Origin of the sequence: Delftia sp. HK171, assembly GCF_001886655.1 — a bacterium.
Classification (GTDB): Bacteria; Pseudomonadota; Gammaproteobacteria; order Burkholderiales; family Burkholderiaceae_C; genus Comamonas; species Comamonas acidovorans.
This window is the reverse complement of sequence record NZ_CP018101.1, coordinates 2,622,501-2,680,171: the sequence shown is the minus strand read 5'-3', so window position 1 is coordinate 2,680,171 and position 57,671 is coordinate 2,622,501. Positions and strand designations below refer to the sequence as shown.

The 57,671-nt window shown below is 62.6% G+C and carries 46 protein-coding genes, 2 rRNA genes and 6 pseudogenes (2 of these 54 cut by a window edge); 18 read left to right on the top strand and 36 right to left on the bottom strand.

From position 1 onward, the window contains the following. Positions 1–748 carry the 5' portion of a hypothetical protein gene (locus BO996_RS12090; RefSeq protein WP_071954853.1) on the bottom strand. The gene continues 143 nt to the left of window position 1, outside the view, so 748 of the gene's 891 nt are visible here — the first part of the coding sequence; it begins with the start codon at positions 746–748; the stop codon falls past the left edge of the window. A gap of 422 nt (positions 749–1,170) precedes the next feature. Next, the gene (locus BO996_RS12085; protein ID WP_063326697.1) at positions 1,171–2,073 is read right to left on the bottom strand and encodes a LysR family transcriptional regulator; all 903 of its coding nucleotides are present in this window, start codon (positions 2,071–2,073) and stop codon (positions 1,171–1,173) included. A gap of 110 nt (positions 2,074–2,183) precedes the next feature. Between BO996_RS12085 and BO996_RS12080 the strand changes: the two are divergent. The 3 genes and pseudogenes from BO996_RS12080 (at position 2,184) to BO996_RS12070 (ending at position 5,301) form a co-directional block, all read left to right on the top strand. Continuing rightward, positions 2,184–3,157: pseudogene (locus BO996_RS12080) on the top strand (Bug family tripartite tricarboxylate transporter substrate binding protein). Positions 3,158–3,211: 54 nt separating this feature from the next. Then, positions 3,212–4,069 (top strand): substrate-binding domain-containing protein, encoded by an 858-nt coding sequence (locus tag BO996_RS12075; protein WP_071954852.1) that lies wholly within the window; start codon positions 3,212–3,214, stop codon positions 4,067–4,069. Between the two features lie 128 nt (positions 4,070–4,197). Next, a complete protein-coding gene (locus BO996_RS12070; RefSeq protein WP_071954851.1) occupies positions 4,198–5,301 on the top strand; it encodes a porin in 1,104 nt (367 codons plus the stop codon). A 179-nt stretch (positions 5,302–5,480) separates the two neighbouring features. On the opposite strand, the gene BO996_RS29025 is transcribed toward BO996_RS12070, so the two are convergent. Next, on the bottom strand, positions 5,481–5,654 hold the full coding sequence (locus tag BO996_RS29025) for a hypothetical protein (RefSeq protein ID WP_156897944.1): 174 nt from the start codon (positions 5,652–5,654) through the stop codon (positions 5,481–5,483). 87 nt (positions 5,655–5,741) lie between these two features. On the opposite strand from BO996_RS29025, the gene BO996_RS29020 reads away from it, so the two are divergent. Together BO996_RS29020 and BO996_RS12060 are read left to right on the top strand one after the other, a co-directional pair. Further along, entirely contained in the window at positions 5,742–5,999 is a 258-nt protein-coding gene (locus BO996_RS29020) for a hypothetical protein (RefSeq protein ID WP_155294193.1), read from the top strand. A gap of 446 nt (positions 6,000–6,445) precedes the next feature. Further along, on the top strand, positions 6,446–6,769 hold the full coding sequence (locus BO996_RS12060; RefSeq protein ID WP_034391624.1) for a hypothetical protein: 324 nt from the start codon (positions 6,446–6,448) through the stop codon (positions 6,767–6,769). Between the two features lie 99 nt (positions 6,770–6,868). On the opposite strand, the gene BO996_RS12055 is transcribed toward BO996_RS12060, so the two are convergent. Continuing rightward, complete coding sequence (locus BO996_RS12055; RefSeq protein ID WP_034391622.1) at positions 6,869–7,222, bottom strand: hypothetical protein; 354 nt, start codon at positions 7,220–7,222, stop codon at positions 6,869–6,871. A gap of 22 nt (positions 7,223–7,244) precedes the next feature. Further along, a pseudogene (locus BO996_RS12050) lies at positions 7,245–7,406 on the bottom strand (transposase domain-containing protein); the annotation flags it as partial. Between BO996_RS12050 and BO996_RS29670 the strand changes: the two are divergent. Beyond that, a pseudogene (locus BO996_RS29670) lies at positions 7,392–7,544 on the top strand (porin); the annotation flags it as partial. The pseudogenes BO996_RS12050 and BO996_RS29670 sit on opposite strands and share 15 nt — an antisense overlap. Positions 7,545–7,576: 32 nt before the next feature. Here BO996_RS29670 and BO996_RS12045 read toward each other — a convergent pair. Then, positions 7,577–7,855, bottom strand: a complete 279-nt coding sequence (locus tag BO996_RS12045) for a hypothetical protein (RefSeq protein ID WP_156897943.1) — start codon at positions 7,853–7,855, stop codon at positions 7,577–7,579. A gap of 58 nt (positions 7,856–7,913) precedes the next feature. Continuing rightward, positions 7,914–8,576: a hypothetical protein gene (locus BO996_RS29010; RefSeq protein ID WP_156897942.1), complete on the bottom strand. Its 663-nt coding sequence runs from the start codon at positions 8,574–8,576 to the stop codon at positions 7,914–7,916. A gap of 464 nt (positions 8,577–9,040) precedes the next feature. Between BO996_RS29010 and BO996_RS29005 the strand changes: the two genes are divergently transcribed. From BO996_RS29005 to BO996_RS12035, 3 genes are all read left to right on the top strand, one after another. Further along, positions 9,041–9,388 (top strand): hypothetical protein, encoded by a 348-nt coding sequence (locus BO996_RS29005; RefSeq protein WP_156897941.1) that lies wholly within the window; start codon positions 9,041–9,043, stop codon positions 9,386–9,388. A 548-nt stretch (positions 9,389–9,936) separates the two neighbouring features. Further along, positions 9,937–10,764 carry a hypothetical protein gene (locus tag BO996_RS29000; RefSeq protein ID WP_071954848.1) on the top strand — a complete coding sequence of 276 codons (828 nt, stop codon included), beginning with the start codon at positions 9,937–9,939 and terminating at the stop codon, positions 10,762–10,764. After that, positions 10,757–13,975: a DEAD/DEAH box helicase gene (locus BO996_RS12035; RefSeq protein WP_071954847.1), complete on the top strand. Its 3,219-nt coding sequence runs from the start codon at positions 10,757–10,759 to the stop codon at positions 13,973–13,975. Before BO996_RS29000 ends, BO996_RS12035 begins: the two co-directional genes overlap by 8 nt. 337 nt (positions 13,976–14,312) lie before the next feature. Here BO996_RS12035 and BO996_RS12030 read toward each other — a convergent pair. Then, positions 14,313–14,591 (bottom strand): annotated as a pseudogene (locus BO996_RS12030) (integrase core domain-containing protein); the annotation flags it as partial. 359 nt (positions 14,592–14,950) lie between these two features. Here BO996_RS12030 and BO996_RS12025 point away from each other — a divergent pair. Both BO996_RS12025 and BO996_RS12020 read left to right on the top strand, forming a co-directional pair. Next, entirely contained in the window at positions 14,951–15,187 is a 237-nt protein-coding gene (locus tag BO996_RS12025) for a hypothetical protein (RefSeq protein WP_071954845.1), read from the top strand. A 312-nt stretch (positions 15,188–15,499) separates the two neighbouring features. Next, positions 15,500–15,988: a toll/interleukin-1 receptor domain-containing protein gene (locus BO996_RS12020; RefSeq protein WP_232240520.1), complete on the top strand. Its 489-nt coding sequence runs from the start codon at positions 15,500–15,502 to the stop codon at positions 15,986–15,988. Between the two features lie 397 nt (positions 15,989–16,385). Here BO996_RS12020 and BO996_RS29665 read toward each other — a convergent pair whose 3' ends face one another. Continuing rightward, positions 16,386–17,045, bottom strand: coding sequence for a S24 family peptidase (locus BO996_RS29665; RefSeq protein WP_083571142.1), 660 nt, complete (start codon positions 17,043–17,045; stop codon positions 16,386–16,388). A gap of 107 nt (positions 17,046–17,152) precedes the next feature. Between BO996_RS29665 and BO996_RS12010 the strand changes: the two genes are divergently transcribed. Genes BO996_RS12010 through BO996_RS11995 form a run of 4 tightly spaced genes read left to right on the top strand, consistent with a single transcriptional unit; the run spans position 17,153 to position 20,054 of the window. Then, positions 17,153–17,857, top strand: a complete 705-nt coding sequence (locus tag BO996_RS12010; protein WP_071954843.1) for a hypothetical protein — start codon at positions 17,153–17,155, stop codon at positions 17,855–17,857. 23 nt (positions 17,858–17,880) lie between these two features. Next, positions 17,881–18,579, top strand: coding sequence for a hypothetical protein (locus BO996_RS12005; RefSeq protein WP_071954842.1), 699 nt, complete (start codon positions 17,881–17,883; stop codon positions 18,577–18,579). Between the two features lie 22 nt (positions 18,580–18,601). After that, on the top strand, positions 18,602–19,345 hold the full coding sequence (locus tag BO996_RS12000; RefSeq protein ID WP_071954841.1) for a hypothetical protein: 744 nt from the start codon (positions 18,602–18,604) through the stop codon (positions 19,343–19,345). Positions 19,346–19,373: 28 nt separating this feature from the next. Next, a complete protein-coding gene (locus BO996_RS11995) occupies positions 19,374–20,054 on the top strand; it encodes a hypothetical protein (protein WP_232240519.1) in 681 nt (226 codons plus the stop codon). A 36-nt stretch (positions 20,055–20,090) separates the two neighbouring features. On the opposite strand, the gene BO996_RS11990 is transcribed toward BO996_RS11995, so the two are convergent. From BO996_RS11990 to BO996_RS11905, 22 genes and pseudogenes are all read right to left on the bottom strand, one after another. Continuing rightward, the gene (locus BO996_RS11990) at positions 20,091–21,269 is read right to left on the bottom strand and encodes a DUF4272 domain-containing protein (RefSeq protein ID WP_071954839.1); all 1,179 of its coding nucleotides are present in this window, start codon (positions 21,267–21,269) and stop codon (positions 20,091–20,093) included. A gap of 108 nt (positions 21,270–21,377) precedes the next feature. Next, on the bottom strand, positions 21,378–22,910 hold the full coding sequence (locus BO996_RS11985) for a sigma-54 interaction domain-containing protein (RefSeq protein WP_071954838.1): 1,533 nt from the start codon (positions 22,908–22,910) through the stop codon (positions 21,378–21,380). Positions 22,911–22,981: 71 nt separating this feature from the next. Then, on the bottom strand, positions 22,982–23,302 hold the full coding sequence (locus tag BO996_RS11980; RefSeq protein WP_013803351.1) for an ArsR/SmtB family transcription factor: 321 nt from the start codon (positions 23,300–23,302) through the stop codon (positions 22,982–22,984). Between the two features lie 152 nt (positions 23,303–23,454). Beyond that, complete coding sequence (locus BO996_RS11975) at positions 23,455–25,977, bottom strand: TonB-dependent receptor (protein ID WP_071954837.1); 2,523 nt, start codon at positions 25,975–25,977, stop codon at positions 23,455–23,457. An 86-nt stretch (positions 25,978–26,063) separates the two neighbouring features. Next, complete coding sequence (locus BO996_RS11970) at positions 26,064–27,068, bottom strand: siderophore ABC transporter substrate-binding protein (protein ID WP_198041298.1); 1,005 nt, start codon at positions 27,066–27,068, stop codon at positions 26,064–26,066. Between the two features lie 100 nt (positions 27,069–27,168). Then, positions 27,169–28,140, bottom strand: coding sequence for an iron chelate uptake ABC transporter family permease subunit (locus tag BO996_RS11965; RefSeq protein ID WP_071954836.1), 972 nt, complete (start codon positions 28,138–28,140; stop codon positions 27,169–27,171). Continuing rightward, positions 28,140–29,144 (bottom strand): ABC transporter permease, encoded by a 1,005-nt coding sequence (locus BO996_RS11960; protein WP_071954835.1) that lies wholly within the window; start codon positions 29,142–29,144, stop codon positions 28,140–28,142. Before BO996_RS11960 ends, BO996_RS11965 begins: the two co-directional genes overlap by 1 nt. Beyond that, positions 29,141–30,946, bottom strand: a complete 1,806-nt coding sequence (locus BO996_RS11955) for an ABC transporter ATP-binding protein (protein ID WP_071954834.1) — start codon at positions 30,944–30,946, stop codon at positions 29,141–29,143. Before BO996_RS11955 ends, BO996_RS11960 begins: the two co-directional genes overlap by 4 nt. Next, positions 30,940–32,754 carry an ABC transporter ATP-binding protein gene (locus BO996_RS11950; protein ID WP_071954833.1) on the bottom strand — a complete coding sequence of 605 codons (1,815 nt, stop codon included), beginning with the start codon at positions 32,752–32,754 and terminating at the stop codon, positions 30,940–30,942. The genes BO996_RS11955 and BO996_RS11950 overlap by 7 nt, the downstream gene beginning before the upstream one ends. A 153-nt stretch (positions 32,755–32,907) precedes the next feature. Beyond that, positions 32,908–33,915 carry a FecR domain-containing protein gene (locus tag BO996_RS11945; protein ID WP_071954832.1) on the bottom strand — a complete coding sequence of 336 codons (1,008 nt, stop codon included), beginning with the start codon at positions 33,913–33,915 and terminating at the stop codon, positions 32,908–32,910. 13 nt (positions 33,916–33,928) lie between these two features. Beyond that, positions 33,929–34,447, bottom strand: coding sequence for a sigma-70 family RNA polymerase sigma factor (locus BO996_RS11940; protein WP_013803359.1), 519 nt, complete (start codon positions 34,445–34,447; stop codon positions 33,929–33,931). 137 nt (positions 34,448–34,584) lie between these two features. Beyond that, on the bottom strand, positions 34,585–35,898 hold the full coding sequence (locus BO996_RS11935; RefSeq protein WP_071954831.1) for an SGNH/GDSL hydrolase family protein: 1,314 nt from the start codon (positions 35,896–35,898) through the stop codon (positions 34,585–34,587). 227 nt (positions 35,899–36,125) lie between these two features. Beyond that, entirely contained in the window at positions 36,126–36,680 is a 555-nt protein-coding gene (locus BO996_RS28990; RefSeq protein WP_156897940.1) for a hypothetical protein, read from the bottom strand. A 425-nt stretch (positions 36,681–37,105) separates the two neighbouring features. Next, complete coding sequence (locus BO996_RS28985; protein WP_156897939.1) at positions 37,106–37,354, bottom strand: hypothetical protein; 249 nt, start codon at positions 37,352–37,354, stop codon at positions 37,106–37,108. Positions 37,355–37,999: 645 nt separating this feature from the next. Continuing rightward, positions 38,000–38,047: a hypothetical protein gene (locus BO996_RS30045; protein ID WP_082848273.1), complete on the bottom strand. Its 48-nt coding sequence runs from the start codon at positions 38,045–38,047 to the stop codon at positions 38,000–38,002. 207 nt (positions 38,048–38,254) lie between these two features. Beyond that, on the bottom strand, positions 38,255–38,716 hold the full coding sequence (locus BO996_RS28975; protein ID WP_156897938.1) for a hypothetical protein: 462 nt from the start codon (positions 38,714–38,716) through the stop codon (positions 38,255–38,257). Between the two features lie 435 nt (positions 38,717–39,151). Continuing rightward, a pseudogene (locus BO996_RS11925) lies at positions 39,152–39,486 on the bottom strand (RHS repeat-associated core domain-containing protein); the annotation flags it as partial. 304 nt (positions 39,487–39,790) lie between these two features. Continuing rightward, the gene (locus BO996_RS28970; protein ID WP_198041281.1) at positions 39,791–40,117 is read right to left on the bottom strand and encodes an Imm58 family immunity protein; all 327 of its coding nucleotides are present in this window, start codon (positions 40,115–40,117) and stop codon (positions 39,791–39,793) included. Positions 40,118–40,121: 4 nt separating this feature from the next. Beyond that, positions 40,122–44,689 (bottom strand): annotated as a pseudogene (locus tag BO996_RS11920) (RHS repeat-associated core domain-containing protein). A gap of 517 nt (positions 44,690–45,206) precedes the next feature. Continuing rightward, the gene (locus BO996_RS11915; RefSeq protein WP_012204439.1) at positions 45,207–46,721 is read right to left on the bottom strand and encodes a tripartite tricarboxylate transporter permease; all 1,515 of its coding nucleotides are present in this window, start codon (positions 46,719–46,721) and stop codon (positions 45,207–45,209) included. Further along, positions 46,721–47,290, bottom strand: coding sequence for a tripartite tricarboxylate transporter TctB family protein (locus BO996_RS11910; protein ID WP_043819577.1), 570 nt, complete (start codon positions 47,288–47,290; stop codon positions 46,721–46,723). The genes BO996_RS11915 and BO996_RS11910 overlap by 1 nt, the downstream gene beginning before the upstream one ends. Positions 47,291–47,506: 216 nt before the next feature. Next, the gene (locus BO996_RS11905; RefSeq protein WP_013803365.1) at positions 47,507–48,466 is read right to left on the bottom strand and encodes a Bug family tripartite tricarboxylate transporter substrate binding protein; all 960 of its coding nucleotides are present in this window, start codon (positions 48,464–48,466) and stop codon (positions 47,507–47,509) included. A 100-nt stretch (positions 48,467–48,566) separates the two neighbouring features. Here BO996_RS11905 and BO996_RS11900 point away from each other — a divergent pair, with 100 nt between their 5' ends. From BO996_RS11900 to BO996_RS11890, 3 genes are read left to right on the top strand one after another with little or no spacing between them, the layout of a single operon-like run. Then, positions 48,567–49,289: a response regulator transcription factor gene (locus BO996_RS11900; RefSeq protein ID WP_012204436.1), complete on the top strand. Its 723-nt coding sequence runs from the start codon at positions 48,567–48,569 to the stop codon at positions 49,287–49,289. A gap of 30 nt (positions 49,290–49,319) precedes the next feature. Next, positions 49,320–50,819 (top strand): sensor histidine kinase, encoded by a 1,500-nt coding sequence (locus BO996_RS11895; protein WP_071957082.1) that lies wholly within the window; start codon positions 49,320–49,322, stop codon positions 50,817–50,819. A gap of 4 nt (positions 50,820–50,823) precedes the next feature. Beyond that, complete coding sequence (locus tag BO996_RS11890) at positions 50,824–51,273, top strand: RNA-binding S4 domain-containing protein (RefSeq protein ID WP_013803367.1); 450 nt, start codon at positions 50,824–50,826, stop codon at positions 51,271–51,273. A 106-nt stretch (positions 51,274–51,379) separates the two neighbouring features. Here BO996_RS11890 and BO996_RS11885 read toward each other — a convergent pair whose 3' ends face one another. From BO996_RS11885 to BO996_RS11865, 5 genes are all read right to left on the bottom strand, one after another. Then, positions 51,380–52,753: a uracil-xanthine permease family protein gene (locus tag BO996_RS11885; protein ID WP_063326716.1), complete on the bottom strand. Its 1,374-nt coding sequence runs from the start codon at positions 52,751–52,753 to the stop codon at positions 51,380–51,382. 47 nt (positions 52,754–52,800) lie between these two features. Then, positions 52,801–54,219 (bottom strand): guanine deaminase, encoded by a 1,419-nt coding sequence (guaD, locus tag BO996_RS11880; RefSeq protein ID WP_071954830.1) that lies wholly within the window; start codon positions 54,217–54,219, stop codon positions 52,801–52,803. Between the two features lie 19 nt (positions 54,220–54,238). Beyond that, positions 54,239–54,982 (bottom strand): 16S rRNA pseudouridine(516) synthase, encoded by a 744-nt coding sequence (locus tag BO996_RS11875; RefSeq protein ID WP_013803370.1) that lies wholly within the window; start codon positions 54,980–54,982, stop codon positions 54,239–54,241. A gap of 129 nt (positions 54,983–55,111) precedes the next feature. Next, positions 55,112–55,224: ribosomal RNA gene (rrf, locus tag BO996_RS11870) — 5S ribosomal RNA — on the bottom strand. Between the two features lie 124 nt (positions 55,225–55,348). After that, positions 55,349–57,671: ribosomal RNA gene (locus tag BO996_RS11865) — 23S ribosomal RNA — on the bottom strand; it runs 553 nt beyond the window's last position.

The following is a 57,671-nucleotide window of genomic DNA, read 5'->3' as shown; positions in this document are numbered from 1 at the left end:
TGAATTTCCTGTCCATCATATTCAAGGCAATTCCAGAAACAAACACAACCACAGCCATGGTAAACAAAGGAGCAACTGCGACAGCCGTTACTATCGGCACCATGAATCCAGCTATAAGTCCTATCGAGGTCGCCAGCCCTGCCTTCACCACTTCCACCCCAATCCCGCCCACCAGATCATGCATGGTCTTCTCGTCATTGAAGATGAAGTCCAGCGTCTCGACGGCAGTGGAAACAACGATGCTCAGGATGAAGCCGCCCTTGGCCACGTTCTGCAGGCCACGCATTCCCAGGCCCATCTGGATCATGCGTGGGTGCGTGGCCAAAAAGCGTGTGCCCTGCAGCAACTGATGCCGAAAGCCTGCTCGACCTTTGATGATGATGTAGGAGCCCTTGGCCGTTGTCTTGATGTAGGTACCTGCCCCGGCAATACCCAGTGCGATCAGTGTCTTGGCGATCAGATAGCTGTCGGTTGCAGCCAATGCCGCAGGAAGGGTTACGGGCTTTTCGGCACCGGGGCTGACTGTCTGGCGCCAGTACCGCCCCAGTGCACTCTGGGCCAGGATGCCATGCAACCGCTCGGCCAGCCGCGGGTCGCGGCGGGCCTTGTCCTGCAGGATGCCTACGTACTCCTGGGGCGTGAGCACCAGTACATCTGCCTGTCGGCTGTTCATGGCATTGGCCATTTGCCGGTTGAAGGCCTTGGTGTAGTCGATATAGGGACGGGAGCTGTCTGTGAATTCGCTCATGGCAGTGTTGTCATTGGTGCAATCTCGAAAAAAAGCGCTGCCTGGCTTGCCTTCGGTGGCTATTTCCAATGACGGGCTATTGCTGAAAAGAAGGTCCCTGGCCTGCGTGCGAAAACGCGGCGCACCGGGCTTGCGCAATTGCCATGGGAGTGGCAACTGTGCGCGGTAGACCGGCGTACGCCTCGCCTGTGGATTTTTCAGGTTATGTGGGCGTTTGCAGGGGCCGTACGCGATGCCGTTGCGCCCACAGTCAAATCTCATGCGCCAAAGTGCAAAAAATTGCCACGGCCAGCACCATAGGCGCAGCAAATCCCGGCATACAGGCGCTTGCCGCCCTTGATTCAGCCAAATGAAGCCAGGAACGAGCCGGCATTGCAGGCCCGATATGCCGCATATGCCGCATATGCAAAGCGTGCTGCAGCTCAGCCTTGAAGGATGTGTGCCTGCACCAGACACTCCCGCAACGCCTGCGCCACAGGCCCCAGCACCCGGTCACGCCTTTGCAGCAGGCCCAGCGTGCGCCACACATCGGGCGCGGTCAGGGGTACGCCGCAGACCTGGGCGTGGTCCTGGCGCAGGGCCAGCTGGGGCACGGCGGCCAGGCCCAGGCCGGCTTCCACCAGGGCCAGGGCGCCTGTGACGTGGTTGCACTCGTGCCAGGCCACGGGCTGCTCGGGCAGGCCGGCCATCACCTGGTCCAGCAGCAGGCGGTTGCCGCTCTTGTGGGAGACGGAGACCAGGCGCTTGCCCGCCAGCTCGGCCCATTCCACCTGGCTGCGCCCGGCCCAGGCGTGGCTGCGCGGCATGGCCAGCACATAGCGCTCACGCGTGAGCGCCTCAAAGCGCAGCGACGGCTCCTGGCTGCCCGTGAAGCTCAGGCCGAAATCCGCATCCCCGCGCAGCACGGCCTCCACCACCTGCTGCGCGCTTTCGTCGATGACGTGCACCTGCACATCGGGCTGCTCCACGGCAAAGGTCTTCAGCACGGGCGGCAGCAGATTGGTGGCCACCGAAGGCACACAGGCAACCGTCACCCGGCCACGGCGCAGCTTCAGCTGGTCATCCACGCGCTGCACGGCCTCGTCCAGGCCGGCCAGGGCCCTGCGCGCCTCCTGCAGGAATTCATGGCCCACCTCGGTCAGTTCCACCCGCCGCGTGGTGCGCTCCAGCAGCCGCGCGCCCAGCACGGACTCCAGCCGCTCCACCCGCCGGCTCAAGGCAGGCGGCGACAGGAAAAGCGCTTCTGCGGCCAGGCGAAAGCTGGCTTTCTCGGCCGTGGTCACGAAGGCGATCAGTTCCCCCATGTCGAATTTGATGCGCTGCACGCAACAGTCCTTCCAAAAGTTGCAATTCACAGAATAACACCCGCTGCATAGGATGGCGCCCTTGATAACGCTGCCCCCTGCGGGCAGGCAAGACCAACAACGGAGACGACATGCACCAACGCAGACTGATCGCAGGCGGAGCCCTGGCCGCTATTCTTTCCCTGGCCGTGGGCACCGCCCAGGCCCAGGACTTCCCCCCAAGAAACCCGTGGTCATGGTGGTCGGCTTCGCCGCAGGCGGCTCGGCCGACATTGCCGCGCGCATCATCGCCAAGAAGCTGGGCGAGAACATCGGCCAGAGCGTGGTCGTGGAAAACAAGCCCGGCGCGGGCGGCAACCTGGCCCACACGCAGGTGGCCAATGGCCCGTCCGACGGCTCGGTGCTGCTCTTCGGCTCCATCGGCCCGCTGGCCATTGCGCCGCACTTCATGAAGATCGGCTACGACCCGCTCAAGGACCTGGCCCCCATCACCATGGGCGTGAACTTTCCCAACGTGCTCGTCGTGCCTGCCGCCACGGGCATCAAGACCCTGGGCGAATACGTGGCCAAGGCCAGGCGCGAACCCGGCAAGCTGGACTTCGCCTCCACCGGCCCCGGCTCCGCATCGCACCTGGCCGGTGAACTGCTCAACGATGTCGCCAAGATCGACACCCTGCACGTGCCCTACAAGGGCGGCGCGCCCGCCCTGCAGGACGTGCTGGGCAACCGCGTGACCTCCTTCTACGCAGCCCCGCCCACGGCCCTGCCCCACATCGAATCCGGCAAGCTGATCCCGCTGGCCACCACGGGCCTCACGCGCCCGGCCTACCTGCCCAACGTACCCACCGTGGCCGAGAGCTTCCCCGGCTTCAACGCCACCAACTGGTATGCCTTCGTGGCATCCGCCAAGACGCCCAAGCCCTTGCTGGACCGCTGGAACACCGAGCTGGTCAAGGTGCTGAACACCCCCGAAGTGCGCGACAACCTGCTCAAGCACGGCCAGACCGCCGCCCCGGGCACCCGCGAGGAACTGGGCCAGTTCATCGCCGCCGAGCACGCCAAGTGGGGCCGCATCATCCGCGAGCGAAAAATCACCGCCGATTGATTCCCTCGGCAGCCGTTAGCCATCCCCCAACCATAAAAAACCAGGAGACAAACCATGACCGCCATCCATTCCACCCCCCTGCCGCCCTCTGTGCAGTCCTCCGTGCCATCCACCCTGCGCCGCCGCACCCTGGGCGCGCTGCTGGGCGGCGCACTCAGCCTGGGCCTGGCCCTGGGCGCTGCCACGCCTTCCACCGCCGCCGCAGATGAAATCCGCGTGGTCACCTCGGGCGGCTTCTCTGCCGCCTATGACCAGTTGATTCCCCTGTACGAGCAGGCCACGGGCCACAAGGTCGTCACCTCGCGCGGCGCCTCCATGGGCAATGCGCAGGACTCCATTCCCAGCCGCCTGGCGCGGGGCGAGCAGTTCGATATCGTCATCCTTGCGGATGGAGCCTTGGACAATCTGGCCGCCCAAGGCAAGGTGGAAGCGGGCAGCCGCGTGGACCTGGCGCGCTCCATGATCGGCATGAGCGTGCGCAAGGGCACGCCCAAGCCCGACATCAGCACCGTGGACGCGCTCAAGCAGACCCTGCTGGATGCCAAGACCATTGCCTACTCGGCCAGCGCCAGCGGCACCTATCTGGCCAACGAACTGTTCCCCCGCCTGGGCGTGGCCGAGCAGATGAAGGGCAAGGCCACCCGCATCCTCAGCGAGCGCGTGGGCGCCGTGGTGCTGCGTGGCGATGCGGACATCGGCTTCCAGCAGGTCAGCGAACTGCTGCCGTTCAAGGAGCTGGAATTCGTCGGCCCCCTGCCCGATGAAGTGCAGCAGCGCGTCTTCTTCTCCGCAGGCGTGGCTACCGGCGCCAAGAGCCCTGAGACGGCGCGCCACCTGATCCGCTTCCTGGCAGCCCCCGCCGCCGCGCCCATCGTGCGCAGCACCGGCATGGAGCCGGCGGCCAAGCCCTGACGGCAGGCCCCCGAGCCCTCAAGGCTCTCTAGGCCCTTAGGGCCCTCAGGGCCCTCGACACACAGGGGGCCTTCACCCCTCCCCGGTTCGACCTCCATTCAGCGGCGCTGCAACGGCAGTGCTGCGGCATGCCGCTGCCCAGCCCTATCACCTTCGCCACACCCATGAACACCAAAACCCTGGTGCTGATCACCCTTGCCGCCGCACCGCTGTCGGCCCTTGCGCAATCCAGCATCACGCTCTACGGCATTGCCGATACCGGCGTGCGCTACACCAGCGGCCTTACCGCCGCCAACGCGGCCAGCAACACCTCGGGCGCCGCGCTGTCCAGCGGCGTCAACACCACCAGCCGCTTCGGCTTTCGCGGGCGCGAAGACCTGGGCGGCGGCATGTACGCCCTGTTCAACCTGGAAACCGGCCTGAACCTGGACACCGGCACCACCGCCAACTCCAGCAAATTCTTCGACCGCGCAGCCATCGTGGGCCTGGGCGGCAGCTGGGGCCAGGTCACGGCCGGGCGCCAGACCAACCTGCTGGCAGATGCCATCAGCCCCGTGGACCCCGTGGGCATGCGCTTCGCCGCCTTCAACCCCAACATCGCCACAGCGGCCCTGAGCAGCCACGGCCTGGGCGTGGAATACGGCAGCGCGGGCGCCACCACGGGCTCGTACCGGCTGGACAACTCGGTCAAGTACACGGGCCGCTTCGGCGGCCTCACCGCCCGTGCCATGTACAGCTTTGGCGAGACGGCGCAAGGCGGCTCCGCCCGCTCATCGGCCGGCGCGGGCCTGGCCTATGGCACGCAGACATGGACGGTCTCCGGCGCCTACCAGCGCTTCAAGACCGCAGACCAATGGGAGCTGAAAGCCGCCACCCTGGGCGCCTCCTACAAATGGGACAACCTGCGCCTTGCGCTGAACACCGCGCGCAGCGACGGCCAGACCAACGCCACCACCAGCCGCACCGTGCAGCGCGTGCACTCGCTGGGCGCCACCTGGTCCGCCCGCAGCACGCTCGACCTGACCGCTGCCCTGTACCGCGTGGAACGCGAACGCAGCGGCCGCGCCGCAGACGGCTACACCCGCGCCCTGCTGTTTGCGGAATACAAGCTCTCGCGCCGCAGCAAGCTGTATGCGGAACTGGACCGCACGCATTGGAGCGGAGGGTTTCAGGGCGGGCAGAACAAGGATGTGGCTACGGGGGTGACTGCGGGGTTGATGCATAGCTTCTGAGGGGCGCTGCAGCGACCCGCAGCACCGGCTTTTGAGGTGCTTGTGGAGGGTTGCTGCAGGCCGACCCAATCCCCCTCAGGCGCAGGCACCAAGTAGTGCCTGCCTCTTGTCCACCAGCATTGATTACAAGCTACTCTGGCCTGGCCAAGCGCGGGACGGACAGCGAATGGGCTGGCCGCTCAGCCCTCGGCGATCTCCAGGCAGACTTCTACGGCAAAGACTTCGAGCGTGAAGGATTTGAGGTTCGCGTGCTTGCTGGCCAAAAGACCAAAGGCAGTGAACAGGTGCGCCGGCGCGCCCACGTGCTTGATGGCTTCCGCCTTGACGGTGACTTCTACAGAGCCGCGCTTCAAACTGCTTCATTGACCGGTTGACTACACCGCCAAAAGAGATAGGTTGGCGCTGAGGCAGAATTAACCTATTTCCTGGCTGAGTGCGCAATGGATCAAGACATCTGCTTTTTCTATTCTCAAGACCGCCAACGTCGCATCGCGCTTTTTCGTCGAGAGGTGGGAAGTTTTGGATTTGTCGAACAGTATTACTTCGACAACGAAGCCGCCGGCATCGAGGGGTGGGCCTCCTGCCCGTCAGAGTCATCCTTCTACGCTGACTTGGAGACTGCCAAGAAGGAAGCGGTACAAGGAATCCGATGGGCTGCGAGCGAAGATGGATTTGTCGCTGCCGGAAATGAGGTTTAGTCGCTGGGGGCGGACGATCCGCCTCGTTGCTCGACCTGCAGCTTGCGACCCGAAACGGAAGTAGCGACCGCAGCAAAGCGGAAATTCAAGCGCAACAATTGCTACGTGTCTCAGGCTTACGTGGAGTTGGACTTTGGAAACTGCCTGGCATATGCCGCCACATGAGCCGGAAACAGCTCTTCGTAGATGGGATACGCAATTCCCAATACGCTTAGCTCCAAGCCTTCTGGCCCGAGCTCAAACGAATGGTCTTCGAGATGAATGGTGCCGCCGCCGGGCAGAGGCGAGCCGTTCGTTAGCCTTACTGAGAGGAAGAGGTGGTCCTGGCTCCCTCCAGCAGATTCGACGACTGCCTTCTGAACGTTGACGTATGCTGGGAGGGGAACGAAGCGCCCGAAGGCGACGTTCACCCCATACCCGACCTTCCACCGCCCGATAATTGACGCATGAACCCCTGGAAGCATGTCATCGCGAAGTTGTCCGACACTGGACCTCTTTTGGCTCACTGGCATCTTTACTCGGGCGTAGCGTTCTACATGTACGTGCCGAGGAAGTCAGACATCGGCTCGGAGACTATCAAGCCCGACTCCGAAGTGCGCTTTGAGGAAATAGCGCGGCTGGACATCATGCGCTCCCTGCGCCTTGGAGGCTTGGAGGCAACAAACGACCTCGACGTATGTCAACGTGCTGTTGCTTCAATTCCGGAAATAGCCTTGCAGGAAATCGAAGGCGGCATTCAGCTGAGTCTGCGCGGCACCGAAGTCCGCTAGTGGCCGAAGCCGGGCCTAGCTACTTGTGAGCGCAGCACCGCAAGGCTGACTGTAAGCGTCCGGTAAAGGCATCCGGCTGACGCCAGTCCCGCTCAAGCGTCAGAGTCGCTCCACCTCTTCGGCGCCCAGCTTGAACCGCTGGCCCGTGGATTCGGTGCCATGCACCTCGAATTCCGTTGCAGCGTCTCTGAGCGAGCTGCGGATGCTGCGAAGCAGCTCAACGGGCATGCCGCGATCCGGATCACTGGTATATCGGCACACCGACGTCTGCGTCTCGCTTGCTGGCACGAGATGGGTTCGAGCAATGTCGATGTCGTTGAAGTCCCCTAATGTGCCCAGTGCCCACTCGTATTCGTTCTCAGCGTCGAACTCGACGGGGGCCAGCCCGATTCGTTCGGCAAGCTCCTCGAGCGAGAGCCCGGTTCTGAAGCTGATCGACAGGTATGTCTTCATCGAGTAAGTTGTGTTGTTGACTTCACTCTTGACATTCTCCTCGCCAGCAATGGGGCAGGAGCTCATTGATGCGGCTGGCCGGCTGCGTCGGCAGCAGTTCCAGCACGTCGCGCAAGTAGGCGTAGGGTTCAAGCTCGTTGAGCTTGGCCGAGTGAATGAGGCTCATCACGGCCGCGCCCTGCTGTTTGCGGAATACAAGCTCTCGCGCCGCAGCAAGCTGTATGCGGAACTGGACCGTACGCATTGGAGTGGAGGGTTTCAGGGCGGGCAGAACAAGGATGTGGCTACGGGGGTGACTGCGGGGTTGATGCATAGCTTCTGAGGGGCGCTGCGAGCACTCGCCCCATTGCCAGCTCAGCCGCTCAGCTTTTTGAACGGCGTGTCGGAAGTGATCCAGCCCTTGCCTTGGGGGCAGATCACTTCCTTGTAACGCAGCTCCTTTTCAAAGCTCCACTGCTGGCCGAGTGCGCAAACGTCCCCTGCGTTGAGGACAAATGCCACCGTCTGTGGATCGCCTTTTTTCAGCAGAACATCGACGCTTTGCGTCGCTTCCCACCGCCCACTCGGTGACTGGCTGCATCCCAAAGTTGCCAGCAACGCCATGATCGCGCCCCTTCGCAGTACGTTTTTCATCAACGGCCCTTCTTGTAGTTGTCGCGCTTCAGAACTCTGTCGGATCGAGAGATGGCGATCAGAAGCTCTTTGGGAGAGACCATACGCGATGAAGACGGAACCATCTGGAACCGTGGGTCATGGGCAAGAATCCCAGCGATCTCAAGCGCTTCAGCCACATTGGTAGAGCAGCTGTTGTCTGTAAGACTGTATGGCTTCTGGGCGGCGACACGGCTGTCAAGTTCAGACTTGATTTTTGCCTTTCCGCCAATGAAACTCGCAAAGTCAGCCCCACAACATCCCGGTACTCCAAGTTGGAACTCAAATAGCCAGATCTTTCAAGAACGGCGTAGCGGCTGTGCGACTGGCTATAGACCTTGCCATCCAAATCAATCGCGGCGTGCCCCCACTGCGATCCTGTGCTGATCAAACGTCCATCAAAGATCAGCACCTCAATCGTTGATGCTTGCTGTACAGGCTCTACGCGCATGCGTTGCGCCATTCTTCTCTCGTAGCCAAAAATCGCAGGCGGCTGCTTCAGGAGCTCGAACATACGCGTCGCTGGTGCTATACGCCCCTTGATCATCACCTGATCACCGGTCAATAGCTGAAACGCCTCGATAGCACGCTCCAGTTCCTGGGACCATCTTCCATCTACCCGCAACTGTCTGCGGCAAGGATCACGTTCAAAGTGCCCATTGAGCAATTTCTGAACAACCACCACGTCCTTGGGATGGTTCATTGCCGAACGGCCCACTGGGCCCGAAATTTTCTCAGTCTGTGACACTCCCGCTCCCTCCGTAGCTATGCATCATGAAAACGATAGTTATAAGCTATCAACGAAGAATGCATAGCTTTATCTGATAGAGGTACACAGGTTTCACGCATGCTCAGGTCACGAGAGCCCCTGCAAACTGCTCTTGCTTACCCTCGAGAGGGCCGAAAACTCCGTTTCCAACGACACTGGACCACCGCAGGAAGGAAGCCGCTGTGGTCATACGCTGACGGGCTACACGAAACGTGCTGTCTGCCCACTTTGCGACGGGGTCACGTCTTTAACGTGAGGCGCACTTCGGCCAGCACCGGACTTTCGATGCCAACACCCATCTTTGCTCAGGAGACCCTGTGAATCACGTAATCGAGGACTGAACGGCAAAGCCGCCACTGCTGGAAGACCCGACATATCCAGGGCGCACCGGCGGGTACGTGGCGCGCATCACCGGGAAGCTTTTGCAGGAAGCGGCGATTGCTGGGCATCGTCAATTGTTTTTGCCCTCGCCGACTTCGGCGACGAGCTCGTGCGTGTATTTGGGCCCGGACGCCAGAGGAACGCCATTGTTCGAGGTGCCTGGCGAGTTTTACGCCGCCGTCTTTTCGCGAATCAAGACTCTGTTCGATCCTGATGCGGTAGACGACGCAGGGGTGCGCATCGTAGCGTACGGCGGTTGTTCATTTGCAATCTCCATCACCGCTCCCTTAGCGGAGCATTGCGGTGCATCGCTCAGCATCCGTCTAGCAGGAGTGGACGAGGTAGACGCCAAGGATGGGGGATAGTGGGCATGGCCTGCAAGAATCGGCCATGAACAGTCAGCCACAGCAGACTTCCGAGCGGCGGCTTAAGGCTGATTGCGGTAGGTGGCAGAAACCGCCTAGAACGACGGCAAACAATACAAACAGACGCTCAAGGCCGCCGGGCACTCATGCTTCCGACCGCAGCAGACTTATACCCCCTTGTTACCCGTGGATAGCTTCAGACCAGTCAAGAGCAAAAGTACCCTGGACATCAGCAAAACTGCGCACGCTTTCTTTGCAAAGTGGCTCTTGTGCCTCACGCTCAATGTGACCAACTCCTCGGTAACCTCGTCGGGCCGAATAGCCTTGCACCGCCGATTGCGCAGTCCGCGCGCTGTCTCTCCAGGGATGGGGCAGTCAATGCAGCCGGGGTAGAATTTTGCTGACCGGTGCTTGCGGTCGTCGTAAACGTGCCAACTCGTAATGCATTCACCCAAACTAAGACTTGACTTGAAGCTGCGCTAGAATTTCCAATATACCTTAGTCAGTGATCCGGTCGAGAATTAATTATTAATCTAACGGAGGATAAATTGATAAAATCAAAGGCCGTCAAAGTCGACCAGAATGTCTCCGGATTTACCTGGGAGGTCACCGATTTTAAGGAGTTGGCCAAACTGATTGCCATAGTAGCGGTCGGCCAAGCTGCGCATGCAGCACGCATATTGGAAAAACTGGAGCCTAATCAACCAGCGTTCTCTGATGGCCTCATGAACGCAGACGCATGTGAGCAGCTGACTATTCAGGCCGGGCTGAAACCTAAAAGCGAAATGGCGGCGCGGGCACATCGTGACGGTTTCTTGTTCGAGTGCATTTCCTGGGTCATTACCCGTCAAGGTGCTAATGAACGGACGTTTCACAAGGATCCCCATACAAGTCCAACCTCGCAGGGTCTCGATGGCTTGATCGTCGAACTGGACGCCAAGATCTCAACAATAAAAGCCGTGACGATCTGCGAGGACAAATGCACGATCAATCCAAGCAATTTATTCAAGTCCCAGGTTATGAAGACCTTCAAGCAACACCATGGTAGGAAAAAGCGCAGCCGTGAACTACTGACGACAGCGGTAGACCTCATCAAGACCGGATTTCCGGATCAGACAGCGGCCACACGGGCCGCCGCGAAGGTTTCAGATCTTGGTTGCCGCATCTACCGGGCTGCACTCACAGTTGATTCCAGCACGTCCACAGCGGAGAAGAGGGCGAAGCTCTTCGAGGGCTACAGTAGCCTTGCAGGTATAACGAAGGCTCAACGCGTTGGCGCGACGTTTGTGGTGAACGGCGATCTTAGAAATTGGTTTCAGCAGCTCGCAGATGCGGTGATTACGGAAATCAAGAGCGGTAAGGTCAAAAATGTTTGATTCTGAAACTGCAGGTCTGCTGGAGTCTGCGCCTGGGGTTCCTGGACTTAATCCTCAAGCCTTGCCGCAGTTGTTGACGCGGCATTATGCGGAGCTCGTCGCCAGGCGACTGCGCGGAGGTCACCCAGGCGAAGATGATCAAGATGGCTTGGAATGGTCTTTAGAGCGCATTGCCGATACCTACGAGATCATTGCGTCAGTCAGCGATGATCAGACCAACAGGCGTCCAGCAGCCTTTGTCGCCGGCACCGCCCAGCAAATCTTGGCGCGTGAGAATGAGGTTACGCAAGGAGATGGGCCGGTGGTGCCTATTGACCGTGACCAGCTCAGTGCATCGATGGCTGCGGCACTTTTGTTTTTCATTGCCGAGCAATATGCCGACGCGTATGAGGCTGGTGGCGCGATAGACACGCGTGGAGAAGATGTCGAAACGAAGCGTTTGGCTGCGCATGTACGAGACCTAGTACGGGGCAGGGTCGCCGCGATCGTACAACGCGCGAGCCAAGGGGCTGCGGTGGCTGATCAGGATCTACCTTTGCAGGCACGTGCTTTTCGGCGGCTCGTCAGCACTCTCGCCGACGGCATCGAATACTTGGCGCGCTACGTGCTGTCTGAGCCGGACCGCGATGGCAAGAGCAACAGGAGGCGTGCCAGAGAACTGTTCCAACAGGTACTCGAGCTATCTGGTCATTCCGGTAAATGGGGAGGGTTGGAAGGGGCCCTGCGTACGTCCTACCCTGGTCCTGCCCATCTGGCGTCGCTCCTGCTTGCCGCAAGTCACGGAATCGGCGCTGCTTGCTTGACCCGGCTTCCTGCGCCGAAAGGGTCAGACACAACCTTCTGGAGCGCGTGGCTGCGGTTCAGAGCGCAGGACAACCCCTACATCTGGCCCAATCACAGGGAGGCAATCAAGGAAGACTTTCACCGAATAGGCAGCAATGCTGTGTTGGTGCTTCCTACAGGAGCGGGCAAGACGACGGTATCGACCCTGAAGATTGCAGCCACCCTGGCCAGCGGCAAGAAAGTCGTTTTTCTCGCACCGACCCATGCCCTTGCCGAGCAGGTCACCGATGACCTGCAGGAGCTATTTCCCACTGATCAGTTCGATTTGAAGGTGTCGGCTGAATTCGATTCGCTTCTGGTCGGGGACAGTACCTTGCAGAATATTGAGGTCATGACGCCCGAAGGCTGCTTGGCCATGTTGTCGTATTCCTCGGAGTCATTCGCCGATGTCGGTCTCTTGGTCTTTGACGAATGTCATCTGCTGAGTCCGGAAAGCAAAAGAATCGGACGAGCCCTGGACGGGATGCTCTGCCTCTTGGCCTTTTGTCAGGCTGCGCCTGATGCCGACCTGCTGTTCTTGTCCGCAATGCTCCGAAACGGAGCCGCTTTTGGCGAGTGGATCAAGTATTTGACGGGTCGAGACTGTGCCGTCGTCGAACTGCTGTGGAAGCCCAGTCGACAAGCCCGAGGGGTAGTGGTCTATCGACGTAGCGATATCTCCGCGGCTGAGGAGAGGGCCCATGCCATCCAAAGCCACCTGGACTTACAAAAAGGTAAGGCCAAGTCGCTCCGTAAGCCCGCAGAAGCGGCACTTACAGCAAGGCCTTACGCCCTCTGGGGCCTGCGCCATAACTGGGCCGATGTGCCGGATTCTCAAGCCCTGACCACAATCTCGGAGGACGAATTCCAACTGAGCGGCCGAAATGGTCGTGGTCGGGTGACAGCGTTGCCTAATGCCAACGAAACGGCCGCCCAGATTGCCATCGCCGCGGCCCAAACTGGTACCAAGTCTATCGTTTTCGTAAACGCAAAAAACGTGTCGGTGAGCACGGCAGAGAAGATTTCCAAGGCACTCAAGCAGGAGATCAGACTTTCGAATGCAGAAAAGGCTTTGTGGTTGAGCATTACTGCGGAGCTAGGCGACTCGAAGCATTCCGTTTTTGGTGCTGGCAACTTTAAGGCAGTTCCGCACAACGCCGCCATGCTGCGCATCGAGCGCAAGCTGTCCGAGCATTTGTACAAGCGGCCTGACGGCGCTATGGCAATCATCGCCACGCCGACATTGGCACAAGGCTTGAATCTACCCGCTCAGCTTGCGCTGCTCGCTGGGGACAAGCGCACTGTCGAGGAAGGAGAAGGACGGGAAGACTTAGAAGCGCATGAGGTGCTGAATGCCGCTGCGCGTGCTGGGCGTGCCGGTCATTTGGCCAACGGCGTCGTGCTGCTGGTGCCGGAGCCGGTGGTGTGCTTTGCCAAGCAGAAAGGGGAAAAAGCGGCGCTTGCAAAACTCAGGGCGGTGCTGCCTGAAGACGACCGCTGCGTGGACATCACCGATCCGCTGGAAAAGATACTGGATCGCATTGCTGATGGAGAATTCCTCGACAAGGAGGTTCGCTATACCGTCAATCGCCTCGCAACGATCGCGGCATCCGATGGGGATACGTCGCAGATGGACCGAATCATGGGCCGCTCGCTTGGTGCGTTCATGGCTCGTCAGCAGGCTCGAGAGGATGAATACACCGCCAAGATCTTAGGGCTCTGGACTGAGGTCCAAGAGGCAGTGGAAGATGAGCCCAAGGAGGTTGTGCTGCGGTTGGCCTCGAAGACGGGGCTGCCGTTGGATCTCCTGGAGCGTCTTCGTCAGAGGCTTAGCAAGACATCGGATGATTTGCCCTTATCGGTTGTTCAGTGGGTTACTTTCATTTTTGATTGGCTCAAGGCCGATACCCAGTCTCGTGACCATCTGCTTGCCGGTGTGAAGGACGCTGCACTCAAGGCTGCTGGCGAGCCGACAAAAGGTGAACTGAAGAGGGGTACGCTTGTCGCCATCGAACCAGGTGTCATTGCCTGGTTAGAGGGTCGGCCGTTCAATGATATCGAAAGGATTCTGAAAGGCGATCCAGATGCCACTGCGCCTACAAAGGCCATGTGTCCTCGGGCGCGTGCGCTAACCTCCACTTTCATCGCTCGTGGTCTGTCGTTTGTCGCGGGTGTGGTCTCCAGGATGGTCATTGAGATGGAAATCGGCTTGGACGATGCGGGCGAAGCGTCTGATGTTATCCGTGCCTTGTCTGTCGCAGTTCGACGCGGATTCGATAGCTCTGCGAAGCTGACGTTTGCCAATCGCCATCCACAGATATTGAGCCGAGTCGAACTCCATCAGGCATATGCTGATGCACCCCTCGATGAAGATTCAGAATTCGACTAAAACTAGGACCTGTAACGTTGGCACCATAAATTAGAAATATCCTAGATAGGCTGTCGCGATCCGGTGCATGCCATTCAAACAGCCGCCGCTTTTGGTCCAACCAATAACTGATGAAAGTGCTGCCAAAAAATCCTCGGCGAAGTAAAAACCTACTGTGTTTTATGACCAGTATACTTATGGCCTCCAACGAGATGAAATTGCTGGAAGCGCTGCTTCTGGTCAATACGCGAGGGATGAGGTCGGTATGTTCCAGTGTCCAGTGACAGCGAAGTTGAGGTTCCATCGTGCGAACCTCAGAAGGCAGTTTGCCGCAAAGTGGGTGTCTTTCGCCCCTCCATCAGAACGACAGCAAACGCTGCGCTGATGCTGCCCCCGTATTCTCGACCCCACCTTCGCAATAAAGCACCTGATCAGCCCCTGCCGCCTGTTGCCGCCTGAACTCCCGAGGCGAACGCATTTTCAACGAAGAATGCGGATGCACCTCGTTGAAGTGCTCGAAGGCCGCTGGCAGTTGCGCCAGTACCGTCTGCGCATCACGCAAGTCCACGCGCGCCACATAGTCGTGCTTGAAGATGTTGACGAAGCTCTCGGCCATGCCGTTGCTCTGCGGGCTGCAGGGTATAGTGTTGTAACGAAATCGCTCACGGATGTGATCTAGTAACCGTGTGGCATATTACATAGGAGGAGTCACGGGTTTCATTGTTGAATTTAGCACTGTATTTATGCTCAGCATATAGACCACAAAGCCGGGCTACAAGCCCATTTTTGTGCCAATTTAGACCGCAAGCACCAGATGTGGCCTGCAGGTTGGCACTGTCTAAACTACGCGGGAATCCATGACCAACTCTCACATCGCATTGGACCACGTCGGGTCGGCCAGCCGCCCCTCGCAGTTCAGCTTAAAAGTTAGACTAAAGTAACAATGCTCTTTTGAGCTGAGGCAGATTTTCATTCAAAAACCGACGGAGAGACCATATGGCTCATGAAGTTACGCTCGATATTGCTACCAAGTTCGTTCTACACAAGGACGTCAAGATTGAAGTGAAAACCGACGAAGGAAAACTTGGTACTTTGCTCGTTAGCAAGGGGAACATCGAATGGCTCCCTAAGGGCAACTATGTGAACAAGAAGCGCCTTACTTGGACAAAGTTTGCCGAGCTCATGCAGGCTGAAGGCAAGGCCGTCAAGGTCAAAAAGAAGGCTGCTGCCTAACCTCGCATTCCAGCGGACCACCTTTGGAGCCCGCGAATACTAGCGTTAGGCATCCAAACATCGCAGAACGGTTCTACAAAGGAGAACTTCATGGCTCAATGCACAGCCCCAGTAAATGGTCACCGCACTTCAAGCGCCGCAGCCAACTGCCCTGCATGCGGCAGTCGCTATGGTGGCTATCGGAGCAGCTACGGCTACGGTAGTGGATACGGATCGTCCAACTCGTCAGGCGGCGGAACCAGCTACGGCGGCGGTAGCAGGTCCAGCGGAGGCGGCTCTAGGCCGCGCTGGTCGCGGACCGGCTCCTCCGTCTTGTACACGCCAGCCCAGGTGGCATCGCTTACTCCAGTTCGCGAGGCGGTTGAGGCCCAAGCGGCGGCAAGGCCAGATCTGCGTGATTGCTTCCTCTGTCATGCGTGGGATGATCGCCGAGGGGCCGCCAAACAACTGCACGACCTCCTTGAGGCGGCTGGCGTAAAAGTGTGGTTTAGCGAGAAGGACTTGGGTCTTGGCGTTCCGATGATGCGCGCGATTGACAAGGGCTTGGCCGCCTCAAAGATTGGGCTTGTTCTTGTGACCCCCGCACTGCTAAAGGGACTGCCGAAAGAGGGCGTCGCGGACAAGGAACTGTCAACGCTTCTGGCGGGTAACCGGCTCGTGCCGATCGTCCACGATACAACATACGCGGAACTCCGCGAGGTCAGTCCAATGCTTGCTTCGCGAAGCGGTCTAGACACTTCGGAAGATTCGATGGCCGTAGTCGCGACCAAAATCGCCGAGCTCGTTGCAATCTGGAGTTGAGCGAATTGAATAAAAATCGGACGGCTGATGCCTAACCATTCCATTGAGGGGAGGCCCATGAGACTACGCCGGTCGGCCCCCCCTCATGTCAGACGTTGAATGTCTGCTGCTTGATCCCACCACGGACGAACGAACGTCTCTTCCTGGGCTCCACAGCGGCCTGTAGGCAGCATCGGACCAAAGTCAGCAATCGCTGCAAAGCCGCCACCCCCCCACAGATCAGCATCACCAAATGGGTCGATATCAGATCAGAAGCTAGACGATCGGCCAAGCCAGCGGCTCAGTTCCGAGGGAGAGCCCAATTGCTTGGCTCTGCGACTGCCTCATCCCAAGCGTATGCACAAGCATTCAAGTTTCCACGACGGATGAAAGAGTCAGCCACCGAGCAACGCCAGACTCAGAGCTTGGCCCCGACCCATATGGCTCGCCCTTGCACCAGACCCTCTGCCTTTCCGGCAATGACGATATCCGGGTGCTCGCTTTTATCGGCGTTGTCAGCCACGGCATACCAAACATCGCCTAGCCGCTGAAAGCGCCGCACAAGCATCTGCCCTCCCCACACGAATGCATAGACGCTGCCACGGCGCGGCGTTTGATCCGCACGATTCAGCAGGAGCACCGCACCGTCCCGGATCGTGGGCTCCATGCTGGTTCCTGCCACATGGACGAGGGCCGCGTTCACCGCACTGACACCAACTGAGCGCAAAAAGTCGCGCCGGAACTGCAATGCGCCAAGCTCCGCCACAAGAGCGTTGCCAACATCCGAGTCTTCGGCCACGCCGACGCTGAGTTGCGAGACCTGAACGAAGTCGCTGTGTTCTTCATCCCCGTCAAGGGAGTATTTCGGCAGATTCAGCGCCTCTTCTATCTCGCGCGCCAGCTTCGCGCCTATGGGCTTTCTCCCTCTCAAGCGATCAGACCAATAACTCGATGTCCGGCCAAGTCGATTGATCAACTCCGAAGGGGAGCCCGAGTTGTCGCCCTTCCGACTGGTCCAGCCCAAGCGCAGGCAAAGGGCATTCAAGTTCGCACAACGGATATTTGACGTGTCGCTCATGGGTGTACTTGAGCCCACGAATTACACCAAAGGGTGTTGACAAGAAGTGATTCCAACGATGCAATGGCGATTGATCGTTTCTATGAATGCACGCTTTCCCTTATTCCATGCGCATCACCCACCACTTCACCCCCGGCCTGCGCTTCGCTGCGCGCTGGAAGTACGCCGCCCGCGCGCCATCGGGGCGGGCCTGTTGGTCGCGGCTGCCGCTGGGGCAGCCGGATGCGGGCAGAGCCGATCCGCATGGCGCCTGGTGGTGTGTGCGGCGCTGCGCTGCCGTGCTGCGGCGTGAGATGTGGCAGTCGGTGAATCTGCCGCCAGGCATGCCCTTGCGGCCGGGGCCGGAAGATGTGGTGCTGGCCCTGCACGCGCTGATGCCGCGTTGGCAGGTGCAGCTCAGCGCCGGGGCCGGGGCCGGGCACAGTCCGCTGCAGTCCTGCACCCGGGCGCTGCTGGCGGGCGGCGGGGCCGTGCTGCAACTGCAGTCAGAGGCGCTGAACCGGTGCCCGCAGAGCACGTTCTGGGCCTGGGTGATTGGTGTGGAGATGCATCAGAGAATGCTGCCCGCGCCGGTGAAGCCATGGCCGTCATGCCGTGCGCCCCGCCCCGTCGCGCTACTCGCCATTCCCTTTGGCTGGAGCATGCCCTGGGCCTGTGGCTATGCGGCGCGGGTGCAGGTGAACCGCGACGGGCATTGCGATGTGGATGGCATTGACGGGCAGTGGCGCGAGTGCCGCTGTCTGGCTGCAATCACGTTGTCGCCCGCGCAACGCGGCAATGCAGGGCCATTGACGGGGCACGCACCGTGTTGAAGTCCACCAAGACAAGGTCCCACATGGATGAGACCACGCACCTCACCCACCGTTTCACCCGAGGGCTTCGCTTTGACGGACTGTGGACCTACTCGGCGCTCACGCCTTCAGGCCGAGCCTATTGGGCACGGCTGCCGGCAACCCGGGCCGGCGGCATGGCTGCAGCAGATCCACAGCGGGCCTGGTGGTGCGTGCGCCAGTGCGTTGCAGTGCTCAATCGCAGGCCCTGGCGTTCCGCGCATCTGCCCTCTGGCCTGCCTGCGCAGCCGGAATGTGGCGATGTGGCGCTGGCCCTGGGCGCAATGCTTGCGGGCTGGAACGTGAAGGTGCTGGATGACCCCTCGACACAGGCGCCGCTGCTGCGCAGCACCGATGCGCTGCTTGCCGGTGGCTGCTCTTTGCTGCAACTGCAGACCGAGGATTCGAGCGATGGCGTGCAAGCCGTTTTCTGGGCCTGGGTGATCGGCGTGGAAATGCACGAGAGGTTCCAGCGTGCCAAGCGCATTTCAGCCTTTGACATGCCCGGGCGCCCTGGCGCGCTGCTGATCTGGCCCTTCGGCTCGCCCCTGGCATGGAATCACGCCTTGAGGGTGACGGTGGATGGCGAGGGGCTGTGTGATGTGGATGGCCTGGATGCGCGCGCAAGCCGGTACCGCTGCACGGCGGCCATCACGCTGGAGCCACTGAGCAACGACATTGCCATCAACGGCGGCTTCTCCTGACCGGCTTTCCTGACCCGAAGAAATGCAGAACTCCAATCTCACGCCAGAGCAGTACGAGCGGGAAATTCCGCTGGAGCCAAGCAGTCCCGGTCAACGCCTCATCAGCGGCCTGCTCTTTGATGGTCACTGGCAATACAGAAGGCGTGCGGAAGCCGGCAAGACCAGCTGGACACAGCTGCCGATGGCCTCCGACCTTGCTGGCCCGGCCGACCCTTATGGCACCTGGTGGTGCGTTCGCCGGTGCGCCGTGGTTCTGGAGCAGCACCACTGGTTGTTCCTGCGGCTGCCCGTTCACCTGCCCCCGCTTCCCGGCGTGGAGGAACTGGCGCAGATCCTTGATGTGCTGCTGCCCGACTGGGACGTGCAGGCACCTGCGGAATGCGCCCGGACGCCCTTGCTGTGCGCCCAGGCGGTCGAGCAGGGAGGCAGTGCCTTGCTGATGCTGGAGTCACGGGAATGCGAAGGGCCCAAGCCGGGCATTTTCTGGGCCTGGGTGGTGGGGTACGAGCCGGAGCTGCCGTTGTCGTGCACCGACGATTGCGTTGCGTCCGACACATTGCCGTCACCGGGTACGCAGGCCATGGCGCCTCCCAAGGCTTTGCTTGCCCTGCCCTTTGGCTCGACCCTGCCCTGGTCCAGCGGGTACGCCACCCGGATCCAGGTGCAAGCCGACGGGACCTGCCTCCTGCATGATGCGGGCGGCCCGTGGCACCCATGCCAGTGGCTTGGCACGGTCACGCTTGCAGCCAGGCCCGCACCGGCCTGACGGTGGTGGATCTGCAGCCGCAATGCACATGCCCAGGTCTCCCATTCGTACCTTCATGCCCGGCCTGCGCTTCGATACGCAATGGCGCTACGAGGTGGGTACACAGACGCGCAAGACGCGCTGGGCCACACTGCCCACGGTTCCCGATGCCCAGTGCCTGCCCGATCCGCTGGGCGCCTGGTGGTGTGCACGGCGATGCGCTGCCGTGCTGCGGCAACGGGCATGGCTGCAGGTGCAATTGCCGCTGCAGTTGACGCCACAGCCCGGCCCGCAAGAGCTGGCGCAGGTTCTGGCTTTGCTGCTGCCCGGCTGGAAAGCGCAGCTTGAGAATTTCCCCGCCCTCGCTCCGCTGCGTTGTGCCCAAGCCATGCAGCGGGGCGGCAGCGCCATGCTGCTGCTGGAAATGCCAGGTCACAGGTTTCGCTACCCGGCGCTCTTCTGGACCTGGGTGATCGGCATGGAGCGATCACCGCTGCGCCTGCGCTCTGCAAACAATCTCACGCGCCTCGAACCCTATCCACCAGCGCAGCCGCTGCCCGAAGCCTTGCTGGCCATGCCCGCCCGCCGCTCAAGGCCCGGCGCCAACCGCCACGTCACCCGCATCCAGATGGACGCCACCGGGCGCTGCATCTCGGATGACGCCGCCTGGCCATCGGATGGATGCAGGTGGCTGGCCTGCATCACGCTGGAGCAGTTGGGCGCGGGTTGAGCTGTGGCCGCGGCCAGGTGCCCTGCGCAGCACGCCTCAGGTCGGCGTATCCACGTCATCCCAGTCATTGCCCTCGAAGCGCACCAGCCAGTTCAGCGCATGGTGGCGCTCCATGAGCACGTCGGCGTTCAGCCCGGCTGGCGCGGACTGCTGTTGCACCTGGGCCTGGCGCACGATCCAGTGCAGGCGGTAGTGCTGGTCCAGGGCGTCGAGGATTTCGCTGTCGGGCCGCATGTGTGCGGCATGCAGGGCGCCTTGCAGGTCGCCCGCCTGCAGCAGGGTGCGCGAGGTGAGCGGCACGTCGCAGATGGCGTCAGGGAAAGGCAGCGCATCGACCAGGCCCAGCGCCCATTCCAGCAAGTACGCGGCTTCGTAGCGCCAACCGAACTTGGCGATGGCCTCTTCGGAGGGCTGGGCAGTGGCCATGAATTCGCGCTCGTTGGGGGTGAGCGCAGCCTGGGCGGCCGGCAGGCGCTGGAACAGCTGTTCGGGGGTGAGCGGTTCGCCACTGTTCAGTGCTTCGTTCAGTGCGTCGTTCAGTGATTCGGCGCGCACGGCGACGGCTAGCAGGGCGAAGGCGCGGGCGGCGATCTCGTCGGGTGCGCGCATGCGCAGTTCGGGCTCGGAGATCAGCGGCGGCAGGCTGGCCGCTGGCGTGAAGCCGCGCTGCGCCAGCAGCTGTTCGCTACGCTGCTTGCGATGCCAGGCCTGCTGCGGATAGGGCAGCGCAGCCTGGTCATCAGGCTCGGCGCCGCTGGCATCCAGCAGGATGCGGCCCTGCGGATCGCGGATGCTGCCGTCCGTCAGAAAGGCGATGGCGTTGGCGCGCTCCGCCCAGCCGGCAAAGGCATCGAGCTGGGCCGGCGCAATGCCCAGGCTCAGGTGCTGCTGCACGCGCTGGATGTGGCGCATGGCGTGGTAGCGGTTGCGCGTCATCTGCCCATCGCCGCGCCCCAGCACATAGCCGACAAAGCCGGAAAGATGGGGCGCCAGCTCAGGGTCCGCAAGATCGCGGCGCCCGGCCAACGTGTGCGGAAAGTCAAGCGCGGGAAGGTCCCAGACGGTGCAGTAGGCGTTGATGAGTACCTCATCTTCTGCGGCATCCGACTGGGGTTCGTGCGGCTGGTGCTGGGTATGCTGGTGTTCCTCTTGGCGAGCGGGCTCGGGGGCGGGCTTGCTGAATGCGGTCTTGAGGCGGGTGAGGAGATTTTTCATGTTCACGGGATTGGTTCCGGACTTGGTTCCGGGGTTGGTTCCGGGATTGGGAGCGGCAGAAAGCGCCCTGCCTCTTGGCGACGGTACGGCCTGCAGGCGGCGGGTGACTCAGCCCTGCAGCTCCAGCACCGCCATCCGGTCATACAGCGTGGCCCGCGAGATGCCCAGCTGGCGCGCCGTGGCCAGCTTGTTGCCGCTGTTGGCGGCCAGGGTGGCGGTGATGGCCTTGCGCTCCAGCTCGGCCACCTGCTGGGCCAGGGGGCGAAGCAGGTCGGTGTCGGCGGGGCTGTTGTGGGCAGGGGACGGGGCGGGTGCAGTCTCGGGGCCGGGCGCGGGGGCGGCGGGTTCCACGCCGGATGAGCGCAGCACTTCGCGCAGTTGCTCTGCGTTGATGGCGGTGTCTTCGCTGCGCATGGCGGCCTGCTCCAGCACGTTGCGCAGCTCACGGATGTTGCCGCGCCAGGTCTGGCCGGCCAGCAGGGCCAGGGCGTCGGGCAGCAGTTCTGGCGGGGGCATGTCGTTGCGCAGGGCCAGTTCTTCGGAGAGGACTTCGACCAAGGCCGGGATGTCGCGCCTGCGTTCGCGCAGCGGCGGCACGCGGATGGGCAGCACGTGCAGGCGGTAGAAGAGGTCTTCCCTGAAGCGGCCATCGCGCACCATCTGCGGCAGGTCGCGCGAGGTGGCGGCCACCACGCGCACGTCAAAGCGCACGAGCTGGTTGGAGCCCAGCGGTTCGATCTCGCCCTCCTGCAGCGCGCGCAGCAGCTTGGCCTGCAGGTTCAGGGGCATGTCGCCGATTTCGTCGAGGAACAGCGTGCCGCCGTCGGCCAGCCTGAACTTGCCGTCGCGCGGCTTGCGGTCTGCGCCGGTGTAGGCGCCGGGGGCAACGCCGAAGAATTCGGCCTCCAGCAAGGCGTCCGGCACGGCGGCGATGTTGACGGTGACGAAGGGGCCGCCGGTGCGGGCCGATGCCGCGTGGATGGCATGGGCCAGCAGTTCCTTGCCGGTGCCGGTTTCGCCCAGCAGCAGCACGGGGCTGAGCGACTGGGCCGCGCGGCGCGCCTGGCGCTTGACCTCCACGGCCGCCGGGCTGCTGCCGACAAAGCTGGCAAAGCTGTACTTGGCGCGGCGCTCGCCCTGCACGGCCACGCGCAGGCTGCGGTTGCGCTGGGCGGCCAGCTCGCGCCGGGCCTCGTCCAGGTCGCGCTGCAGAACGGCGAATTTGCTGATGAGGGGCTGCAGCGTGGTCTCCGGCTGGTCGAAGAGCACGATGCCGATGGCACCGATGACCGCGCCCGCATCGTCCTTGAGCGGGATGCGGCTGACCACGAAGGTGCCGGCGCGGTTGGTGAGCAGGTCGATGAGTACGGGCTCGCCGGTTTCCAGCACCCGGCGCATGCGGGTGTTGGGGATGACGTCCTCGACCATGTGGCCCAGGAAGTCGTCCACCGAGGCCACGCCCAGGTCGGGCAGGAAGCGCTGGTACCCCTCGTTGACCCAGACGATGCGCCCTGCCCTGTCGGCCAGGAACATGCCCTGGCTCATGGTGGAGAACAGCTGGAACATGGAGCGCGCTGCCAGCGCGAGGATGCCGTCGGCATCGAGCGGCAGGGGCTGGACCAGGGTGGGTGTGGGCGGCATGGATGGCATCCTAGCCGAGTCGCCTTGGGTCCCCTTGAGATCCCTTTTTGCAGCCTGCGGGTCTGCCGCGCTCAGCCCTGCGCGATGGCGACCTGGGCGCAGATGGCGCGGCACATCTGCGCCGCCTGCGCGTTGGCGATGAAGTAGTAGATGCTGACGCCTTCGCGACGCCGGCCCAGCACGCCGGCCTGGTACAGCGTGTTCAGGTGCTGGGACATGTTGGGCTGCGTGGTGGTGATGTCGGCGAGCAGTTCGGTCACGTTCTTCTCGCCATGGCACAACACGCTGATGATCTTCAGGCGCACGGGCGCCGCCATGGCACGGAACAGCTCCGCAGCGCTCTCGAACACGCTGTCGTCGCTCAGGTCCATGCTGTCATTGCGGCTGTCCATAGGCGTCTGTCATCCTGGTAATGGAGGGTGGGCGGTTGGCGGGCCGGCATGCTCGCCGCCCCATCGGGCTAGTTTATAGCCCGCAGAGCGGCAGCGCAGGCTCGGCCCGGCTCGGGTTCGGCTTGATCTACGGCAAGGCGCCGTGTCATGGCTCAGAAATCAACCGTGGCCGACAGCATGAAAGTGCGCGGCGCGCCCAGACCCAGGCTGGTCCACAGCGGCGTGGCCCAGTAGGCCTTGTTGGCCACGTTGGTGATGCTGCCGCGCAGCGTGAGCGGGTGGCCGGCCGCCGTGGTCACATAGCGCGCGCCAACGTCGAACACGGTGCGGCCCGGCACGGACAGCGAGTTGTCGGCATTGATGTACTGCCTGGATGCCGTGGTGGCATTGGCCGTCAGCGTCAGGCCCTGCAGGGCAGGCACGTCCCACTCCACGCCCAGCTTGCCCTGCAGCCTGGGCACGCCCGCCGCCAGCTTGCCCTGGTTCACGCCGCCTGCCGTGCGGGTGAGCTTGGGCTGTACGTAGGCAATGCCGCCCATCAGGCGCACGCCCGTGGCCACGTTGCCGAAGAAGCCCCATTCCACGCCCCGGTTGCGTTGCTCGCCGCCAAAGGAGAAGACGTTGGAGACAGGATCGGTGTAGCCGTTGGGGCGCTGGATCTCGTAGAGGCTGAAGGTGTGGGCGAAGTCGCCCAGGTCCAGTTTCAGGCCCAGCTCCTTTTGCCTGGATTTGTAGGGAGCGAACACTTCGCCCGCGTTGGCCGCCGTCATGGGTGCGGTGGCGCCCTGGCTCAGGCCTTCGATGTAGTTGGCGTACACCGAGACACGCTCGCTGGCCTTCACCAGCAGCGCGGCGGCGGGCGTGGTGGCGCCTTCGTCATAGCGCGAGGTGCGCGCGCCCGTGGCCACGTTGAAGGTGTCGCTGAGCACCTGCTGGCGGCGCAGGCCCAGGGTGAGCTGCACGCGGTCCTGCGCAAAAGACAGGGTGTCGGCCACGCCGATGCTGGTCAGCCGCAGTTCGGTGCGCGAGATCGGTGGCGCATTGAAGCTGGTGGCCGGGCCCCAGATGGGGTTGTAGATGTTGGTGATCCAGTCCTGGGCCAGCACGTTGCGGCGGCCGAACTGCTTGTCGGTATGCGTGTAGTAGGTGGCGTTGAGCGCCCACTGGTGGCCCACGCCGGCCGTCTGGAACTTGCCCTTGAGGCCGGCCTCGGCCGACTTCTTGTCCATCTCGAATCCCAGGTCGGCCAGGTTGGTGCGGTAGTCGCCGGCCGTGTTGAAGACCTGGATCAGGTAGGCGCCCGTGGAGCGGTACCGGGTCTTGCTGGTGCCCACGGCGGCATAGGCCGTGACGCTGTCGCCCAGGTCAAGCTCGCCGCGCACCATGGCGCCCTTGTCCTTGGTGTCGTAGAAGGCCCAGCTGGGGTTGAGCAGGGTGTCGGCCTTGGGCGGCCTGGGCACGGGCAGGCCTGCGGCCAGGTTGATGCCGCGGTTCAGGCCGTCGGTGCGGTCATCGCTGCTGTACAGGTCGGCCGACAGGCGCGCGCGCTCGCCGCGCCAGTCCAGGCCCAGCGAGGCCAGCCGGGTTTCCTTTTCCTGTTGGTTCACGGCGCCGTCGCCGTCGCGCAGCACGCCGTTGAAGCGGATGCCGAACTGCTTGCGCTCGCCGAACCGCCGGCCCAGGTCGATGTGGGCGCCCAGTTGCGCATCGGACATGAAGGAGGTGGTCAGCCGCGTCAGCGGCTCGTCGCCCGCGCGCTTGGGCACGAGGTTGACCGTGCCGCCCACCGAGCCGCCGGGCGGCATGCCGTTGAGCAGGGCCGATGGGCCCTTGAGCACGTCCACGCGCTCGAACATTTCTGGCGATGCGCGGTAGAACGGCGCCACGCCGAACAACCCGCCAAAGGTCACATCGCCAATGCTGGAGCTGAAGCCGCGAATGGAATAGTTCTCGCTGATGATGCCGGTCATGCCCGTGCTGAACACGGTGGGGTCGGCGGCGGAGATCACGTCGGTGATGTCGCGGGCCTGGCGGTCGGCCATGAATTTCTCGGTGTAGCTGATGGTGTTGAAGGGCGTCTCCATGAAGTCCTTGTCGCCCAGCAGACCCATGCGGCCGCCCGTGGAGACCTGGCCGCCGGCATAGGCTTCGGGCGCCTGCTGAGCCTGTGCGCGCACGGTGACGGCGGGCAGGAGCACGCCGCCCTCCACGGGCGCTGCGGCGTTGCGGTCGCGGCCCAGGGTGTAGCTGCCGTTGGCTTCGCGCAGCGCGCGCAGACCCTGGCCGCGCAGCAGCTCGGCAAAGCCTTCGGCCACGCTGTAGCTGCCCGACAGGCCTGAGCTGCTGCGGCCTTGCAGCAGGCTGGAATCCACCGTCAGTTCCACGCCGGCCGCTGCGGCAAAGGCGTTGAGCGCCTGGCCCAGCGGACCGGCGGGGATGTTGAAGGCGCGGCGGACCTCGCCGGGTGCCGCCCCGGAGGCTGCTCCAGATGCGGCCCCCTGGGCAGCCGCCTGCGCCAGCGCGGACGACATGGCCACGGCCAGGCCGCCCAGTGCCAGGCCCGCCATGCAGAGCATTTGCACGGCGATGGCCGTGTGCCTGGAGACAAAGGCCGGGTGCGGCAGGGCGCGCGATGCGCCGTTCTGTGCGGGGCGGGATGGATGGCGTAGTGCCATGCGGGACTCCTTTCGGTTCGGGTAGGCGTTGGGTGTTTCACCTTGTCTTCCGAATGAGAAAGCCAAACCCTCAATCGAGAATGCGATCAATTTGCAACCGCAGTTGCCACCGGGCCCGCGCCCGCTGCCGGCGCATCGCCGTAGCCCTTGAGCACGTCATCGACCATGAGCTTCACCGAGGTCACGCTGGCCGCCGTGACGTACCAGGCCTCTGAATCGACGAAGACCACGCGGTTGTTCTTCCAGGCGCTGGTCTGGCGCAGCAGCGGGTTGTCCATGCCTGCGGCGTCCATGCCGGGGCGGCGCTGCATGATGGCCGTGCGGTCGATCACGTAGAGGATGTCCGGGTTGGCCTGCTGGATGAATTCGCTGGAGATGGGCTGGCCGTGCAGGTCGGCCTCGGCCGCCGTGCTGGCGGGCCTGACGCCCAGCGCGTTGAAGACAAAGCCGTAGCGCGACTGCGGCCCGAACGAGGTGAAGGCGCCGTTGTTGTGCATGACGATGAGGGCCGTCTCCTTGCGCCCTTCGGTGGCGCGCCGGGCCTGGGCCACCTTGTCGTCCATCTCGGCCGCCTTGGCGCGCGCCAGGTCCTGCTTGCCGAAGATGCGGCCCAGGGTCAGCAGGTGATCGCGCACGGTGTCCAGGTGCCGGGTGCCGCTGTTCCTGAAGTCCACGTCGAAATGCACGGTGGGCGCAAAGCCCGAAAGCTCCTGGTAGGCGCTGGCCTGGATAGGCGAGATCAGTACCAGGTCGGGCTTGAGCGCATGCACGCGCTCCAGGTTGGGCTGGACGATGGAGCCCAGGTCCTGCACGTTGGCATCGTCCTTGTACCGGGCCAGGAAGTGGGGCACGAAGTCCTTGGGCATGCCGGCAATGGGCACGCCGAGCTGGTCGAGGAAGTCGGCCTCGTTCATGTCCAGCGCGGCCACGCGCTGCGGCGGGCGCTCCACCACCGTCGTGCCCAGCTGGTGCTGCACCGTGACGGGCTTGAACTCGCCGGCGCCCGCCGCCTGCGGCGCTGCGGCCTGGGTCGACGGGTTGGCGGGCCGGTCGCAGGCCGACAGGGCCAGGGCAGCAGCCAGGGCCAACATGGGAGCGTGATGGGGAACGCGGAACAGACGGGTCACGGGCTTTCTCTCCTGAAAAATGGGATGCATTGCGTTGGGTGTTTTTGGGAGGCCGGGGGCCGGCTCAGGCCCGGCCGCGCCCGCGCACCATGAGCGCGAGGAAGTAGCTGCCGCACACCAGGTTGACGAGGATGCCCACCGAGGTGCGGTAGTTGAAGACATGCTCCACCGCCAGCTGCGCCGCGAGGAAGATGGACACGGCCACGGCGCAGCCCAGCGGCAGCGTGATGCGGTGGCGCGCCGTGCCCGCCAGCGCGTAGCTGATGTGGGCCACGAAGATGCCCATGAAGGCCGTGGGCCCCAGCAGGCTGGTGGACACCGCCACCAGCGCGGCAATCAGCGCCAGCTGCAGGCGCAGCTGGCGCTGGTAGTGCACGCCCAGCGAGATGGCCTGCTCGCGGCCCAGGGCCAGCACATCCAGCACGGGCAGGCTGCGCCGCACGATCACGCAGGCCACGGCCACGATCAGCGCCGACCACAGCAGCTGCGCAGGCCGCGCGCGGTTGAACGAGGTGTAGCTGTAGCCCTGCAGCACAGAGAATTCGCCCGGGCTGATGCGCAGCTGCACGAACTGCGTGAAGGTGCCTATCACCATGCCCAGCACCAGGCCCAGCAGCAGCAGGAAGTACACGTTGTCGCGGCCCCCGCCCAGCAGCCAGCGGTGCAGGGCCCAGGAGTAGCCCAGCATGCAGGCCACCGACAGCCAGAAGTTGCCGCCGGGGCCCAGCACCACCAGGCTTTGCACGCCCATGGCCAGCACCAGCAGCGCCTGCAGCAGCAGGTAGACCGCCTCGTAGCCCATGATGGCGGGGGTGAGGATGCGGTTGCCCGCAAGTGTCTGGAAGACGATGGACGACAGCGCAATGCAGATGCCGCCGATGACGATGGCCGACAGCCGCGTCAGCCGCCGTGGAATGACATAGCCGAAGTCCAGCCCCGAGCCCAGCAGCACGAAGCAGGCCGCCAGCGCGACGGCAACCACGGCAACCACGGCAGCCGCAATCCATGCGGTTGTCTGAGGCAAGGCCTTGCGCATCACGGCCTCCTGCGCAGGATGAGCACGAGGAACAGCACGCCGCCCACGCTACCCGCCGTCAGGCCGATCGGCACCTCGAAGGGGTGCATGATCAGCCGGCCCACGATGTCGCAGGCCAGCAGCAGCGAGGCGCCGCTGAGCGCGACGATGGGCAGGGTGCGGCCCAGGTTCTCGCCGCAGCGCATGGCCACCAGGTTGGGAATGACCAGGCCCACGAAGGGAATGGCGCCCACGGTGATGACCGTGGCCGAGACGGTGACGGCCACCAGCACCAGGCCCAGCGTGGCCAGGGCCGGATAGCTCAGGCCCAGGCTGGTGGCCATGCCCTCGCCCATGCCCAGCACGGTGAAGCGGTGCGCAAACGCATAGGTGAGCGCCACGATGGGCACGATGAGGTAGATGATTTCGTAGTGCCCCTGCACGATGCGCGAGAAGTCGCCCAGCAGCCAGCCCTGCATGCTTTGCAGCAGGTTGTGGCGAAAGGCATGGAACTCGGCGATGGCGCTGAGCACGCTGCCGTACATCAGGCCCACCACGGGCACCAGCACCAGGTTGCGCAGGCGCATGCGGCGGATGATGGCCACGTACAGCAGGCTGGCGCCCAGGCAGAACACCAGCGCGAACACCATGCGCCAGGCCACGCCCCACGCGCCCGAGGTGAAGGCCGAGGCGGGCGCCACCGTCAGCGACACCAGAATGCCCAGCTTGGCCGCATCCAGCCCGCCGCAGGTGGCAGGCTCCACAAAGCGGTTCTGCACGATCTGCTGCAGCACCACGCCGCACACCGACAGACCGACGCCCGTGAGTACCAGCGCTGCCAGGCGCGGCAGCCGGCTGGCCGTGAGGGTGAGCCAGGCATCGCCCGACAGCGACAGCAGCTGCCCCCAGTCCACCTGCCGCGCGCCGATGAGCACGGACGCGCAGCACAGCGCGGCAAACGGCAGCAGCCACGGCGCCAGGCGCGGGGCCTGCGTCCCTGTCTTTGGCTTCGCAGGCTCGCTCAACGGAGGTCCTCGCCCGTGCCTGTGGCCGTTCCCGTGCGCGTTCCCGCAATGCGCCAGCCCTTGGTGGCGCGCCGTCGCGCCAGAAAGCGCGCATACAGGCCCTGCGCCTGCGCCAGCTGCTGCGGCGTACCCTGCTCGCTGACGCGGCCCTGGTCCAGCACGATGATCTGGTCGGCCATGGCGACGGTGGACAGCTGGTGGGCAATCACGATCAGCGTGCGCCGGCCGCGCAGCCGCGCCAGCGCCTGGGCGATGGCGGCCTGGTTTTCGGCATCCAGCGCGGCCGTGGCCTCATCGACCAGGAGGATGGGCGCGTCCTTGATGAGCGCGCGGGCAATGGCGATGCGCTGGCGCTCGCCGCCCGACAGGCGCGCCCCGCCCTCGCCCACGGGCGTGTCCAGACCTTGCGGCAGACGCTCGATGATCTCGGCCACGCCGGCCTGGCGCGCGGCCTCCATCACCTCGGCATCACTGGCCTGCGGGCGGCCCATGCGGATGTTGTCGGCAATGGAGCCCTGGAAAAGGTAGCTGTCCTGGAAGATCTGGCTGATCTGCCCGGCCAGCCGCTCGCCCGCGATCTGACGCACGTCGATGCCGCCCACCAGAACGCTGCCCTGCTGTACATCGAAAAAGCGCGCGATCAGCCGCAGCACGGACGATTTGCCCGAGCCGGAGGCGCCCACCAGCGCCGTCATCGACCCAGGCTCCACGCGCAGGCTCAGGCCGCGCAGCACCTCGGGCTGGCCCGGCGCGTAGCGGAACACCACATCGCGCAGCTCCACGGAGGCATCGCGCGGCGCCTGGGGCACGGCAGGCTCGGGCAGCGGCTGGACCGCGAGGATGTCGCTCACGGCATCGAGCTGCACGCGTGCGGCGCGCAGCGAGTCGGCGTAGCCGGCCACCTCCAGCAGCGGATCGACATGGCGGCAGGCCAGCAGCAGGGCCACGATCACGGGGATGGCGGCTTCCATTCCCATGCCCATGCCCTGTGCTGCAACGCCGCCCAGGCGCTCGTCCAGCCACAGCGCGCCGGCCACCAGCAAGGCCGCAAACACGGCCTGCACGGCCCAGCCATTGAGCACGCCCGACAGCGCCACCAGGCGGATGGACTGCGCGCCCGATGCGCGCTGCCGGCCCAGGGCCTGCTCCAGCCAGCGCGTGCCGCCGCCTTCGCCATTGAAGGCGCGCAGCACCGACTGCGCCTGGGCAAACTCCACCATGCGCTGGCTGGCGCCAGCCATGCTGCGCTGCAGGCGCTCGTCGGCACGGCGGCCCAGGTGCGCGGTGACCAGCAGCACGCCTGCCAGCAGCGGCAGCGCCAGCAGTGCAATCAGGCCCATGCGCCAGTCCATGGCACACAGTGCGGCTACTACGGCAACGGGCGCCACGGCGCCGCTGAACATGGGCGTGAACACATGGGCCGGCAGCTGGGCCACTTCCATCATTCCCTGCGAAACGACGTGGTTGAGCCGGGCCGTGTTCTCGGGGGTGAACCATCCCACGGGCAGGCGGGCCACATGGTCACCCAGGCGGTGGCGTGCCACGCGCAGCACGGCGGCGCCCAGGCCCAGGCCGGCTTTTTCCACCTGGCGCTGCCAGGCCCAGCACAACACCACGCCCGCCAGCAGCACGGCCAGCCAGGCCGCGGCGCCGCGCGTATCGCCTGCCAGCAGGCGCGACAGCACGGGCACAAGAGCGGTGACGACCAGGCCGCTGAGCAGGCCGTGCAGCACGGCCATCCAGGCATAGCGGCGGAAAAGCCGGGCATCGTCGCCCAGCAGTTGCATCAGGGTCTTCAGCATGGCGGCAGCTCCGGGGCCAGGGCGGGGGTGGAAGGCTGGGCTTGCGTGGGCGGTGGGGCATACCCGCCCAGCGCCCACAGCCGCGCGTAGCGTCCGCCCAGCGCCAGCAGCTCGGCATGGCGGCCGCGCTCGCGGATGGCTCCGCCCTCCACCACCAGGATCTGGTCCGCATGCATGACGGTGTCCAGCCGGTGGGCGATGACCAGCAGGGTGCGTCCGGCGGCCAGGCGCGACAGGGCCTGCTGGATGGCGGCCTCGCTCTCGGCATCGGCGGCGGCCGTGGGTTCGTCCAGCACCAGCACGGGCGCATCCAGCAGCACGGCGCGCGCAATGCTCAGGCGCTGCTGTTCGCCGCCGGACAACTGGGCGTCTTCGCCGATCACGGAGTCATAGCCGCGCGGCAGCGCCAGGATGCGCTCATGGATGTGGGCGGCGCGCGCCGCCTCTTCCACCTCCTGCGCGCTGGCCGAGGGCCGGCCCAGCGCGATGTTCTCGCGCACGCTGGCGTGCACCAGGCGCACGTCCTGCAGCACAAAGGCCAGGTGGCGGTACAGCTGCCGGGTCTCGATCTGCCGCAGGTCCACCCCGCCCAGCGTGATGCGCCCTTCGTTCGGGTCGAAGAAACGCAGCAACAGCCGGGCGAGCGTGGACTTGCCCGCGCCCGAGGCACCGACCACGGCGGTCACCGTGCCGGGCCTGAGCGTGAAATCCATGCCCTTGAGAACGTCATGCCCCGCCTCGTAGGCATGGCCAACGCCTTCGAAGCGGACTTCGCAGCCTTGGGGCAGCCTGCATTGATCGGCGGCCGGTTGCTCCAGCACGGGCGTGCGCAGCAGCGCCTGCACGCGCTGGGCGGCGCCCGTGGCGTGGTTGAGCGCATGCAGGTTGAAGCTGAGCAGCTGCAGCGGCGCGCTGATGCCCGGCGCCACCAGGGCAAAGGGCAGCACGTCCACGGGCGCCATCCAGCCCAGGGCCGTGAACAGCGTGCCAAAGGCCAGCACCACGCCCAGCACGGCCACGGGCGCGATCAGAGCATTGGCATTGGCGCGCGCCGACACCAGCGGGCGCGCAAAGCCGAGGAAGGCGTCGGTAAAGCCATCGACGGACTCGCGGTAGCTGCCATGGGCGCGCCCGCTGGCACCAAAGGCCTTGACCACGGGAATGCCGTGCACAAACTCCACCACCGCGTTGTTGATGCGCGCCAGCCCCGCGCCAAAGGCCGGCATGTGGGCGCCGCTGGCCTGCATGGCGTGGCGCATCACCAGAAAGAAGATGCCGAACGGCAGGGCCGAGACCAGGGCCATGCGCCAGTCCATGGCCACCAGGTAGACCGCAGAAGCGGCCACCGTGCCCGCGCCGCGCCCCACGGTGGTGTAGAAGTGCGCGGTCAGCTCGTGCAGGGTGGCCACGTCGTCCTGCATGGCCTGCTTGACCTGGCCCGAGGCCCGCTCGGAAAACCAGCCCAGCGGCACGCGCGCCAGCCGCTGCATGGCCGACAGGCGCAGCCCGTGGGTGAGGCGGTTGTCGGCCAGATGGGCAACCAGCTCGCCCGCCGACACCAGGGCCATGCCCGCGAACAGGCAGACAAGGCACAGCGCGATGACGCGCCAGGCATCTGCCGCCACCATGCCGCCATCGGCCAGCGCCAGCCGCGCGATGTGGGCAATGCCCGCCAGCGGCGCCAGCGCCAGCACGGCGCCCGCAAACGACAGCAGCGCGGCAAGAACAAGCTGCGCGCGGATGGGCTGCAGCGTCTGCGCAATGGGGCCGGGGCCGGCCTGGGGATCATCGGCATCGGTGGAGTGCATGGGATTTCCTGGAAGGCATGGCGGAACAGAAAACAAGGGCTCTTGCCTGTCTTCCGAACGAGAACGCCAAACCCTCAATCCGCAGGGGCAGGAAGTTAAATCAGCCGGTAACGGGCTCCAAGAAACAGGGAAGGCGCCGTGATGAAAGGCGCCTCAGCCCGCCGCCTGCACCGTGACCCAGTAGCGCGTGCGCGCGACCACCTGCACGGGCAGGCCCAGCGCCAGGTTGTGTAGGGCGCGGTCGGTATCGCGCAACGAGAACACGCCCGTGACGCGCAGGTCGGCCACCTGCGGGTCGCAGCGCAGCAGGCCCGTGCGGTAGCGCGCCAACTCGGCCACCAGCTCGCCCAGCGGCATGTTGTCGGCCACCAGCACGCCGCGCGCCCAGGCGGCGGCGCTTTCCTGCGCGGCCACTGGGGGCTGGGCCAGATCGCCGGAGAAGACGGCGCCCTGCCCTGCCTCCACGCGCACCACTTGGCCCGGCGCCCGGGCGGGACGCACTTCCACCGCGCCCTCGAACACGGCCACGCGGGACTGCTCATCTTCCTGGCGCAGCGTGAAGCGCGTGCCCAGGGCCTGCACCGTGCCGTGGCGCGAGCGCACGCGCAGCGGGCGCGGCGCACATTGCGGATCAGGCGCAGTGGTCACGAGGATCTCGCCAGCGCGCAACAGGATCAGGCGCTCGGCCCCGTCAAAGCGCAGGTCGATGGCCGAGGCCGAGGCCAGCACCACCTGCGTGCCATCCGGCAGCGTGATCTCTCGGACTTCACCGCGCGCCGTGCCATGGCTGGCAGCGGCGATTTGCCAGGCATCGGTGCCGCGCACCACATGGGCAATGCCACCGGCCATGGCCATGAAGCCCAGCAACTGCATGGCGCGGCGGCGGCCACGGCGTGGCGCCGGCGACGCAGCGGAGGTGTCCGCCAGCGTATGCCGCGCAATGCCGCCGGGCACGCTGCGCAGCTTGTCGTCAAAGGCCTGCAGGCGGCTCCAGGCCAGCTCGTGCCGCGGATGCTCGGCACGCCAGCGGGCGCAGGCGGCGCGGTCTTCGTCGCTGGCGTCATCGGCCCACAGACGGGCCATCCATTCGGCAGCGCGCTGGACAATGGCCGGCTCCAGCAGCTCGCTGGAGGCGTCGGGCGATGCCGGTGATGAGGACATGCGGTCGGGCCGTTCAGCACACCGGGCCGTGCAGCGCCTGGTAGCAGGCCAGCAGGCCGGCGGCGATGTATTTCTCCACCGAAGACACGGACACGCCCAGCTCGGCTGCGATGTCGCGGTAGGCCATGCCGTCGAGCTTGCACAGCAGCAAGGCCTTGCGCGCCTTGGGCGGCAGGCCGTTCAACGCGGCGTCGATCTCCACCAGCGCCTCCAGCGCCAGGGCACGTGTTTCTTCGGAGGGCGCCATCTGCTCGGGCAGCAGGGCCAGCGCTTCAAGATAGGCCGCCTCCACGCGGCGGCGCCGGTACAGGTCGATCACCAGGCCGTTGGCAATCTGGGTGAGATGGCGGCGGTGCTCGTCGGCCGGCGGAACACGGCCGGTGCGCAGCAGTTGCAGGTAAACGTCGTGCGCCAGATCAGCCGCATCAAAGGCATTGCCCAGCTTGCGGCGCAGCAGGCCGCGCAACCAGCCGTGGTGATCGGTGTAGAGAATTTCGACTTGTTGCTGAAGCGCAAACTCGGCGGCGGCCACGATACCCCTCCCTGTATCCCAGGGCACAGGCAGGCCAGGGACGAATGACAAATGAGAACCATTTGCATTTTATAGGGAGACAGCCCCGCCGCCGCCAACGCCACCATCAACGCCACCTCCACCGCGTGCAGGCGCGGCTAGCGCAGCAGCAGGCCCGGCAGTATGGCGTTCAGATCCACCGCATCGGCCATGGCGCGGTTGCCTTCGTCGCCAGGATGCAGACGGTCGCCCGAGTCGAAGCGCGCCGCCATGCGGGAAGGATGGGCGCCATCGCGCAGCACGGCATCGAAGTCGATGACGGCATCGAAGGCACCACCCAGGCGTATCCAGGCGTTCACCTGCCGGCGCAGATCGTCCTTTTCGGCCTGGTAGTAGTCGTCCAGCGGCGTGTCTGGCAAGGCGCCCTCGAAAGGCGGCAAGGTGGCGCCGATCACGCGCAGGCCGTGGCTGCGCGCCCTGGCAACCAGCTGGCGATAGCCCTCTGCCATGTCCTGCAGCGTGGGACGCGGCGCCTGCCGCGCAAAGGCCGTGCCGGGCCAGGAAATATCGTTGATGCCCAGCAGCACGATGAGGCTGCGCACACCGGGCTGGGCCAACACATCACGCTCCAGCCGCGCCAGCGCATGCTCGCCCATGCCATCCGACAGCAGGCGCGCGCCCGAAATGCCGGCATTGACCACTGCCGCGCCGTGCGGCGCAAGGCGCGCGGCCAGGAAATCCGGCCAGCGGCTGTCCCGGTCCAGGCTGGCTGTGGCGCCGTCGGTGATGGAGTCGCCCATCACCGCTACCACGGGCGCCGCAGGCTCCGCGAGGTCGGCCTCGACCTGAATACCCGCCAACAGCGGGCGGGCCGTGCTGCTGATTGCGCCAGGGTCCGAAGTCCGCAGCGCCGCAGCAGCGGACTGGTCGCCCGCCACGAGCCAGCTGGTCTGACGCCCATCCCAGTGAAAACTCTGCACAGGCGTGGCGCTGGGCAGGTACAGGCTCACGGCCACCTGCGACAGCGAGGCCAGAGGCAAGGCCACAGGGTCGCTGACCAGGGATGCGCCTGCGGCAATGGTGGCTTGCGCGCTGCCGCCAAAGGTCACGGCCTGCAGGCTGCCAGCGTCAATGGCGCCCGCCGGCAACGGCTTTGCCACGGTCGCCCTGCCCACGGTCACAGGCTGGCCGCCATAGGCGTTGGACAGCACGATGCGCAGGCGCGGCCCGCCCAGGCTGATGCGCGCCACCTGGCGCACGGTCTGGTCCTGCAGAACGGCGGGCAGGTTGGTGGGAAAGAGGAAGTCCGCCCCCCAGACCGGCTGCGGGCTGGCCTGCCAGGTGGCAGCCCAGTTGGAGACTTCAGCCGAACCCGCCGGCACCGTCGAATCCGCCATGGCAGGCGTGGAAATCACAAGCGCCAGAAGGGCCGCGCCCGAGGCCGTGGAAAGCGATGGAAAAAGTTGCCGCATGCAAGGAACCCCAAGTCTGTCGATGGCGGGATCATGGATTCAAGGGCTGCGCGGGACTAGACGGTCTGCTGGAACACCATCTGTGAATTTAATTCACGATGAGGCCTGTGCTGTGCTTTGGCAGCGAGGATGGAGTGCGTATTCAAGCGTTTTTTTGTAGGAGCGATGCAAGGCTGAGGCGGTCTTTTGACGGCAAAAATCACATCCTATAGATTCACCCGCGTCAATTACCTGATGTCCAGATATTGCATTTCAGGCTTGAAATCGCCATGCTCACAATATTTCTTCGCCATTTCCGAAGTGTATTCAGTCGAATTCAAATTAGTAGCCGTTATCGCCTTCGTCACATAATAAATTTCTTCACTAGAGCTTATTTTTCCCACCAGATATAGATTTTCACCAAATCCATTCGAAATGTCCTGAAAAGCGCACCACCCTGATTTTATTTTCTCAACGCCCTTTTGAAGCAGCGCCACTCCATTTTTTGATGCTTTCATATTCATCTTTTTCTGAAAATCAATAGATTGAATTTTTTCCAGCTGAAAGAACATATAAAAATGATTAGTTTCCACATCAGCATATATTCTGATATTAAAGGCAGTTTTTGGTAAAAAAACGGGAACCCAAGAGATATATCTTTGCCCATCTTCATCCAATAGATCATAGGAAGAGAAGAAGCTCTCCTTTTCATTCTCGACTGAAGAAATAAGAAAAATAAATCCCAAAAGTGCAACCACAACGAATGATCCGAAAGATACTTTTATTATCTTCTTCATGGACATATATACTCAATACTCATAAAACAAGCGCTTATTTCGCAAGATCCAAAAATGAAAATCAAAAAATTCCTGTGGAGCCTTTATCCCTTACAGCCTAACTAATCTACGTCCGCCGCCAAAAGTACCGCGACTATTGGATAATTTGACATGCATAACAGTAGCGGCTCGGTCAAAAAAAGCCATTTATTGTTTGCAATAACAGCTAGTCCAACATCAGCAAAGAAAAAAATCTGTGCACACCCACTCCAGAATGGATGCAATATTAAAAGACTCGCTTAACTGTGTGAGTGCATTAGTTTAAAAAAGGCTATGGTACTTGGCATAAGTCTTTACTTCAAGAAAAGTCAAATCGCGGTAATATTTTCATCTACCCAAACAACCATATTCACCCACCGAATTATTTCTCACCATTTCTTCTCCAGAAGAAATTATTTCACTATTTTTATAAAGAAATAAGTAAAAACACCATCGTCCATTGATTCTTTGTACGCCACATCATCCTTTAAGTCACTTGAATATTTTCTCAGCTCTTCAAGAACAACTAATTTTGGCGTATATGGCGGAAATACACAAACAAAGTCGTAATCTTTATTTATATGATAATCAAAACCATCTTTTCTGAAGAAAAAATATCCATTTAGCAAAATTAAAATAATAATTACCAATTTAATCTTCATGGAGCTTGCCAGTCTTTTCTTGCATTAAGCGCATCAGAGTTTTTCTATGATCCATACACCGCCATCATCAATACTATCTTGGAAATTATTTTTCACGATCTTTGTCAGGTGTTATTTTTCTCTCTCGCTCTGCTGCTTATTATTACTTCTACAAAAAATCAACACAAGAATAATTATCGGACTAATGAGCAAATAAATCGTCACCAGCATTTTTATATTTCTTGGAACCTCACAATAAACAGAGGAAAATATGCTTATTATCCAAATTGATGCATATATTGCTTTCCTTGTTGAATGCAAATATATAGATCCAACAATGCAAACCAAAAATACGAAAAATATTGCCCAAAAATAATACAACACCACATCGGTTGCAAAAGCGAAAGCCGGCATGGGTAATGCAAGAAAGAAAATCAGTCCAATCGCATCCGCAAGTAATTTTGAACGCATCGATTTCATTGCCTTTGAAATCTTTCCAAGCTTGTTCTGTAATTTTTCCTAGATCACTATTATCGCCCGGTTGTACTATTTCCTGGCTTACGTGATGTGCTTTATGAAGCAATCCTTATTCACCACTCCATAGCTGAAACCTCTGCGAGACGTCCCCTGTGGGTTGTATTCCTGCAGCACATTGCCACAGGGGTCCTACTGTGCGACCCAGGCCACTAACCCTCGCTGGTCGGTCAGGGCCATGGGCGTGCCCAGATGGTCGCAGTGGTAGTGATGGATGGCTACGGAGCCCTGTTACGCTCGCTCCTGCTTTTGCAGTTACTTGCGCATCTCCTGCAGCATTTTCATGGTGTGCTCGTCGTGCATACCCAACATGACCAAGCGATCTGCGCGCGTTTTGGCCCATCTTGTTATAACCCATGGGGCTGAACAATCTACGCATATCGAGACTCACTGTGACTGGTGATCTTTATTTTCAACAATCTCTTTACTTATTAGAAAATCACCGTATGGCCATACGGTTATGGTGGTCGTTCTAATAAAATTGTTATTTCCGTCAGATCTTGAGTGTTTTGATAACTTGAAATAATGAGTTTCTTCTCCCAATGTATTTGAAACACTTATTGATGCAGGGAAAGCAGTTAGTTTAATGTTCGATTCTTTTATCCTAATTACGACATTTTTACGAATTAGGCAGCGATGGCTTTGCCATCCCAATATATCTTTGACACTCAAATCATAGTCTGGATTTCCAAGCTTATTAAAAATATAAGACAAATTAAATCCCTCTATATCCGATAAATCAATTTTCATCGGTGCTATCAAGAAAATTAGCAAAGATATTATTTGAAAAACAAGCGCTGCCGCTATTATGTAAACTGCTGCTTTCATAATCTTTTTCAATCTTTTCATCTTCTATATATTTGATTTTCTTTAGGCTATACACCATTCCATGCCCAACCAGTTGAATGTGATCCGTCTTCTGAGCCTGCGCCAATGGTTGTACGACTCCCCGTCACGAATGGCACATGCCCAGTAGCGTCCCCATATAGGCATGCTACTGCAACAATATTACCAGGCTTTGTAGAAGTAACAAATTCAAATACGGGAATTGCTTTTTGTGGATTTTCCCAATCTCCAGCAGTTGCTGGTCCTCTTGGGATAATTCCGAATCTGTAGCGCGAGGGAGATTCGACATCTGCATTTTCTAGCCCCTCATGAACAAAGAGATTACATTTATTTATTTTCGACCCAAAGCAATAATTGGATGTGTATGAATATCTTTTTTGATTTTTTATTTTTCTCCGCTGCTTTCAAAATTCTCTCTACACACGTTTTTACGGGAGCCAAGCCCAAAGGATCCATGGAAATGATGGGATTTATCGCATATATACTTTGTTACCCCCTCCGGCCAACCCGATCGGTTCCTGATTCACATAACTCCTCACCACCATATCGTAATACCGATGCCGGTTGTAATACAGCCCCGTTTCCCTGTCATGGTGCTGCCCCGGCAGCCGGATCGTCTGGTGGATGCCCTGCGGGTTGTGTTCCTGCAGCACATTGCCCCAGGAGTCCAGCTTTGCGGCCCAGGCCACTTGGCCTGTCTGGTCTGTCAGGGCCATGGGCGTGCCCAGGTGGTCGCAGTGGCGGATGGCGATGCGGGCGTGCTGTTCTTTTTCCTATTTCTGCAGTTTTGTAGTCTTGCTGCAGATCATTAATCGCATGAGCGAGGATGCACTTAATAGAATTAGTAAGCGCAAGATTTTGAAAAATTCCTTAACCTTGCGCTTGATCCATGAGTATTGAATGCAAAGCCACTATTCCATGTTTCCACGAAAGTTGATGTATTAAAAAGAAGTAATTATTTATATAATCTTTATTGATGGTAAATATAATTTATTATAAAAAATAATATTATTACTTCTCTATTATTTCAAAATATACGTTGAAATTTTGTTTACCAAAATAAACATAATCTCATTTTCAATATTCAACTTTTACCAATCGATCAGAAGAGAAGATAAATCTAACATCACCATACCATATCAGATCATTTTCTTTTTTTATTTGAGGATTAGTTTCTTTTTTATTTATGGATGTATTCTCTAACTTATATGCAATCTGCTCCATATTCATCCCCGTCCATTCACGCTCAATGAGCGAAGTGATATTGTCAATATCTGCACGCGCTGATCCACACCCTTGGTCCGAGTAAGATAATGTTATTGATTTATCGACAACCGAGTATGACAAGTAAACAATAACCAAGGTTAGAGCAATTATTAAGATAGATGATTTGTTTATTTTCATAAAATTATTGTCCTGCTTTGGCAGCATCTCTTGCAAAAGTGCGGCAGTGATTTGAGTTGAATGGATTCCAGTTATATTTTTCTCTATCTTTATTTTCTGAAATTTCTTTTGCGTAGTCAGCAACTTTTTTGGGGTCGGCAGAACTGCAGGTTAACTTTGCCGGTGTTCCTTTGCCTGATCTTTTCGAAAGCTGCTCTTCCAGACTTCTCATGGACTCATCTGTTGGAGCACCATCTTTGCCTATTTTCAGATTAGGCATTGGGGTTTGCCGAACGTTTCCGTCGTCTTGGGGTAGTTTGGAGCCCATAATTCCTTTTGCACTTGGGTTGTATCTACCGTATTCGAAATATTGTGTTTTCCCTGAAGCATCATATGTCAATACACCACTATGTCCACCAAGCCATGTGCTTGTTTTACCTTCGGCGTACTCAACCGGATAATCTGGAAAATTAACAACACAGGCTTGCTGTAAGCCTAACGAATCTATCCATCCCGTGGGATTTACAGGGTAGATATAGTGATTATTACCCCCCATCAACCCAATAGGGTCCTGATTGATATAACTCCCCACCACCGGATCGTAATACCGATGCCGGTTGTAATACAGCCCCGTTTCCCTGTCATGGTGCTGCCCCGGCAGCCGGATCGCCTGGTGCAGGCCCTGCGGGTTGTACTCCTGCAGCACATTGCCCCAGGGGTCCAGCTTTGCGGCCCAGGCCACCTGGCCGGTCTGGTCCGTCAGGGCCATGGGCGTGCCCAGGTGGTCGCAGTGGTAGTGGTGGATGGCGATGCGGGCGTGCTGTTCTTTTTCCTGGTCCTGCAGTTGGGCCTGCATGCCGCTGAGCAGGCGGGCCGTGCCCTCGGCCTGTTCGCCCAGGATCGCCTGGGCGCTGGGCGGCAGGCCGTGCTCCAGGGTGTGGCGCAGGTGGCGGGCGGCGTCTTGCTGCATGTCGCGCGGCATGGCGCTGAGCATGGTTTGCATCAGGGCCAGGGCCGACGTGTGGTTGGGGTCGTCCTGGTCGGGCAGGCCTGCGGTGATGGCCTGCACCAGCAGGTGGGGCTGGTCTTGGGGATCGCCGCTGGCCGTGGTGCTCAGGCGCACCAGGGGAGTGAAGCTGCCGGGTTCGTAGATGGTGTGTTCTATGTGGCGGGTGTCATCGCCATGCTGCAGGCGTTCGGTGTGGATGAGGCGGTCGCCGTCCCAGCCGTAGTAGTGGGTGCGGGTGGATTCTGTGGAGTCCGCGCTTTCCACTTGCTGCTTGAGCCTGCGGCCCAGGGCGTCATAGGTGTAACGGCTGTGGTGGCGCAGTTGCTCTGCGTTGCCCTGGATCTGGCTGCTGCGCACCGCTATGAGCTGGTGGGCTCCGTCGTAGTGCAGTTGCTGCTGGCTGTGGTCTGCCTGCATTTGCGCGATGCGGTTGCCGCAGGGGTCGTAGCGCCAGACGCGGTCTTCGGTGAAGCCGATGCGGTTGTCTTCCCAGCGCTGCACGGGGCCTTGCCGCTGGCCGGCAAGGTGGCCCAGGCCCATGAGGTTGAAGTCGGTGTGCCGCCAGTGGGCGTGGACCTGGGCGGCCCAGTTGTCCTGGGTGTTTGTCTGGCCCGATGCACCGGCTGCACCGGGTGCTGGCAGGCGGTTGCCTGCGGGGTCGATCTGCCAGCGGGTGGTGGTCTGGGGGGCCTGGCTGTCGGTGGCCGCTCTCAGGCGCCCTGCGCTGTCGTAGCCGTAGCGCAGCAGCTGCGCGGCCTGGCCCGGGGCGCCGGCCTGTTCGATGGCGACGAGCTGACCCAGGCTGTCGTAGTGGTAGCGACGGCCGAGGATCTGGCCTATGAGGGGCTGGACCAGGTGATCACGGCCTTCCGTGCTTTGCAGGCCTGTGGTGCCCAGGGCCGTGAGTCGGCCCAGGCTGTCCCATTGGCGTTGCACCTGCAGGGGGTTGTCTGCGTCTGCTGCAGAGGTGGGTGGGTGCAGGCTGCGGCGGACTTCGCGGTGCAGGTTGTCGCGTTCGAAGTCGATGAGGCTGGCTCCGTTGAGCTGCAGTCCGTGCACATGGCCTGAGCCGTAGGTGAGCCAGGCGATCTCTCCCAGGCCTTGCAGCTGGCTGTGCTGGCGTGCGCCCAGCGCATCCAGGCTGTGGGCGATGCGGTGTTCGTATTCGATCTGCTCTGCGCCCCCGTTGCCGCCCCCGTCCTTGCCTGGGCGGTACAGTTGCTGCACTTCTGCGGTGATGCGGCCCAGGGCGTCTCGCTCCAGTGCTATGCGGCTTTGCAGTTGGATGGTGTTCTCTGCGGTGTTCTCGCCGGTGTGCTGCCATACGCTGGCCGCCGTGAGGCGCCCGGCCGCATCCCATTCATAGCGGTGGGTTTGTGCGGGCGCATGGGGCGTGGCGGGCAGCTGGCGTTCGGCGAGGCGCCCGCCTTCGTCCCAGCGATAGTGGCTGCTGCTTTGCTGCGCGGCGTTGCCATCCGAGGCTTCCATGAGCTGGCCTGCCGCGTCCCAGCGGTAGCGCTGCAGCCGTTGGTCAAACCCTTCTTCCTGCACGAGCCGGTCCAGCGCGTCCCAGGCAAAGCGGCTTTGCGCTCCGTTCTCGTTGACGAGGCGCAGGAGGCGGCCGGCGCTGTCGTATTCGAAGGCCAGGGTGAGGCCGCCATGTGTTCGCTGGACCAGCCTGCCCCAGAGGTCGTAGCGCAGGTGGATGCTGGGGTCGGCGGCCTGGGTTTCGCTGGAGGTGCCCGCAGGCTGGGCCGGATCGATGCGCGTGAGGTGGCCTGCGCTGTCGTAGTGGTAGCGCTCGATCTGGCCGTTGGGCAGTTCGCTGGCCACGATGCGCCCCTGGCCGTCGCGCTGGTGGCGTTGGCGCTGGCCCAGGGCGTTGTCCACTTCGATGAGCGCTCCCCAGCGGTCGTAGTGGTAGTGCGTGCTGTGGCCCGAGCAGTCGGTGTAGCTGAGCAGTTGGCCCGCGTCGCTCCAGGCCAGCTGTTTGCTGCCGCCCTGGGCGTCTTCGATGCGCCGGGGGCTGTCGCAGGTGAGCGGCGCTTCCTGGGGTCGGGGTAGTGGTAGCGCTCGGTGCTGCCATCGGCCTGGGTGATCTGGGTGAGGCGGCCCCAGGCGTCGTATTGGTAGCCGGTGGTGGCCCCTGCGGTGTCAGTGCTTTGCAGCAGGCGGCCCGTGGCTTCGTCGTGTTCCTGCTGGGTGCTGCGCCCGTCGGGCAGTTGCACGCCGATGAGCCGGCCCTGGCCATCACGCCGCAGGTGCACGCTGCGCCCCAGCGGGTCGGTGCGCGAGGCCAGCCGGCCGAAGCTGTCGTAGGCCTGCAGCCAGCGGCTGCCGTCGGCCTTGTGGTGGGCGATGAGGCGCGACAGGCCCGCTGCGCCTTCGAAGTAGTAGGTCTCGATGCGATCCAGGCTGTCGCTGACGCGGGTGGCGGCACGCGGCTGGCCGTCGGGGCCCGGGGGCTGGGACAGGTAGTCGAAGCGGTAGCTGAGCCCTTCCTGGTTGCTGTGCTCGATGACGCGGGCACCGGGCTGGGCGCTCTCGTAGCGGTAGCGGTGCCAGGGTCCGCTGGCATGGCGGTGGGCGCTGATGCGGTGGTGGTCCCATTCGAATTCGCGCACGAGCTGGCCTGCGCGGTCGTGGACGGTGATGAGGTCGCCTGCGCTGCTGTAGCCGTAGCGCACGAGGGCGATGGGGGTGGACACAGGGTGCAACGGGTCCTGTGTGAGGTCCACGCCTGTGACCCGCCAGCCGTCGTCGGCGCCCCACAAACCCAGCGCATCCCTGCCGCCATGGATGCGCTGGTGCAGCAGCCGGTAGCGCCGGCCTGTGCCGTCGCTCAGCGAGACCAGGCGGCCTGCGGGCACAGCCTCTTTGCCGGCACTGTGGCCGGCCTCGGGTGTGGTGCCGTCGCTGTAGTGGTAGAGCTGGCGGCGCCCGAAGCGGTCGATCTGGGCCATGAGCCGCCAGGGACCGTCGACAGGTTCACCGGGCGCAGGGCCAAAGCCCCAGAGCGTGTCGCCATCGCCGCTGACCGCAAGGATGGCTTGCGGGTTGCGCACCAGTGCCTGCTCCACATGCGACCAGCGTGGGTTCGCAGCCCAAGGCGCTGTGCCGCCTTCCGGCTCCGTGCTGCCGCCGCGCAGCAGCCAGATGTCTTCGCTGGCACTGTGCAGCTGGCCGCCCGGCACCAGAGGCTGGTCGAAGGTGATGACGCGGCCGCTGGCATCCAGCAGCAAGGTGGACTCTTCCTGCAGGCGGATGCTGAGCTCCTGCAGCAGGTGCCAGCCATGGCCCAGCAGGCCGCAGGCAGCGCCGTGCTCGGGGTTGACGTAGCTGCTGTACTGGCGCTGCCAGGCCACAGGCAGCGCAGCCGATGGCAGGGCGAAGTCCAGGTCTTGTGCGCCCCGCAGGACCTTGGCGCCGAGCTGGGGGTTCACAGGGGATCCGACGGTGATGCCGTCCGGGCAGACGGAGCAGGCCAGGCCCCCCTGGCTGCCGATGAGCACGGTGAGCGAGCCGGTGACGATCTTGCCCTTGACGACGCTGTCGGTGATGCGGGCTGCGGGTTTGCCACTCATGCAGACTTCTCCTGAGTGGACTTGATGGCGCAGTCGCAATGTATCGCTGTATCCAGGGCGGCAATTGCTTCACATTGCCTCATTCCGGGTAGAAGGAAACAGTGGCGGATTCTCTGATGGCCAGGCATTTCATGAGAATGCAGTGGCTCGCCCCATGGCGTGCGAATGGCAAATGGTCGTGTCATTGTGTCAACCGCCCTACGGACGGCTCCCTCTCTCGATGAGCGGGAATCATAGACAGGCCACTGGCAATGGCGCAATTGATTTATGCGTCAGACTCCTCTTATAAATGTAAGCAAATTGATTATCTTGGATACATCAGCAATTGAATGCCGCCTCACCAATGGAGGGACATATCGATAAATTTCTCATGCCATTGGTGCAATGGGGATGAGGCGCCTGCTGACCCACATCAAGGCGCGCCAATAAAAAAAGCCCCTGCCTCGGAAGGCAGGGGCTGTCAGGGGCCCGGGGCGCCATGCGTGACACCGCCGGGCCGGCTAGCAACGGGTTGGCATCAGCCTGCAGCCGCCTCCGGCGAGGGCTTGGGCTGCAGGCGCTTGAGCACGCGCGGCACGATGAGCACGCAGGCCACGATGATGATCAGCGTCAGCGACATGGGGCGCTGCAGGAAGATCCACCAGCTGCCTTCGCCGATGGACACGGCATTGCGCATCTGTGCCTCGGCCAGGGGGCCCAGGATCATGCCGACCACGACGGGCGCGGTGGGGAAGTCGAAGCGGCGCATGATCACGCCCAGCACGCCGATGCCGTACAGCAGGAACAGGTCGAAGGCGCTCTGGCGCATGCCGTAGGCACCCACGGTAGCGAAGATCAGGATGCCTGCGTACAGCTGGGGACGCGGGATCTTGAGCAGCTTGACCCAAAGGCCCACCATGGGCAGGTTAAGCACCAGCAGCATCAGGTTGCCGATGTACAGCGAGGCGATCAGCGCCCAGACCAGGGCGGCGGACGAGCTGAACAGCTGCGGTCCGGGGTTGATGCCGTAGTTCTGGAACGCACCCAGCAGCACGGCCGTGGTGTTGCTGGTGGGAATGCCCAGGGTCAGCAGCGGGATCAGCGCGGCGGTCACGGTGGCGTTGTTGGCGGCCTCGGGGCCGGCCACGCCTTCGATGGCGCCCTTGGTGCCGAACTCGGCACGGTTCTCACCCTTGGCCAGCTTCTTTTCGGTGGCGTAGCTCAGGAAGGTGGGGATCTCGGTGCCGCCGGCAGGGATGCAGCCGAAGGGTGTGCCGATGACGGTGCCGCGCAGCCAGGCGGGCCACGAACGCTTCCAGTCGCGGCCGGTCATGTGCACGCGGCCCATCCTGTTTTGCGTATCGACGACCTTGCCTTCGTACATGGCGGCGTACAGCACTTCGGCCACGGCGAACAGGCCCACGGCCACGAGCACGATGTCCACGCCGTCCAGCAGTTCCATCTTGCCCATGGTGTAGCGCGCAGCGCCCGAGATCTGGTCCATGCCGATGCAGCCCAGCGCCAGCCCCAGGAACAGGGCCGTCATGCCGCGCAGCGCGCTTTGGCCGAGCACGGCACTGACGGTGGTGAAGGCCAGCACCATCAGCATGAAGTACTCGGGCGGACCCAGCTTGACGGCAAAGTCGGCCACCGAGGGGGCGAACAGCGTGACGACCACGGTGGCCACGGTACCGGCCACGAAGGAGCCGATGGCGGAGGTGGCCAGCGCGGCACCCGCGCGGCCGCTCTTGGCCATCTTGTTGCCCTCCATGGCCGTGACCATGCTCGCGGTCTCCCCGGGCGTGTTCAGCAGGATGGAGGTGGTGGAGCCGCCATACATGGCGCCGTAGTAGATGCCCGCGAAGAAGATCATCGAGGCGGTGACCTCGACCTTGGCGGTAATGGGCAGCAGCATGGCCACGGCCACGGCCGGGCCGATGCCAGGCAGCACGCCCACGGCCGTGCCCAGGGCGCAGCCGACCAGAGCCCACAGCAGGTTGGCGGGTGTGATGGCGGTGGCGAAGCCCGCCATCAGTGCGTCAAAGATTTCCATTACAGCCACCCCGTCTCAGTCAGGCCCGGCAGGTTGATTGCCAGGAATTGCGTGAAGGCCCAGAACACGGGCGCCGAGATGAGCAGCCCGGTGACCACGTCCTTGACCCAGGTGATGGGTGCGCCCGCCTGGGCCTGGCCGCCAGCACGGCGCAGGCCCTGCACGGCCAGCACGTAGCAGACGGTGCAGCTGACGATGAAGCCCACGGTGCCGATCAGTGCGGCGTTGACCATCAGGCCGGCCGACACCCAGACGAAGGCGCCGATGTCGGCGCGTGGATGGCCGCCAGGTGCGGAGGCTTCGCGGTAGCCGCCCGTGCGCGCCTCCCAGACCAGCCAGGCGCCGCAGACCGCGAGCACCACGGCGCACAGCCAGGGCAGGAAATTGGGGCCGACGCCGCCGTAGCCGGAGTCGGAAGGAATCTGCAGCGCGCCGAAGGCCAGGCCTGCAGCGACGAGCAGCACGCCAGAGCCGACGATGGTCTGCGCGCGAACCGAGGGAAAGCCGCTGGGCTCATCGGCCTGGGCGGCATCCGTGGCAAGTGGATTGGGTTGTGAGGACTCGGACATGGTCAGTTCCTGGCCGCAGCGGAACCGGCGACCGGGCCGGCCACCGCTGCAGACGTGGGGAAAAAATTAAGCCGCCGGGGCCAGCGGGCCGCTGGCGCGGCGCGCGGGCATCTTCCGCTTCTTGAAGCAGGCGCTGCGACTGGCGCCTGCCGTGGCCCGCAGGAGTGCGGGCCTGTGGCCGCACCGGCCCCGCAAGAGGCCGGTGCAGCCGTGCGATCACACCATGCCGGACTTGACCATGGTGGCGCGCAGGCTCGCGAACTCCTGGTCCACGAACTCGCCGAAGGCATCGCCGGCCAGCCACGCGGGCGTCCAGTCGTTCTTCTGCAGAGCCTCGGCCCAGGCCTTGCTCTTGGTGGCCTTCTCCAGCATGGCGACCAGCGCGTCGCGCTGGGGCTTGGTGATGCCGGGCGCGCCGTACACGCCGCGCCAGTTGCCGATCTCGACGTTGATGCCCTGCTCCTTGAGCGTGGGCACGTCCACGCCCTTCAGGCGCTGGCCCGAGGTCACGCCGATGGGCTTCATCTTGCCGGTGCTGATGTACTCGGCGAACTCGCTGAAGCCGCTGCCGCCCACGGTGACGTTGCCGCCCAGGATGGCGGAGATGGCCTCGCCGCCTCCACGGAAGGCCACGTAGTTGATCTTGGAGGGATCGACGCCGACTTCACGCGCGATCATGGCAGCCGCAATGTGCTCGGTGGAGCCGCGCGAGCCGCCGCCCCACTTGACGGAGCCCGGGTCCTTCTTGAGCTGGGCGATCACCTCGGCCATGTTCTTGAAGGGCGAGTTGGCGGGCAGCACGAACACGTTGTATTCGCTGGTCAGGCGCGCCAGCGGCGTGGCCTGCGTCAGGTTCACGGGCGGCTTGCCCGTGATGATGCCGCCCAGCATGACGGCGCCCATGACCATCATGGCGTTGGGATCGCCCTTGCTGCCGTTGACGAACTGCGCAAGACCGATGGCGCCAGCGGCGCCGCCCTTGTTGTCATAGGTGACGGAAGCAGCCTGACCAGCGTCCTGCAAAGCCTTGCCCAGGGCACGGCCCGTGGTGTCCCAGCCGCCGCCGGGGTTGGCCGGCAGCATCATCTTGACGGCGACCGCAGCCTGAGCAGACAGCGGCAGGCTGCCTGCGGCGGCCAGTGCGGCCAGCGACTTCAGAAAAGTATCACGACGCATGGTTTGACTCCTTGTGTTGTAAGGCTGTCGATGATGGGTTCGCTACCTGTCAAATGGCTGTCCAAACCCCTAGGGGAATCCCTAGATCGCTCTTGGCGCGATGGCCTGCATCGCGCCCGGTGCTAACGTGCGGGCCATGCAATTGCTGCTCGTAGAAGATGACAACGCCATGCGCACCACGCTGCAGCGCACGCTGATCCGGCGCGGCATCCAGGTGGAGACGGCGGCCGACGGCCCCTCGGCCCTGGCGCAGTGGCTGGTGCGCGAGCCCGACGCCGTGGTGCTGGATTTGAGCCTGCCCGGCCTGGACGGCCTGCAGGTGCTGGAGCGTGCGCGCGGCCAGGGCCTGCGCACGCCCGTGCTCATCCTGACTGCGCGCGGCACCGTGGGCGACCGCGTGCTGGGCCTGAACGCCGGCGCGGACGACTACCTGGCCAAGCCCTTCGACCTCGACGAGCTGGAGGCCCGGCTGCGCGCCCTGCTGCGTCGCAGCAGCGACAGCTTCGCGCCCAAGCCGCCGCCCGAGACCATTGCCATGGGGGCGCTGCGCTACGACAAGACCAGCGGCGCCATCCACCGCGATGGCGAGATCATGGAGCTGACGCCCCGCGAGCTTGCCCTGATGCACGCCCTGCTGGCGCGCCCCGGCCATGCCGTGGCCAAGGAACGGCTGTTCGCGCTGGTGTTTCCCGGCGAGTCCGACGTGCAGTACGAGGCCGTGGAAGTCGTCGCCTACCGGCTGCGCAAGAAGCTGTCGGGCACGGGCGTGCAACTGGTCACGCTGCGCGGCCTGGGATATCTGCTCAAGGCCGAGTCGGCCTGACGCATTGCCGCATTCGTGCACCGCAAGCCCATGCGCGACCCCGGTCTTCCCCTTCCCGCCCCCGCCCGCGCGCGCCAGCCCTGGTCGCTGCGCCGCCAGCTGCTGACGGGCATTCTCGTCCCCGTCATTCTGTTCATTGGCTTCAATACCTGGAGCCTGTACCACCAGACGCTGGCTGCGCTGAACACGGCCTATGACCGCACGCTGCTGGCATCGGCCAAGAGCATCAGCGAGCAGCTGGATGTGACGGGCTATGACGAGTCCGCCCAGTTGCATGCCATCGTTCCCTACTCGGCGCTGGAGATCTTCGAGGCCGACAACCAGAGCCGCATGTTCTACCGCGTCTCCACGCTGGACGGGGAAATGGTGTCGGGCTTTGGCGAGCTGCCCATGTGGCACGGCGTCATCCCCCAGCGCCCGCCCTACGCGGCCCTGGTCGATTTCTATGACGCACAGTTCCGCGGCCGGCCCGTGCGCATGGCCGTGCTGCTGCAGCCCGTGGCCAGCGCCAAGGGGCGCGGCATGGCCGTGATCCAGGTGGCCGAGACGCTGGAGCTGCGCGAGACCCTGGCCCTGCAGATCCTGCGCACCACGCTGGCACGCCAGGCCCTGCTGGTGGCTGCCGTGGCGCTGATCGTGATCTTTGTGGTGCAGCGGGCCACCCAGCCCGTGCGCCAGCTCAGCAGCGACCTGCGCTCGCGCCCGCGCGGCGACCTGAGCCCGCTGTCGGCCCCCGCTGCGCCGCGCGAATTGCAGCCGTTGCTGGAGGCCATCAACCAGCTCATGCTCCGGCTGCGACAGCTGCTGTCGGACCAGAAGCGCTTTGTGCGCGATGCATCGCACCAGTTGCGCACGCCGCTGGCCGTGCTCAAGGCCCAGCTGCAGTCGGCCCAGCGCGGCGATGTGCCGGCCGAGCAGGCCTTCGAGGAAATCGGCGCCACCGTGGACCGCGCCACGCGGCTGGCCAACCAGATGCTGGCGCTGGCCAAGGTCGAGCAGCTACGGCAGGAAGACAGCGCCGAGCCGGCGTCGCCCGCCCCCAGCCTGCTGGACGAAGTGGTGCGCGACGTGGCCATCGAACTGTCGCCGCTGATTGCCGAGCAGGACATCGATTTCTCCATAGACACCGAGCCCTGCCCCGTGCCGGCCCATGAATGGATGCTGCGCGAACTCACGCGCAACCTGCTGCACAACGCCATACGCCACATGCCTGCGGCCGGCAGCCTGCACATCAGCGTGCACCAGGCCGGCAGCCAGGCCGGCAGCCAGGCCGTGCTCAGCCTGCGCGACAGCGGGCCGGGCATAGACAGCGACCTGGCCCAGCGGCTGTTCCAGCCGTTCTCGGCCGGCAACGCGCGCAGCGGCTCGGGCCTGGGGCTGGCCATCTGCCACGAGATCGTGCAGACGCTGGGCGGCGCCATCGAACTGCGCAACATCTACCGGCAAGGCCTGGTCTGCGGTCTGCACGCGCACGTGGCGATTCCGCTGCAACCGGCCACTGGCAAGCACCCCGCGCCGCGCGCACAATAACGCCATGACCGATATCGAATCCATGCGTCTGGACAAATGGCTGTGGTGCGCGCGTTTCTACAAGACGCGCAGCCTGGCGGTAGAAGAGATCGGCAAGGGCCGCATCACCGTCAACGGAGCCCTGGTCAAGCCCGCGCGCGAGGTGCGCTGCGGCGACACCGTGGTGCTGCGCCAGGGCCAGATTCCGCGCACCGTGGTCATTCGTGGCCTGTCAGGCATGCGCGGCCCCGCGCCCGTGGCCCAGGCCCTGTACGAAGAAACCGCCGCAAGCCTTGCCGAGCGGGAGCGCCTGGCCGAGCAGCGCCGGCTGGCGCCCGAGCCCGCCAGCAGCATTGCCGACCAGCACGACGGCCGCCCCACCAAGCGCGACCGCCGCCAGATCGACCAGGTGCGCGAGCGCGGCAACTGGGACAGCCGCTGGAGCGCATCCATCGACGACCTGGACCGGCGTTGAATACCGCGGCCCTGCCCGCCTCATGCCTCTTCCAGCAAAAAGGCCATGCGCAACCGCTGCGCATGGCCTTTTCTCATGGGTTTGCGGGCGCAGACCCCTGCGGCGTTCAGACCACCTGGTCCTTGGCCGGTGCGTCGTCCCCCTGCGCACGCGGCAGGATGAGGTTCATCACCATGGCGGCCATGGCCCCCACGGTCACGGCCGAGCCCAGCAGGTACTGCAGCATGTCCGGCAGGGTCTGGACCCAGTCCTTGGGAGCCAGCGTGGCGAAGAAGGAGCAGATGATGGGCACGCCCACCACCAGCATGGCGCGCTCATCCAGGCGCACGTGGCGCAGGATGCGGATGCCCGCCATGGCAATGGTCACGCAGACCACGGCGAACATGCCGCCGATCACGGGCGAGGGAATGGCCGCAATCAGCGCCGAGAACTTGCCCAGGAAGCCCAGGCAGGCCAGCACCAGGCCGGCTGCAATGAAAACCATGCGGCTGGCCACGCCGGTGATGGAGATCACGCCCGCATTGGTGGAGTAGCCGGTGACCGGCGTGGCGCCGATGAGTGCGGCCACGCTGCAGCTCAGGCCCTCTCCCACGGCGCCACGGTCGAGCTGGCGGCTGGTGATGGGCTGGTTGATCACGGCCGAGACCGCAAACCAGGTGCCTGTGGTTTCCGCCATGACCACCAGATAGATCACGACAAAGGTCAGCACGGCAGGCAGGCTGAACTGCAGCGGGTAGTCGATGCCGGCCAGCTTGGGCAGCGTCAGCCAGGGCGCATCCGCAACCGGCTGCCAGGCGAACAGGCCCATGGCCCAGGCCACGGCCGTGCCGCCGGCCAGCGCAATGATCACCGACGACAGGCGCATCCAGCGGCCCAGCCGGTTGTCAAAGCGCAGGCCCAGCATCATGGCCGCGATCAGCAGTGCCGCCGACACCGAAGCCAGGGCAATGGACTGGTTGACCGTCATGCCGCCGTGGACCGAGAACACGTTGGCGCTGAGCGCAATCGGCAACAGCGACAGCCCCACCACGAGGATGATGGTGCCGCCGACGATGGGCGGCACCAGCCAGCGGATCACGCGGTGGAACCAGCCCAGCGCCCCCAGTGCGATGACGATCAGCGCTCCCGGAATCAGCGCGCCATAGACGGCTCCCATGCCGCCGAAGCCGCCGCCCGCGCCAAAGGCCACGGCCAGGATGGCACCCAGCGGAATGTAGGAAGGCCCTTGCGCAACAGGCATGCGCATGCACCAGGCGGTCTGGATCAGCGTGCCCACGCCTGCGGCAAGAAAGGTGGACTGGATCATGGACGCCGCATCGGCTTGCGACAGCGCCAGGGCCGAGGCAATGATGAAGGGCACGACATACACGTCCATGGCCATCACATGCTGCAGGCCCAGCAACAGGGCCTGTGACAGCGAGACGCGGTCGTCGGGGCGGGCGATCAGGCGCCCTTCGTAGGAGGAGGTCGGTTCGGTCATGGGACGGAAAAATGCGGAAAACGGCCGCAGCGCAAAGACTGCGGCGCTCAGACAGCAGTGACAGCGCCGGCGGCCTGGCGCCGGTGCACGCACTCGCCCTGCACCCAGGTACTGGCCACATTGGCGCGCGTGGCGTGGTGGATGATCTTTTGCAGAATGTCGGCCGGGCCATCCGCGCCGGGCCAGATCTGGACATTGGAGTCAGGCCCCTGGCAGTCGATGGCCAGGGCGTCCATGGCGTGGCCGGGCTCGATGCGGCCAATCGGCAGGTCCAGCGCATCGCCCCCCGCCGCCGTGGCCAGCCACAGCGCAAAGACGTGGTCGATGCGGGCCTGCACGCCCTGCCCCGCCCTGCCGCGCTGCGAAGCGCCCAGGGCCGGGTCCACCCCCTCATGCAAGGCCAGCGAGGCCGTCATGGCGTGGCGGCAGGCATCGAACATGCTGGGGCTGTAGCCGCCCGAGATGTCCGTGGCCAGCCCCATGCCCAGGCCCTGCTCACGGCCGCTGCGGGCCGGGAACACGCTGTTGGCGAAATAGAAGTTGGACAGAGGGCAATGCGCTACCGAGGCGCCCGTGCGCGCCATCAGTGCCACGTCATCGGCCGTGAGGAAGTTGGCATGGGCCACGACCGTGCGGCGCGTGAGCAGGCCGAAATCATGCAGCGCATGCGCATCGGTGCGGCCCTGGCGTTCCAGCACATGGGCATGCGCCCAGTCGCTCTCGGAGCAATGGGTTTGCACATGGGCGCCGGTGCGTCCAGCCAGGTCGCCCAGGCCGCGCAGCAGCTCGTCGGTGCACGAAGGAATGAAGCGCGGCGTGATCACCGGCAGCACGCGCTGCTGCGCGTTGTCCGGATGCTGGCGCAGCCAGTCGATGAAGCGCGCCGTCTCGGCAATGCCTTCGGCGGCGCTGGCGTCCTTGTAGTACGGGGGGCATTGCGACGGCTCGTCCATCGCCACCTTGCCCACCAGGGCGCGCTGACCCAGGGCCAGGCAGCGTTCGGCCAGCACCTGGTTGCCCACGGCGTGGATGGTGCCGAAGTACATGGCCGTCGTCGTGCCATTGGCCAGCAGCGTGCGCACCACGCTGTCGTAGACCGAAGTGGCAAAGCCGGCATCGCCGTAGCGCGCTTCCAGGGGAAAGGTGTACTCCTGCAGCCAGGTTTCCAGCGGCACATCCAGGGCCTTGCCGCTTTGCGGCCATTGCGGTGCATGCACATGCAGGTCCACCATGCCGGGCAAAAGGTATTGGCCCTCGGGCAGGCGCTGCAGCGTGCCTGCGGCAGCATGCGCGGCCTCCAGAGCGGCGCGGCGGGGATCACCGCGCTCCAGCACGGCATCGATCATGCCGCGGCCATCCACCACGATCAGCACGTCCTGCTGGATGCGCAGCGCATCCGGCACGGGCGCATCGAAAGCAGTACACAACAGGGCCCAGCCCTGGCCTGGGTCAGCGGAATTCATCATGGAAACGCGGCCCCCTGCCTCACTTGGCCTTGAGCTTGGCCAGGTCCTCGGCCGTCAGCCATCGCCACTGGCCCGGCTGCAGGTCCTCGGTGAGCTCCAGCTCGCCGATCTTCCAGCGATGCAGGCCCTCGACGCGGTTGCCAACGGCCGCGATCATGCGCTTGACCTGGTGGTACTTGCCTTCGGTCAGCGTGAGGTCCAGCACATGCTCGCTCACCTGCTCGCAGGCAGCGGCCTTGACGGGCTTGGGGTCATCGTCGAGCACCACGCCGTCGAGCAGGCGCTGCACCTGGCCGGCATCGACCGGATGCTTGGTGGTCACGCGATAGATCTTGGGCACATGCTTCTTGGGCGAGCTCATGCGGTGGATGAACTGGCCGTCATCGCTGAGCAGCAGCAGGCCCGTCGTGTCCTGGTCAAGCCGCCCCACGGCCTGCACGCCCTGCACGGCACCCTTGTTCGGGCGCAGCCGCAGCGGCAAGGGCAAAAGCGAGTAAATGCTCGGATAGGTCGACGGTTTTTGCGAGCACTCCGTGCCCGCCGGCTTGTGCAACAGCACATAGCCCAGCGCGTGATAGGCCCACTCCACGCCCTGCACGCGATAGCGCAGGCCTTCAGGATCGATGTCCTGCGTGGAGTCGAGGCAACGCACCCAGTCATTGGCCTCGGTGTCCCACAATTCCACCCAGCCCTGCTGGACCAGTCCGGAACACACGCGGCGGATGCCGAACCCTTGGGAATACAGAATGTCTTGCAGTTGCATGTTCATCTTTCAAGCCGTTTGCGCCCACCATGGCGCACGCACATCGCGCAGGCGACGATACAAGTACTTCTGCGCAAACAAGCAAAAAACCCCGTAGCTTTGGGCTACGGGGTTTCTTGGGCTGTAAGAGCCTGACGATGACCTACTTTCACACGGGAACCCGCACTATCATCGGCGCAAAGTCGTTTCACTGTCCTGTTCGGGATGGGAAGGAGTGGTACCAACTTGCTATGGTCATCAGGCATAACTTGTTGTCATGCTGCTCATGGAGCAACACAACGAATTCATAGAGTCTGTAATCAGCTTTGTATTTTGACTGCGCCTTACTTGGCATAACCACCTTGATGATCACGTCATCAAAGTTATAGGGTCAAGCCTCACGAGCAATTAGTATCAGTTAGCTTAACGCATTACTGCGCTTCCACACCTGACCTATCAACGTCCTGGTCTTGAACGACTCTTCAGGGGGCTCAAGGCCCCGGCAGATCTCATCTTGAAACGAGTTTCCCGCTTAGATGCTTTCAGCGGTTATCTCTTCCACACTTAGCTACTCGGCAATGCCACTGGCGTGACAACCGATACACCAGAGGTGTGTCCACTCCGGTCCTCTCGTACTAGGAGCAGGCTTCCTCAAATCTGCAGCGCCCACGGAAGATAGGGACCAAACTGTCTCACGACGTTTTAAACCCAGCTCACGTACCTCTTTAAATGGCGAACAGCCATACCCTTGGGACCGACTACAGCCCCAGGATGAGATGAGCCGACATCGAGGTGCCAAACACCGCCGTCGATATGAACTCTTGGGCGGTATCAGCCTGTTATCCCCAGAGTACCTTTTATCCGTTGAGCGATGGCCCTTCCATACAGAACCACCGGATCACTATGTCCTGCTTTCGCATCTGCTCGACTTGTCAGTCTCGCAGTTAAGCACGCTTATGCCATTGCACTATCGTCACGATGTCCGACCGTAACTAGCGTACCTTCGAACTCCTCCGTTACGCTTTGGGAGGAGACCGCCCCAGTCAAACTGCCTACCATGCACTGTCCCCGATCCCGATAAGGGACCTGGGTTAGAACCTCAAACGCACCAGGGTGGTATTTCAACGTCGGCTCCATGAGAACTAGCGTCCTCACTTCAAAGCCTCCCACCTATCCTACACAGATCCGTTCAAAATCCAATACAAAGCTACAGTAAAGGTTCATGGGGTCTTTCCGTCTTTCCGCGGGGAGATTGCATCATCACAAACATTTCAACTTCGCTGAGTCTCTGGAGGAGACAGTGTGGCCATCGTTACGCCATTCGTGCAGGTCGGAACTTACCCGACAAGGAATTTCGCTACCTTAGGACCGTTATAGTTACGGCCGCCGTTTACTGGGACTTCAATCAAGAGCTTGCACCCCATCATTTAATCTTCCAGCACCGGGCAGGCGTCACACCCTATACGTCCACTTTCGTGTTTGCAGAGTGCTGTGTTTTTATTAAACAGTCGCAGCCACCGATTTTTTGCAACCGCTTTGGGCTCCCTTTGTTCAAGTTCACCTACTTGCGGCATACCTTCTCCCGAAGTTACGGTATCAATTTGCCGAGTTCCTTCTCCAGAGTTCTCTCAAGCGCCTTAGAATACTCATCTCGCGCACCAGTGTCGGTTTGCGGTACGGTCGTGTGTAGCTGAAGCTTAGTGGCTTTTCCTGGAAGCAGGGTATCACTCACTTCGTCTGCAAGCAGACTCGTTATCACCCCTCATCTAAGCCCGGCGGATTTGCCTACCAGGCACGACTACAGGCTTGAACCAACATATCCAACAGTTGGCTGAGCTAACCTTCTCCGTCCCCACATCGCACTACACATCGGTACAGGAATATTGACCTGTTTCCCATCAGCTACGCATCTCTGCCTCGCCTTAGGGGCCGACTCACCCTACGCCGATGAACGTTGCGTAGGAAACCTTGCGCTTACGGCGAGGGGGCTTTTCACCCCCTTTAACGCTACTCATGTCAGCATTCGCACTTCTGATACCTCCAGCACCCGTTACCAGGCACCTTCACAGGCTTACAGAACGCTCTCCTACCACTTGCAATAAATTGCAAATCCGCAGCTTCGGTAACTGGCTTAGCCCCGTTACATCTTCCGCGCAGGACGACTCGATCAGTGAGCTATTACGCTTTCTTTAAATGATGGCTGCTTCTAAGCCAACATCCTGACTGTTTTAGCCTTCCCACTTCGTTTCCCACTTAGCCAATTTTAGGGACCTTAGCTGGCGGTCTGGGTTGTTTCCCTCTTGAGTCCGGACGTTAGCACCCGGTGCTCTGTCTCCCAAGCTGTACTCTGCGGTATTCGGAGTTTGCATAGGTTTGGTAAGTCGCCATGACCCCCTAGCCTAAACAGTGCTCTACCCCCGCAGGTAATACTTGAGGCACTACCTAAATAGTTTTCGGAGAGAACCAGCTATTTCCAAGTTTGTTTAGCCTTTCACCCCTATCCACAGCTCATCCGCTAGTTTTGCAACACTAGTCGGTTCGGACCTCCAGTACCTGTTACGGCACCTTCATCCTGGCCATGGATAGATCACTTGGTTTCGGGTCTACACCCAGCGACTGGACGCCCTATTCGGACTCGATTTCTCTACGGCTCCCCTATTCGGTTAACCTTGCCACTGAATGTAAGTCGCTGACCCATTATACAAAAGGT

Excerpts from the sequence above, each read along its gene's own strand:
- BO996_RS12075 (WP_071954852.1), top strand. The coding sequence starts at position 3,212 with ATGACCGCCATCCATTCCACCCCCCTGCCGCCCTCTGTGCAGTCCTCC.
- BO996_RS12010 (WP_071954843.1), top strand. The coding sequence starts at position 17,153 with ATGCGCATCACCCACCACTTCACCCCCGGCCTGCGCTTCGCTGCGCGC.
- BO996_RS11955 (WP_071954834.1), bottom strand. The coding sequence starts at position 30,946 with ATGCTGAAGACCCTGATGCAACTGCTGGGCGACGATGCCCGGCTTTTC.
- BO996_RS11975 (WP_071954837.1), bottom strand. The coding sequence starts at position 25,977 with ATGGCACTACGCCATCCATCCCGCCCCGCACAGAACGGCGCATCGCGC.
- BO996_RS12045 (WP_156897943.1), bottom strand. The coding sequence starts at position 7,855 with ATGAAAAACGTACTGCGAAGGGGCGCGATCATGGCGTTGCTGGCAACT.
- BO996_RS11875 (WP_013803370.1), bottom strand. The coding sequence starts at position 54,982 with ATGCAACTGCAAGACATTCTGTATTCCCAAGGGTTCGGCATCCGCCGC.
- BO996_RS11950 (WP_071954833.1), bottom strand. The coding sequence starts at position 32,754 with ATGCACTCCACCGATGCCGATGATCCCCAGGCCGGCCCCGGCCCCATT.
- BO996_RS11890 (WP_013803367.1), top strand. The coding sequence starts at position 50,824 with ATGACCGATATCGAATCCATGCGTCTGGACAAATGGCTGTGGTGCGCG.
- BO996_RS12000 (WP_071954841.1), top strand. The coding sequence starts at position 18,602 with ATGCAGAACTCCAATCTCACGCCAGAGCAGTACGAGCGGGAAATTCCG.
- BO996_RS29020 (WP_155294193.1), top strand. The coding sequence starts at position 5,742 with ATGGATCAAGACATCTGCTTTTTCTATTCTCAAGACCGCCAACGTCGC.
- BO996_RS12005 (WP_071954842.1), top strand. The coding sequence starts at position 17,881 with ATGGATGAGACCACGCACCTCACCCACCGTTTCACCCGAGGGCTTCGC.
- BO996_RS11965 (WP_071954836.1), bottom strand. The coding sequence starts at position 28,140 with ATGCGCAAGGCCTTGCCTCAGACAACCGCATGGATTGCGGCTGCCGTG.
- BO996_RS29665 (WP_083571142.1), bottom strand. The coding sequence starts at position 17,045 with ATGAGCGACACGTCAAATATCCGTTGTGCGAACTTGAATGCCCTTTGC.
- BO996_RS11900 (WP_012204436.1), top strand. The coding sequence starts at position 48,567 with ATGGCCTGCATCGCGCCCGGTGCTAACGTGCGGGCCATGCAATTGCTG.
- BO996_RS11990 (WP_071954839.1), bottom strand. The coding sequence starts at position 21,269 with ATGAAAAATCTCCTCACCCGCCTCAAGACCGCATTCAGCAAGCCCGCC.
- BO996_RS28975 (WP_156897938.1), bottom strand. The coding sequence starts at position 38,716 with ATGAAAAGATTGAAAAAGATTATGAAAGCAGCAGTTTACATAATAGCG.
- BO996_RS11945 (WP_071954832.1), bottom strand. The coding sequence starts at position 33,915 with ATGTCCTCATCACCGGCATCGCCCGACGCCTCCAGCGAGCTGCTGGAG.
- BO996_RS11910 (WP_043819577.1), bottom strand. The coding sequence starts at position 47,290 with ATGTCCGAGTCCTCACAACCCAATCCACTTGCCACGGATGCCGCCCAG.
- BO996_RS12060 (WP_034391624.1), top strand. The coding sequence starts at position 6,446 with ATGAACCCCTGGAAGCATGTCATCGCGAAGTTGTCCGACACTGGACCT.
- BO996_RS11970 (WP_198041298.1), bottom strand. The coding sequence starts at position 27,068 with ATGTTGGCCCTGGCTGCTGCCCTGGCCCTGTCGGCCTGCGACCGGCCC.
- BO996_RS11905 (WP_013803365.1), bottom strand. The coding sequence starts at position 48,466 with ATGCGTCGTGATACTTTTCTGAAGTCGCTGGCCGCACTGGCCGCCGCA.
- BO996_RS12025 (WP_071954845.1), top strand. The coding sequence starts at position 14,951 with ATGGCTCATGAAGTTACGCTCGATATTGCTACCAAGTTCGTTCTACAC.
- BO996_RS11985 (WP_071954838.1), bottom strand. The coding sequence starts at position 22,910 with ATGCCGCCCACACCCACCCTGGTCCAGCCCCTGCCGCTCGATGCCGAC.
- BO996_RS11980 (WP_013803351.1), bottom strand. The coding sequence starts at position 23,302 with ATGGACAGCCGCAATGACAGCATGGACCTGAGCGACGACAGCGTGTTC.
- BO996_RS11935 (WP_071954831.1), bottom strand. The coding sequence starts at position 35,898 with ATGCGGCAACTTTTTCCATCGCTTTCCACGGCCTCGGGCGCGGCCCTT.
- BO996_RS28970 (WP_198041281.1), bottom strand. The coding sequence starts at position 40,117 with ATGAAAATAAACAAATCATCTATCTTAATAATTGCTCTAACCTTGGTT.
- BO996_RS12055 (WP_034391622.1), bottom strand. The coding sequence starts at position 7,222 with ATGAAGACATACCTGTCGATCAGCTTCAGAACCGGGCTCTCGCTCGAG.
- BO996_RS28985 (WP_156897939.1), bottom strand. The coding sequence starts at position 37,354 with ATGAAGATTAAATTGGTAATTATTATTTTAATTTTGCTAAATGGATAT.
- guaD (WP_071954830.1), bottom strand. The coding sequence starts at position 54,219 with ATGATGAATTCCGCTGACCCAGGCCAGGGCTGGGCCCTGTTGTGTACT.
- BO996_RS11895 (WP_071957082.1), top strand. The coding sequence starts at position 49,320 with ATGCGCGACCCCGGTCTTCCCCTTCCCGCCCCCGCCCGCGCGCGCCAG.
- BO996_RS12035 (WP_071954847.1), top strand. The coding sequence starts at position 10,757 with ATGTTTGATTCTGAAACTGCAGGTCTGCTGGAGTCTGCGCCTGGGGTT.
- BO996_RS11915 (WP_012204439.1), bottom strand. The coding sequence starts at position 46,721 with ATGGAAATCTTTGACGCACTGATGGCGGGCTTCGCCACCGCCATCACA.
- BO996_RS29010 (WP_156897942.1), bottom strand. The coding sequence starts at position 8,576 with ATGAACCATCCCAAGGACGTGGTGGTTGTTCAGAAATTGCTCAATGGG.
- BO996_RS12070 (WP_071954851.1), top strand. The coding sequence starts at position 4,198 with ATGCCGCTGCCCAGCCCTATCACCTTCGCCACACCCATGAACACCAAA.
- BO996_RS28990 (WP_156897940.1), bottom strand. The coding sequence starts at position 36,680 with ATGTCCATGAAGAAGATAATAAAAGTATCTTTCGGATCATTCGTTGTG.
- BO996_RS11995 (WP_232240519.1), top strand. The coding sequence starts at position 19,374 with ATGCCCAGGTCTCCCATTCGTACCTTCATGCCCGGCCTGCGCTTCGAT.
- BO996_RS11885 (WP_063326716.1), bottom strand. The coding sequence starts at position 52,753 with ATGACCGAACCGACCTCCTCCTACGAAGGGCGCCTGATCGCCCGCCCC.